51 protein-coding genes and 2 tRNA genes (2 of these 53 running past the window's edge) are annotated in these 57671 nt (G+C 45.1%); 35 read left to right on the forward strand and 18 right to left on the reverse strand.

Annotated elements, in window-relative coordinates; genetic code table 11:
• Positions 1–475, forward strand: partial view of a penicillin-binding protein 1A gene (locus BBC0122_RS05675; RefSeq protein WP_077992072.1) — the 3' end only. 1997 nt of this gene lie to the left of the window's left edge; only the last 475 of its 2472 coding nucleotides appear in the window; its start codon lies beyond the left edge, outside the window; it ends in the stop codon at positions 473–475.
• A gap of 158 nt (positions 476–633) precedes the next feature.
• A protein-coding gene (prfB, locus tag BBC0122_RS05685) for a peptide chain release factor 2 (protein ID WP_149866643.1) occupies positions 634–1762 on the forward strand; the annotation gives its coding sequence in 2 pieces (ribosomal slippage) (positions 634–702 and positions 704–1762; 1128 coding nt in all).
• A 185-nt stretch (positions 1763–1947) separates the two neighbouring features.
• Here the strand turns inward: prfB and BBC0122_RS05690 are convergent.
• Positions 1948–2169 carry a hypothetical protein gene (locus BBC0122_RS05690; RefSeq protein ID WP_077992077.1) on the reverse strand — a complete coding sequence of 74 codons (222 nt, stop codon included), beginning with the start codon at positions 2167–2169 and terminating at the stop codon, positions 1948–1950.
• Between the two features lie 67 nt (positions 2170–2236).
• Positions 2237–2707, reverse strand: a complete 471-nt coding sequence (gene bcp, locus BBC0122_RS05695) for a thioredoxin-dependent thiol peroxidase (protein WP_077994535.1) — start codon at positions 2705–2707, stop codon at positions 2237–2239.
• A 156-nt stretch (positions 2708–2863) separates the two neighbouring features.
• On the opposite strand from bcp, the gene BBC0122_RS05700 reads away from it, so the two are divergent.
• Positions 2864–6289 carry a YhdP family protein gene (locus BBC0122_RS05700; RefSeq protein ID WP_077992079.1) on the forward strand — a complete coding sequence of 1142 codons (3426 nt, stop codon included), beginning with the start codon at positions 2864–2866 and terminating at the stop codon, positions 6287–6289.
• Between the two features lie 367 nt (positions 6290–6656).
• On the opposite strand, the gene tyrS is transcribed toward BBC0122_RS05700, so the two are convergent.
• On the reverse strand, positions 6657–7910 hold the full coding sequence (gene tyrS, locus BBC0122_RS05705; RefSeq protein WP_077992080.1) for a tyrosine--tRNA ligase: 1254 nt from the start codon (positions 7908–7910) through the stop codon (positions 6657–6659).
• 111 nt (positions 7911–8021) lie between these two features.
• On the opposite strand from tyrS, the gene BBC0122_RS05710 reads away from it, so the two are divergent.
• The gene (locus BBC0122_RS05710; RefSeq protein WP_077992082.1) at positions 8022–9149 is read left to right on the forward strand and encodes an anhydro-N-acetylmuramic acid kinase; all 1128 of its coding nucleotides are present in this window, start codon (positions 8022–8024) and stop codon (positions 9147–9149) included.
• 277 nt (positions 9150–9426) lie between these two features.
• Here the strand turns inward: BBC0122_RS05710 and BBC0122_RS05715 are convergent, their stop codons facing one another.
• Positions 9427–10101: an alpha/beta hydrolase gene (locus BBC0122_RS05715; RefSeq protein ID WP_077992084.1), complete on the reverse strand. Its 675-nt coding sequence runs from the start codon at positions 10099–10101 to the stop codon at positions 9427–9429.
• 179 nt (positions 10102–10280) lie between these two features.
• Here BBC0122_RS05715 and BBC0122_RS05720 point away from each other — a divergent pair, with 179 nt between their 5' ends.
• The 6 genes from BBC0122_RS05720 (at position 10281) to BBC0122_RS05745 (ending at position 16867) form a co-directional block, all read left to right on the forward strand.
• A complete protein-coding gene (locus BBC0122_RS05720; RefSeq protein ID WP_077992086.1) occupies positions 10281–11426 on the forward strand; it encodes a cysteine desulfurase family protein in 1146 nt (381 codons plus the stop codon).
• A gap of 174 nt (positions 11427–11600) precedes the next feature.
• The gene (gene sufB / locus BBC0122_RS05725) at positions 11601–13112 is read left to right on the forward strand and encodes a Fe-S cluster assembly protein SufB (protein ID WP_077992087.1); all 1512 of its coding nucleotides are present in this window, start codon (positions 11601–11603) and stop codon (positions 13110–13112) included.
• A gap of 58 nt (positions 13113–13170) precedes the next feature.
• Complete coding sequence (gene sufC / locus BBC0122_RS05730) at positions 13171–13944, forward strand: Fe-S cluster assembly ATPase SufC (RefSeq protein WP_077992089.1); 774 nt, start codon at positions 13171–13173, stop codon at positions 13942–13944.
• Complete coding sequence (gene sufD, locus BBC0122_RS05735) at positions 13937–15217, forward strand: Fe-S cluster assembly protein SufD (protein ID WP_077992091.1); 1281 nt, start codon at positions 13937–13939, stop codon at positions 15215–15217. The genes sufC and sufD overlap by 8 nt, the downstream gene beginning before the upstream one ends.
• Before the next feature lie 11 nt (positions 15218–15228).
• Positions 15229–16470: a cysteine desulfurase gene (locus BBC0122_RS05740; RefSeq protein ID WP_149866644.1), complete on the forward strand. Its 1242-nt coding sequence runs from the start codon at positions 15229–15231 to the stop codon at positions 16468–16470.
• Positions 16463–16867 (forward strand): SUF system Fe-S cluster assembly protein, encoded by a 405-nt coding sequence (locus BBC0122_RS05745; RefSeq protein ID WP_077992094.1) that lies wholly within the window; start codon positions 16463–16465, stop codon positions 16865–16867. Before BBC0122_RS05740 ends, BBC0122_RS05745 begins: the two co-directional genes overlap by 8 nt.
• Before the next feature lie 328 nt (positions 16868–17195).
• Here the strand turns inward: BBC0122_RS05745 and BBC0122_RS05750 are convergent, their stop codons facing one another.
• Together BBC0122_RS05750 and BBC0122_RS05755 are read right to left on the reverse strand one after the other, a co-directional pair.
• Entirely contained in the window at positions 17196–18515 is a 1320-nt protein-coding gene (locus BBC0122_RS05750; protein ID WP_077992096.1) for a DNA polymerase IV, read from the reverse strand.
• Positions 18506–18799 carry a DUF3572 domain-containing protein gene (locus BBC0122_RS05755; RefSeq protein ID WP_077992097.1) on the reverse strand — a complete coding sequence of 98 codons (294 nt, stop codon included), beginning with the start codon at positions 18797–18799 and terminating at the stop codon, positions 18506–18508. Before BBC0122_RS05755 ends, BBC0122_RS05750 begins: the two co-directional genes overlap by 10 nt.
• Positions 18800–18873: 74 nt before the next feature.
• Here BBC0122_RS05755 and BBC0122_RS05760 point away from each other — a divergent pair, with 74 nt between their 5' ends.
• Entirely contained in the window at positions 18874–19239 is a 366-nt protein-coding gene (locus BBC0122_RS05760; protein ID WP_077992099.1) for a response regulator, read from the forward strand.
• An 87-nt stretch (positions 19240–19326) separates the two neighbouring features.
• Here BBC0122_RS05760 and rpsI read toward each other — a convergent pair whose 3' ends face one another.
• Together rpsI and rplM are read right to left on the reverse strand one after the other, a co-directional pair.
• Complete coding sequence (gene rpsI / locus BBC0122_RS05765; RefSeq protein ID WP_077992101.1) at positions 19327–19815, reverse strand: 30S ribosomal protein S9; 489 nt, start codon at positions 19813–19815, stop codon at positions 19327–19329.
• 2 nt (positions 19816–19817) lie between these two features.
• Entirely contained in the window at positions 19818–20282 is a 465-nt protein-coding gene (gene rplM, locus BBC0122_RS05770) for a 50S ribosomal protein L13 (protein ID WP_077992103.1), read from the reverse strand.
• 1066 nt (positions 20283–21348) lie between these two features.
• Here rplM and BBC0122_RS05780 point away from each other — a divergent pair.
• Together BBC0122_RS05780 and recJ are read left to right on the forward strand one after the other, a co-directional pair.
• The gene (locus BBC0122_RS05780; RefSeq protein WP_077992108.1) at positions 21349–22632 is read left to right on the forward strand and encodes an O-acetylhomoserine aminocarboxypropyltransferase; all 1284 of its coding nucleotides are present in this window, start codon (positions 21349–21351) and stop codon (positions 22630–22632) included.
• 185 nt (positions 22633–22817) lie between these two features.
• Positions 22818–24599: a single-stranded-DNA-specific exonuclease RecJ gene (gene recJ / locus BBC0122_RS05785; protein WP_077994536.1), complete on the forward strand. Its 1782-nt coding sequence runs from the start codon at positions 22818–22820 to the stop codon at positions 24597–24599.
• 514 nt (positions 24600–25113) lie between these two features.
• Here recJ and parE read toward each other — a convergent pair.
• Positions 25114–27192, reverse strand: a complete 2079-nt coding sequence (gene parE / locus BBC0122_RS05790) for a DNA topoisomerase IV subunit B (RefSeq protein WP_077992110.1) — start codon at positions 27190–27192, stop codon at positions 25114–25116.
• A gap of 184 nt (positions 27193–27376) precedes the next feature.
• On the opposite strand from parE, the gene BBC0122_RS05795 reads away from it, so the two are divergent.
• On the forward strand, positions 27377–28336 hold the full coding sequence (locus tag BBC0122_RS05795; protein WP_077992112.1) for a glycosyltransferase family 2 protein: 960 nt from the start codon (positions 27377–27379) through the stop codon (positions 28334–28336).
• Complete coding sequence (locus tag BBC0122_RS05800; RefSeq protein ID WP_077992114.1) at positions 28333–29223, forward strand: ChbG/HpnK family deacetylase; 891 nt, start codon at positions 28333–28335, stop codon at positions 29221–29223. The genes BBC0122_RS05795 and BBC0122_RS05800 overlap by 4 nt, the downstream gene beginning before the upstream one ends.
• A 20-nt stretch (positions 29224–29243) precedes the next feature.
• Here the strand turns inward: BBC0122_RS05800 and BBC0122_RS05805 are convergent, their stop codons facing one another.
• From BBC0122_RS05805 to BBC0122_RS05835, 7 genes are all read right to left on the reverse strand, one after another.
• Positions 29244–29684: a GtrA family protein gene (locus BBC0122_RS05805; RefSeq protein ID WP_077992115.1), complete on the reverse strand. Its 441-nt coding sequence runs from the start codon at positions 29682–29684 to the stop codon at positions 29244–29246.
• The gene (locus tag BBC0122_RS05810) at positions 29681–31231 is read right to left on the reverse strand and encodes a glucosyltransferase domain-containing protein (protein WP_077992117.1); all 1551 of its coding nucleotides are present in this window, start codon (positions 31229–31231) and stop codon (positions 29681–29683) included. Before BBC0122_RS05810 ends, BBC0122_RS05805 begins: the two co-directional genes overlap by 4 nt.
• A gap of 10 nt (positions 31232–31241) precedes the next feature.
• Positions 31242–31970 carry a lipoyl(octanoyl) transferase LipB gene (lipB, locus tag BBC0122_RS05815; RefSeq protein WP_077992119.1) on the reverse strand — a complete coding sequence of 243 codons (729 nt, stop codon included), beginning with the start codon at positions 31968–31970 and terminating at the stop codon, positions 31242–31244.
• A 508-nt stretch (positions 31971–32478) separates the two neighbouring features.
• A complete protein-coding gene (locus tag BBC0122_RS05820; RefSeq protein WP_077992120.1) occupies positions 32479–33126 on the reverse strand; it encodes a TPM domain-containing protein in 648 nt (215 codons plus the stop codon).
• Positions 33126–33914 (reverse strand): TPM domain-containing protein, encoded by a 789-nt coding sequence (locus tag BBC0122_RS05825; RefSeq protein WP_225868181.1) that lies wholly within the window; start codon positions 33912–33914, stop codon positions 33126–33128. Before BBC0122_RS05825 ends, BBC0122_RS05820 begins: the two co-directional genes overlap by 1 nt.
• Before the next feature lie 68 nt (positions 33915–33982).
• Complete coding sequence (locus tag BBC0122_RS05830; RefSeq protein ID WP_077992123.1) at positions 33983–34612, reverse strand: LemA family protein; 630 nt, start codon at positions 34610–34612, stop codon at positions 33983–33985.
• A gap of 546 nt (positions 34613–35158) precedes the next feature.
• Positions 35159–35234 (reverse strand) — tRNA-Val (locus BBC0122_RS05835).
• Between the two features lie 238 nt (positions 35235–35472).
• Here BBC0122_RS05835 and BBC0122_RS05840 point away from each other — a divergent pair.
• The 20 genes from BBC0122_RS05840 to BBC0122_RS05935 all read left to right on the forward strand — a co-directional run bounded on the left by BBC0122_RS05840 (position 35473) and on the right by BBC0122_RS05935 (position 56849).
• Positions 35473–35549, forward strand: a tRNA-Asp gene (locus BBC0122_RS05840).
• 577 nt (positions 35550–36126) lie between these two features.
• The gene (locus BBC0122_RS05845) at positions 36127–36492 is read left to right on the forward strand and encodes an NADH-quinone oxidoreductase subunit A (RefSeq protein ID WP_077992125.1); all 366 of its coding nucleotides are present in this window, start codon (positions 36127–36129) and stop codon (positions 36490–36492) included.
• Positions 36483–37064: a NuoB/complex I 20 kDa subunit family protein gene (locus tag BBC0122_RS05850; protein WP_077992127.1), complete on the forward strand. Its 582-nt coding sequence runs from the start codon at positions 36483–36485 to the stop codon at positions 37062–37064. The genes BBC0122_RS05845 and BBC0122_RS05850 overlap by 10 nt, the downstream gene beginning before the upstream one ends.
• Before the next feature lie 15 nt (positions 37065–37079).
• Positions 37080–37691 carry an NADH-quinone oxidoreductase subunit C gene (locus BBC0122_RS05855; RefSeq protein WP_077992129.1) on the forward strand — a complete coding sequence of 204 codons (612 nt, stop codon included), beginning with the start codon at positions 37080–37082 and terminating at the stop codon, positions 37689–37691.
• Between the two features lie 117 nt (positions 37692–37808).
• Positions 37809–38999 carry an NADH-quinone oxidoreductase subunit D gene (locus BBC0122_RS05860; RefSeq protein ID WP_077992131.1) on the forward strand — a complete coding sequence of 397 codons (1191 nt, stop codon included), beginning with the start codon at positions 37809–37811 and terminating at the stop codon, positions 38997–38999.
• Complete coding sequence (nuoE, locus tag BBC0122_RS05865; protein ID WP_077992132.1) at positions 38999–39658, forward strand: NADH-quinone oxidoreductase subunit NuoE; 660 nt, start codon at positions 38999–39001, stop codon at positions 39656–39658. Before BBC0122_RS05860 ends, nuoE begins: the two co-directional genes overlap by 1 nt.
• Positions 39659–39762: 104 nt before the next feature.
• Entirely contained in the window at positions 39763–41070 is a 1308-nt protein-coding gene (gene nuoF / locus BBC0122_RS05870) for an NADH-quinone oxidoreductase subunit NuoF (RefSeq protein ID WP_077992134.1), read from the forward strand.
• Positions 41071–41135: 65 nt separating this feature from the next.
• Positions 41136–43205 (forward strand): NADH-quinone oxidoreductase subunit NuoG, encoded by a 2070-nt coding sequence (nuoG, locus tag BBC0122_RS05875; RefSeq protein ID WP_077992136.1) that lies wholly within the window; start codon positions 41136–41138, stop codon positions 43203–43205.
• Positions 43206–43229: 24 nt separating this feature from the next.
• Positions 43230–44276, forward strand: a complete 1047-nt coding sequence (gene nuoH / locus BBC0122_RS05880; RefSeq protein WP_077992137.1) for an NADH-quinone oxidoreductase subunit NuoH — start codon at positions 43230–43232, stop codon at positions 44274–44276.
• Between the two features lie 11 nt (positions 44277–44287).
• Positions 44288–44779 (forward strand): NADH-quinone oxidoreductase subunit NuoI, encoded by a 492-nt coding sequence (gene nuoI, locus BBC0122_RS05885; protein WP_077992139.1) that lies wholly within the window; start codon positions 44288–44290, stop codon positions 44777–44779.
• 96 nt (positions 44780–44875) lie between these two features.
• The gene (locus BBC0122_RS05890) at positions 44876–45496 is read left to right on the forward strand and encodes an NADH-quinone oxidoreductase subunit J (RefSeq protein WP_077992141.1); all 621 of its coding nucleotides are present in this window, start codon (positions 44876–44878) and stop codon (positions 45494–45496) included.
• 13 nt (positions 45497–45509) lie between these two features.
• Positions 45510–45818: an NADH-quinone oxidoreductase subunit NuoK gene (nuoK, locus tag BBC0122_RS05895; protein ID WP_075870696.1), complete on the forward strand. Its 309-nt coding sequence runs from the start codon at positions 45510–45512 to the stop codon at positions 45816–45818.
• Between the two features lie 6 nt (positions 45819–45824).
• Positions 45825–47789, forward strand: coding sequence for an NADH-quinone oxidoreductase subunit L (gene nuoL / locus BBC0122_RS05900; protein WP_077992142.1), 1965 nt, complete (start codon positions 45825–45827; stop codon positions 47787–47789).
• Positions 47789–49258 (forward strand): NADH-quinone oxidoreductase subunit M, encoded by a 1470-nt coding sequence (locus BBC0122_RS05905; protein ID WP_077992143.1) that lies wholly within the window; start codon positions 47789–47791, stop codon positions 49256–49258. Before nuoL ends, BBC0122_RS05905 begins: the two co-directional genes overlap by 1 nt.
• A 14-nt stretch (positions 49259–49272) precedes the next feature.
• Positions 49273–50733 (forward strand): NADH-quinone oxidoreductase subunit NuoN, encoded by a 1461-nt coding sequence (gene nuoN, locus BBC0122_RS05910; RefSeq protein WP_077992144.1) that lies wholly within the window; start codon positions 49273–49275, stop codon positions 50731–50733.
• Positions 50734–50738: 5 nt separating this feature from the next.
• Positions 50739–51536, forward strand: coding sequence for a biotin--[acetyl-CoA-carboxylase] ligase (locus tag BBC0122_RS05915; protein WP_077992146.1), 798 nt, complete (start codon positions 50739–50741; stop codon positions 51534–51536).
• A gap of 60 nt (positions 51537–51596) precedes the next feature.
• Positions 51597–53273, forward strand: coding sequence for a ribonuclease J (locus BBC0122_RS05920; protein WP_077992147.1), 1677 nt, complete (start codon positions 51597–51599; stop codon positions 53271–53273).
• A gap of 290 nt (positions 53274–53563) precedes the next feature.
• A complete protein-coding gene (proS, locus tag BBC0122_RS05925; RefSeq protein ID WP_077992149.1) occupies positions 53564–54889 on the forward strand; it encodes a proline--tRNA ligase in 1326 nt (441 codons plus the stop codon).
• A complete protein-coding gene (locus tag BBC0122_RS05930; protein ID WP_077992154.1) occupies positions 54889–56169 on the forward strand; it encodes a lipoprotein-releasing ABC transporter permease subunit in 1281 nt (426 codons plus the stop codon). Before proS ends, BBC0122_RS05930 begins: the two co-directional genes overlap by 1 nt.
• Positions 56169–56849 (forward strand): ABC transporter ATP-binding protein, encoded by a 681-nt coding sequence (locus BBC0122_RS05935; RefSeq protein ID WP_077992155.1) that lies wholly within the window; start codon positions 56169–56171, stop codon positions 56847–56849. Before BBC0122_RS05930 ends, BBC0122_RS05935 begins: the two co-directional genes overlap by 1 nt.
• Before the next feature lie 58 nt (positions 56850–56907).
• Here BBC0122_RS05935 and BBC0122_RS05940 read toward each other — a convergent pair whose 3' ends face one another.
• Together BBC0122_RS05940 and BBC0122_RS05945 are read right to left on the reverse strand one after the other, a co-directional pair.
• Positions 56908–57222 (reverse strand): AzlD domain-containing protein, encoded by a 315-nt coding sequence (locus BBC0122_RS05940; protein WP_077992156.1) that lies wholly within the window; start codon positions 57220–57222, stop codon positions 56908–56910.
• A protein-coding gene (locus BBC0122_RS05945) for an AzlC family ABC transporter permease (protein WP_077992157.1) crosses the window boundary here: on the reverse strand, positions 57222–57671 show its 3' portion. It continues 273 nt past the right edge of the window; 450 of the gene's 723 nt are visible here — the last part of the coding sequence; the start codon falls outside the window, past its right edge — the gene reads right to left on this strand; the stop codon is at positions 57222–57224. The genes BBC0122_RS05940 and BBC0122_RS05945 overlap by 1 nt, the downstream gene beginning before the upstream one ends.

Below are 57671 nucleotides of genomic sequence, written 5' to 3' on the forward strand. Positions count from 1 at the left end.
TGTGCAACGCGGTACGGCTGCACGTCTTGCTTATCTCAACCGGCATATCGCCGGTAAGACAGGAACAACCAATGACTCGAAAGATGCCTGGTTTATGGGCTTTACACCCAATATCGTAGTTGGTGTTTTTATCGGATATGACCAGCCTGCAACCTTGGGATATGGCGGTACAGGTAGTTCTCTCGCGGTTCCGGTTTTTGGAGAATTCATGGAAAATGCCATGAAGGGTGTACCGGATGTCGATTTCAAGATACCCGACGGGATGACGCAGATTGCAATAGATCGAAAGACCGGCATGCGTGCAGAACCGGGAAACAGCAATGTTATCGTTGAAGCTTTCAAGCCCGGAACCGGACCGGCCGACGTTTATCAGGTTATTGGCGGGTCAACTTCGTTCAAGGAAGGAGTGCCGGTAGCACCAACTTCACCGCAAGTGAATAAAGCAATCCAGAGTGGTGCCGGCGGTCTCTATTGATCTTCGGTTTTTGACAAAAACTCGCGATGTGAATATTGCAACAGAATTGCCAGTTGATAAAAGGCCTTTTGACAGATCACTTCAAATTTGCCAAAAGCGTGAAAAACGATCATTTCAACAAACATAAAAGACGAAAAAATCGGGAAAAATAAATCATTATGCGTGCAGAAATCGAAACTTTGGTCGAAGAAATCAAGCAGGCTATAGGCCTGCTGAGGAGGCATCTTTGACTGGGATCAGTCAGTAAAACGTTTGGAATACCTCAATGAAAAAGCCGAAGATCCGAGCCTTTGGGATGATGCAGCCAAAGCACAAGAAATGATGCGCGAGCGTCAGCGGCTGGATGATGGAATCAACAATATCAAACATCTGACGCAGACGCTCGATGATAGTGTCGAACTCATTGCAATGGGCGAAGAAGAAGGTGATGAAGACATTATCCGGGATGCCGAAGCGTCAATTCATGCATTGAAAAGCGAGCTTGATAAACGGCAGATTGAAATGCTCTTATCAGGCGAGGTTGATGGCAACGACACTTATCTTGAAATTCACGCCGGTGCTGGTGGTACTGAAAGTCAGGACTGGGCTTCAATGCTGCTTCGCATGTATACGAGATGGGCTGAAAAACATTCCATGAAAGTCGAGGTGCTTGAAGTCCACGATGGCGAAGAAGCAGGCATAAAATCAGCGACAATACTTGTGAAGGGACATAATGCCTATGGCATGTTGAAGACCGAGTCGGGTGTGCATCGTCTGGTGCGTATTTCCCCTTACGACTCGAATGCAAGACGCCATACATCTTTTGCCAGTGTTTGGGTCTATCCGGTTATTGATGACAATATTGAAGTGGATGTATCGGAAGCGGATGTGCGAATTGATACCTATCGGGCATCGGGCGCAGGTGGACAGCATATCAATACCACCGACTCTGCGGTGAGAATTACGCACTTGAAAACCGGTATTGTTGTTCAATGTCAGGCAGAACGGTCGCAGCATAAAAACCGCGCTACAGCTTGGGCAATGTTGAGAGCGCGTTTATATGAAGAGGAGCTGAAACGCAGAGAAGACGAAGTGAATGCTCTGGAGGCGTCCAAAACAGAAATCGGTTGGGGACACCAAATCCGTTCTTACGTCTTGCAGCCTTACCAGTTGGTCAAAGATCTGCGCACCGGCGTTGAAAACACTGACCCGCAAGCGGTACTTGATGGCGATCTCGACGAATTTATGGAAGCAGCACTTGCCCAAAAGATCAAGGGCGGTGTCGAACATGTGGAAGACGTCACCTGACGTCTTCTCTTTTTTATGCTGAACTTGATGGAAAATCTGTAAACCCCGAAATCGTGACGATGCCTATCGGGGAAAATCAGGATTTGCCCTTAACACTTGGGTTTACAGGCAATGGGGAGGGGGGCAAAACTTCAAATTGCTTACGTTGTTCAAAACTGAACGGCCGACAATGTTTTTTTGGGCTATTAACTGCGGGGGCCGGTAATGATCGGGTCAATACCCGCATCCGGTTTGAACACAATGTTCTCGGTTTTTGGCGCCGACATTTTCGGTAACGCGGGAAGCGTTTGATGAATAGCCGGTCCCGAACTTATGTTTACATTTGTGGTGTCTTTGGCAATCGTAGCGGATACAATCCCTGTAACGAAAACTGATGATAAAACCAGAATTTTTGTCAGATATTTCATTTTGCCATATGCCCTTTATGGCAACTATTTGCGCACCAAAAAGTTAACAAATCCCTAACAGGCAAATTCATGCGATAGCTTTGGCACTATCAAGAACAGCTTTTGCGTGACCGGGAACTTTTACCTTTCGCCAGATTTCAACAATCTTGCCGTTTTTATCAATGAGAAAAGTGCTTCTCTCAACTCCCATATATTTCCGTCCATACATCGACTTTTCCACCCATACGCCATAGGCGTTAAGCGTTGTTTTTTCTTCGTCGGATACCAGAATAAGGTCGAGATCGTGTTTCGATTTGAATTTATCGTGTTTTTCAGGTTTATCGGGCGACATTCCGATAATCGTAACGCCGATTTTGTCAAATTCGGGTTTCAACTCTGTAAAATCATGTGCTTCCAACGTGCAGCCGCTTGTGTCATCTTTAGGATAGAAATACAGAACAACAGGATGTCCGCGAAGACCGGACAGGGTTTGTATCTTTCCGCTATCGCGCGGCAACTTGAAATCGGGGGCAATATCGCCTTTTTCCAACGTGGTCATTCTATAACCTTTCTTCATAGAAGCTTTCTTCTGGGAGAAGATGTAAAATTACATTATAAAACTCATGAATCAACATTAATCGGTGCTATAACGAGTCACAGATTATTCATTCTACACCGTTCAATGTAGCGAGCGAAAAACAGGATTGGTTGTGATTTGACAGGTCCACATGAAGAGATTCGCTTTAAAAAAAGCGAGATAAAAAGCCTCGACCAGTTTCCTTCGTCTCGCCATGGAGACGGAGTGAAAGTCGATACCCCACGCCAACGTAAAAAATTATTGAAACGCTGTTTTCACATCATCCTATGGGCGGCTTTTATAGTCATCGTAATGCTGGGCTTGATATTCTCGCTTTTGAAAGTTGGCATTAGCGGCCAATATCTGACACAAAAAATGCAGGCGACATTGTCCCAGCAACTGGGTGATTATGCGCATGTCAAAATAAATGATGCACGACTATCTTTGGATGAAGATTATCATCTGGCACTTGAGACACAGAATGTTATGCTGGACGATATAAAGGATGGCGTAAAGGTAGACCAGATCGGAGTGTTTCGCGTCGGTTTTTCATCCTGGGGATTGCTCTTGGGCAAGCTACAGATAGCACAGATCGAACTACATGATGCGAATGTGCTGTTACCTCAGTCACAAGGTCCGGGGTTTTTGGCACAGTTACCGAAAGATTCCTATGGTCGGGTTGATCCTGATGCAACCGCCAATATTCTATTTCCCGCTTTTGACGCGAGCGCCGATAAATTACGTTCAATGTCAATCAATGTTCTGGTATTGAAAAATATTTCTCTGCGTATGCCGGGAACAGATGGCACGATTTTAGGAATAAAAAATCTCGATTTGCGCATGAGGTGGAAAACGGCCACGCTGTTGTCGGCCTTGACGTGGAATGGTCAGGAAATAGATCTTGAAGCAAATGCAAATTATATCGACCGACATGCACGGGATATTACACTTGACGTTAAATCACTTCCGCTACATTTGGGGGCTGCCGACGATGTTTCACCATTCTTACCAAATGGCCATACGAATAACGGGCATTTCAGATTAAAAGGCAAAGCCGATCTGACAGTCGAGGCTCATCGCACCAGTATCGACGAGGAACCGGTTGTGCGCACGCAACTTGCCATGTCCGAAGGGGTTATGGATTTCGGCACCGAACAGAATATTCCATCGAAGTTCAATCTCAACCTGCTGCACATGCCCCACAGCAACAAGATCGAATTCGAACCGTCACTGCTACAGATTGGCGGATTGGTCATTCCCTTTAACGGGGCTATCGGGTTAACACCGGCCAATGCCGAAACGGATAGACCGGTGAATGATTACCGTTTTGAAATTGTAGCACAACACGCGGTTAGTGCTTCAAACGAGGTGCCGGATATAGCACTCCGCTTTGAAATGAAGCTTGCAGGCCAATTCAACAGTGCCGATAAAAAAGCCATTATGGATGAAATTACCGTCAACACTCCGCATGGTAATTTGATGGGGCAGGGCAGCCTGAAATTCGGTACAGGGTCTCCGGAAACGATTTTTGTTCTCCATGTTCCACAAATGGACGTTGCAGAAGCCAAACAATTGTGGCCGGTCAATATTTCTCCGGGTGCAAGAAGATGGGTTGTGTCGCATATTTTTGGTGGTCAATTAAAAAATGGTTCGATTGAAATAGCCCTACCACAAGGCTATTTCCAATCGGGTATTCCGGCAGGCACACTTTCCGGCAATGAAGTCAAGATCAGAACCGATATTGTCAATACGCGTTCGGACCTCGTTGGTGATTTGCCTGCTTTACGCGATGCTTCCGGCAATGTTGCGGTTGACGGTATGACGACGACAATAACGCTTGATAGCGGTGCCAGTTATCTTTCCGAAGGTCGTAAGATCGAAGCTGTCGAAGGAACTATGGTAATACCATGGGGGCCACAGCGGCCTGTCTTTGCCGATATGGACTTGACTGCACGGGGTGAGATAAATGCTGCCGGAGAGATGATCGGATATTCGCCTATAAATGCCCGTCATCGTCTGCCTTTCAATTCCGATCATGCGCAAGGTAATGTCGAGGCGGAAATCAAGCTCAGATTTCCGGTAACACGAGACAATCCGCGTGGAGAAATAACTTACAGTGCACATGTCAACTTCAGTGATTTTTCCGTTCCTGATCCTATCGAAAACAACTCCGTCAGCAATGCGTCAGGTACTGCCGATGTCGATAAATCGGGAATTGTTCTGGAAGCTAACGGCTTACTGAACGAGTTTCCTGCGCAAATAAAGCTCGTTCAACCTTTCGAGAATTCCGGCTTGCAAAAAAGTGAGAAAATCACGCTTAATATCGACGATACAATTCGGGCGAAACACTTTGCTTTTCTCAATAACTTCCTTTCAGGCCCTGTGGCTGTCGAAATTGGACAGGATAATAATGGAAAGCGTCATTTTAACGCCGATCTGACAAATGCCGATCTTGAATTTTCGTGGGCAGGCTGGAAAAAAGGGAAAGGCATGGCCGCTCATGCGCAATTCGATATGCCTTCAAACATAAAAGATAAACCGGATTACTCGATTGAAAACTTTGCTTTGTCGGGGCAAAATCTCGATGTAGCGGGTCAAATCCATATCAAGGATAAGCAATTTTTCGGTGCGGAATTTTCCAAAGCTAATTTAAGCCGAAATGACGATTTGGCATTGAAAGTGATAAGTTCCGGAAAATCCTATCATATCGAGGCTACAGGCAAGAGCTTTGACGGACGCGCACTCATTCAACAACTTGGAAAAACAACAAAAAACAATGCAAATGATAAAACCGCAATTTCCTTGCATGCCTCTATCGGAAATCTTGCAGGTTTTTATGGTGAAGAGTTGACAAATGTAAATGCAACTTACGAGATAACAGAACAGAAAGCTGTGCAATTTTCACTAAGCGGTTCAACGCATAGTCGCCAGTCAATCAATGTAGAGACACAAAAGAGTCAAGGTCGCCAGACTGTCAGCGCAAGAAGCAACGATGCGGGTGCGCTCATGCGGTTCATGAATTATTACGACAAAATTCGCGGCGGTGTCTTGAAAGCCGATTTGAATTCATCATCCGGTCAACCGCTGTCAGGCCGCGTTAGTATAAGAAATTTCGAGGTTGTTGATGAACCGCGACTTGCGACGATTGTTTCATCTCGTCCAAGTGGAGGTGGAAAAAGCTTGAACGAAGCCGTGAGGGGTAAAATTAACAGCTCAAGCGTCGGTTTTGATCTGGCCTATGCCCATATCGGGAAAGGTGATAATTATCTTGTACTTGATCGGGGTGTTTTGCGCGGGCCGACAGTCGGGGCAACATTTCAGGGTGTTCTTTATGATGTTTCGGGAAATATGTCGATTACCGGAACTTTCATGCCTGCCTATGGTTTAAACCGCCTCTTCGGTGATTTGCCAATCATAGGACAAGTTTTGGGGAACGGGCGCGATCGTGGCTTGATAGGGATTACATTTAAAATCGAGGGCAACGCAAAACACCCGCAAGTCATGGTTAATCCGATTTCGGTTATTGCTCCGGGTATCTTCCGGTCAATCTTCGAGTTTCAATAAACCCGCTATATGACAGCCACGATCGACAAAGATAGGGTTGGTTTTCATTCACTTGCCGATGAGCTGATGTTCAAGGGTTTCCGTGCGATGCCAGTTTCTTCCAGTTTGCGTTTCATTTGATAAACTCAACTCGGCTGAGTAACCGAAAATAATTTATCTATGCCAGCGAGAAGGCGCGTTTGTCTGTGAGTTAGACGCGAAGGTGCGATCTATCGTCACCAGCTTTCGGGAAAAGTTTTTGCCAATATCACGGGACTGTTATGACCGACATCCATTTGTTGCAAAGCCGGATTTGCAACAAATTGAGGTAATCTGAAATTTTCTGCACAAAGCCCGTAAACGGAAGCAGTTTATATTTTGTTCGGGGTTACGATGGTGTCACGAGGACGTGTTTCTTTTTTCCGAAAGACAATTTTATAACGCCGTCGGCATTAACATCATTTTCGGTTATGGAACGCTTCTCATCTTCGACCAATACGTCGTTGACACGTATGCCACCACCTTGCACGTGACGCCGCGCCTCACCGTTCGATTTGGCAAAGCCTGCTTTAACCAACAATGTCAAAAGGCCCACTCCGGCTTTAAGTTCGTCCGATGAAACCTTGATTTTCGGAAGGTCATGACTGACCTCACCTTCTTCAAAAGTTTTGCGGGCTGTTTCGGCGGCCTTTTCTGCTGCTTCGCGGCCATGCAGCATGGCCGTGATTTCTGTTGCCAGAATTTTTTTCACATCGTTGATTTCCGAACCTTGTAGCGCCGAAAGGCGATTTATTTCGTCCATAGGCAAGGTCGTGTAGAGCTTCAGAAAACGTGAAACGTCGGCGTCTTCTGTATTGCGCCAATATTGCCAGAAGTCGTAAGGAGAAAGCATTTCCGCATTGAGCCAAAGAGCACCGTTCAGCGATTTTCCCATTTTTGCGCCGGAGGCTGTCGTCAATAATGGTGAGGTCAATGCAAAAAGCTGTGGTGTGTCCATACGGTGTCCGAGATCAATACCGTTGACGATGTTTCCCCATTGATCCGAACCGCCCATCTGCATACGCAAGCCGAACCGTTTATTGAGTTCGACAAAATCATAGGCTTGCAAGATCATATAATTGAATTCGAGAAATGAAAGGGAATGCTCTCTATCCATCCGCAATTTGACCGAATCAAAGGAAAGCATTTTGTTGACCGAGAAAAAACGGCCGACATCGCGCAAAAATTCTATATAGTTCAAATCCCTCAGCCAATCGGCATTGTTGACCATGATTGCATCTGTGGCACCATCACCGAATTTTATATAATTCGAGAAAACTTTTTTGATACCTGCGATATTGGAGTCAATTTTATCAACAGTGAGTAATTTGCGCGCCTCGTCTTTGAAAGACGGGTCTCCGATCATTCCGGTTCCCCCTCCCATCAGAGCTATGGGGCGATGGCCTGTTTGTTGCAACCAGTGAAGCATCATAATCTGGATCAGGCTGCCTGCATGAAGACTTGCGGCTGTTGGATCAAATCCGATATAACCGGTTACAACTTCTTTCGACAACAGGTCGTCGAGACCTTTTTCGTCGGACATTTGGTGAATAAAACCACGCTCGCTCATAACATTGAGGAAATCGGATTTAAAAGCGGACATCAGATTTTTTCCTAAAAAAAGTCATGCATAGAAAACAATATTCAACTGTTTTGAGGGCTTTATCATAAAATAGATGTGATTCACAAGGAAACACGCTACGGGAAACTTAATATGCGCGCGACAAAAACGGCCATTGGCCTTATGAGCGGAACGTCGATGGATGGAATTGATGCGGCTGTGCTTGTAAGCGATGGCGAAAACGAAATAAAAATTATCGGCCATTTGTCGAGTCAATATGACACAAATTTTCGCAAACGGTTGAAAGAAATACTGGATGATGTAACCGAAGTGAAGAGCCGAGACGAACTCCCTGTGGCTGCTTTGACTATCGAGCGCGAATTGACACTTAGACATGCAGATATTGTCAAAAAATTACTCAAGAAATATGGAATGCTGCCAGCCGATGTAAATCTTGTCGGTTTTCACGGACAAACTATTCTGCATAAGCCGGAAAGCGGACTGACTATCCAATTGGGTGATGGAAAGCTTCTCGCTCAAAACTGTGGTATTGACGTGATTTTCGATCTCCGCTCGAATGATATGAAGCATGGCGGGCAAGGAGCACCGCTTGTGCCGGTTTACCATCGTGCTTTGATAAAGAAAATGAAGGGTAAGATCGATTTTCCGGTTGCATTCGTCAATATTGGCGGAATTTCCAACCTGACTTTCATAGGTAAAAATGACGAACTTTATGCTTTTGATTGCGGGCCGGGAAATGTTTTGATTGACCAGTGGATGTCTTTGAGGAGAGATAAACCATACGACCGTAATGGCGAAGCCGGTCTTCACGGAACGATAATCGAACCGATCGTCGAAGCATATCGTCATCACCCGTTTTTCAATGAAAAAAAGTCCGGTTCTCTTGATTGGCGCAGTTTTGAACCCTTGTCTGACAACACAATATCTGTCGAAGATGGTGCAGCAACACTGAGTTTCATTACAGCTTATGGAATTGTCAATTCATTCAGGCATCTCCCTATATTGCCGAAAACACTCGTGGTGTCAGGTGGTGGTGCATATAACCATGCTATTATGGCGTCATTGGAAAGCCTCGCTAAAGAATACGACATTGTCACATTAACTGCGCAATCATTAAATCTATCTTCGGATTTTATCGAAGCGGAAGCGTGGGCCTATCTTGCAATCAGATCGAGTTACGGTTTGCCGATTACTTTTCCGACGACAACAGGATGCTCGTCACCACAGTCGGGTGGTGTGTTGGCAAAGCACGGGTTTTGATTGTGAGGGAAAATCAAGTGGTTAAGTCAATTCAAAAAAATAACCACGGAAGCGACGATTTCTATCTTTGAATAGCTTTAACATCATTTTCATTAATCAAAATTTTTCTCGCCGTTTTCGGTATATTGTAAATCCGTTTTCAGGTGTATTGTTTGGTTCGTTTTGAACGCGTCTATTTTTCAAATTCTGAAAACAAAAAATAAAAATAAACCCTTGCGAGTGTTTCGCAAGGGCCGCTACCTTCAAAGTTTCAACAAACTTTCTGAAATGCGGAGTTTTAACGCAGGCGCTTCATACGCGGTTCGGACAATTCACCATTAAGACGACGGTCGAGGTAGTTGGCGCAATCGTCGATAAGCTCGTCAACCTGACCGGCAAAAAAGTGGTTTGCACCTTCAATAATCTGCTGGGTAATTGTAATGCCTTTTTGTGTTTTGAGCTTGTCGACAAGCCCTTGAACATCTTTAGCCGGCGCTACCCGATCAGCATCTCCATGAATGATAAGGCCTGACGACGGGCAGGGGGCAAGAAACGAAAAGTCATAAATATTCGGTTGTGGCGCAACCGATATGAAACCTTCAATTTCCGGTCGACGCATCAAAAGTTGCATCCCGATCCATGCGCCGAATGAATAACCGGCTACCCAGCAATTTTTTGAATCCGGATGCAAGGCTTGCACCCAGTCCAACGCGGCAGCCGCGTCGGATAATTCCCCCGCACCATGGTCGAACTCACCTTGGCTGCGACCGATACTGCGGAAATTGAAACGCAATGTGGTAAAACCGCGTTGTTGGAACATATAAAACAAGTCGTAAACGATCTTGTTATTCATTGTTCCGCCGAACTGTGGATGTGGATGAAGAACAATAGCTATAGGAGCATTTTTTTCCGGTGAGGGTTGATAACGACCTTCAAGGCGACCCGCGGGACCATTGAAAATGACTTCAGGCATCAAGCACTCCTTATTATACCGGTTGGAAAGCCCATCATTAGACAAATGGATATAATCAGCTTCCAACCGTTTTGAATGTTAAAAAAATATCTGAAGATTAGATAGTCTGTTATGGGTGCACTTTTCAAGGAAATTGCGCTAATGATGCATTTGAAAGAATAAATTTTGCGAGGCTTTTTATGTCATCTTCAAGATGCTATCTCGATTATAATGCAACAACTCCATTATCAGATGCGGCGCGCAATGCGCTTGTCGACGCTCTGGATGTTTATGGCAATCCTTCATCAGTCCATCAGGAAGGACGTGCTGCAAAGGCTTTATTGGAAAAGGCACGCAGGCAGGTAGCCAAACGTCTTCATACCGAAGCAGATCACGTTGTATTTACTTCAGGTGCAACCGAGGCAGCCATGACGCTGCTTACACCCCATTATAAAATGGGTCGTTCGGATGTCTCTTTTTCCAAAGTTTACATAGGAGCAACCGAACATCCCTGTATCGGCAAAGGTGGCCGTTTTGATAAAGACCGGCAAGACCATATCGGAGTTGACGAAAACGGTATTATCAATATTGAGGAACTTGAACAAAAACTCGCCCGACATGATAAATCCCAAGGTTTGCCAATGGTTGCCATTCAAGCGGCGAATGGCGAAACCGGTGTCATCCAGCCGATCGGAAAAATTGCCGATGTCGTCAAACAATCGGGTGGCGTGCTTATTGTCGACATAGTCCAGTATATCGGTAAACTTCCTGTCAATATCGAGAGTTTTGGAGGGGATTTCTTTATTGTTGCCGCACACAAGATCGGCGGCCCGAAAGGAGTGGGTGCATTTGTTGCAACCGGCAGCGCACTGATGCCCGAAGCGATGATTCTTGGAGGAGGGCAAGAGAAGGGCTTCCGTTCAGGAACCGAGTCCATTCCTTTGATCGCATCTTTCGGAGCAGCAATGGAGCAAAAGCCTACAACGCAGGATCTTGACCATTCCAAAGCACTTCAAATGCGTTTGGAAAACGGTTTGCATCAGTTAAGCAACAAACTTGTGATTTACGGAGAACATGCGCCCCGCCTTCCAAACACAACCTATTTTGCAATAGAAGGCTTGAAGGCGGAAACGGTGCAAATAGGCCTTGATCTGGCGGGGTTTGCGGTTTCGGCAGGTTCTGCCTGTTCTTCAGGAAAAGTCAAACAAAGCGGCGTTCTCGAAGCAATGGGCTACCACGTCCCCGACGGGGCAATTCGTGTCTCTACGGGCACACGAACCAGCCTCAAAAACATTGACGATTTTCTGGCTGCTTTTCAAAAAATCATCCAAAATTCAAAAATTTGAAAAACAGTACTTGCAATCCACTTTAGAACCGTTTTAAACAAAGTCAAATAAGCTTGACTGGATTTATCATGTTTTTTCATTGAAGTCTGGTGAATGAAACCCTAAATCAGGTTATGCTTATTTTGGTTTAATCGACAACTGCCGGTTTTTGACCCGGCCAGGAGGGAGAAGCCCATGCCTGCAGTGCAGGAAACTATAAGTCAGGTCCGTGAAATTGACGTGGACCAATATAAATATGGTTTTGAAACCAAGATCGAGGCGGATAAAGCCCCGTTAGGGCTTAATGAAGATATTATTCGTTTAATATCCGCGAAGAAACAAGAACCCGAATGGATGTTGGAATTGCGGCTTAAAGCATTTCGCCATTGGTTGACAATGGAGGAACCGCACTGGGCCAGATTGGATATTCCACCGATAGATTTTCAGGCTATTTCATATTATTCGGCTCCTAAAAGCCAGAATGCACCGAAATCTCTTGATGAAGTTGACCCGGCTCTTCTCAATACATACGAAAAGCTTGGTATACCACTGAAAGAACAGGAAATTCTTGCCGGCGTTCGCAAACAGCAAGAACCGTCGCAGCTTGACGATAATGTCTACGCTTCAGGGCGCGTTGCTGTTGACGCAGTTTTTGATTCTGTATCTGTGGTTACGACATTCAAAAAAGAGCTGATACGTTCGGGCGTTATATTTTGCTCGATTTCGGAAGCAATACGTGAACATCCGGAGCTGATAAAACAATATCTCGGCTCGGTTGTGCCGGCGGGTGACAATTTTTATGCAGCGCTCAATGCAGCAGTGTTCACCGACGGTTCGTTTATTTATGTCCCCAAAGGCGTTCATTGCCCGATGGAGTTGTCTACATATTTCCGTATTAACGAGCGCAATACCGGTCAATTCGAGCGTACTTTGATTATTGCCGATGAAGGTGCTTATGTTTCCTACCTCGAAGGGTGCACAGCTCCGCAACGTGATGAAAACCAGCTCCATGCGGCCGTGGTCGAGCTTATCGCGCAAAAAGATGCCGAGATAAAATATTCAACGGTTCAAAATTGGTATCCGGGTGATAAAGACGGTAAAGGTGGCATTTTCAATTTCGTCACCAAGCGCGGTGACTGTCGCGGTGACAATTCCAAAATATCCTGGACACAGGTGGAAACCGGTTCGGCTATTACGTGGAAATACCCGTCTTGTTTGTTGCGCGGTGATAATACCCGTGGCGAGTTTTATTCGATTGCTGTTTCCAACGGGCATCAACAAATCGATTCCGGTACGAAAATGATCCACTTGGGAAAAAACACGTCCAGTCGTGTTATTTCCAAAGGTATTTCAGCCGGATTTTCCAACAATACCTATCGCGGGCAAATATCGGCGCATCGTAAAGCTGCCAATGCCCGTAACTTCACGCAATGCGATAGCCTGCTAATTGGCAACAATTGTGGTGCTCATACGGCTCCTTATATTGAAGCTAAAAATGCGACCGCAAAGTTTGAACATGAAGCTACAACGTCCAAAATATCTGAAGACCAATTGTTTTACGTTATGCAACGCGGCATTCCGGAAGAAGAAGCAATTGCGCTCATTGTCAACGGCTTCGTCAAGGAAGTTATCCAGGAATTGCCGATGGAATTTGCTGTAGAAGCGCAAAAGCTCATTGGGATCAGTCTGGAAGGTAGTGTCGGTTGACAGAAGTTATAGTTTTTATGCGGTAGTCCGATTAGCGCCCGCAAAATAGGATTTAAAAATGTTAGAAATCAAAAATCTTCATGCACGTATCGCCGAAACCAAGACCGAAATTCTGCATGGTCTGGATTTGACAATTCACGACGGTGAAGTCGCTGCTATCATGGGGCCGAACGGTTCGGGTAAATCGACACTTTCCTACATTCTGGCAGGTCGTGATGACTATGAAGTGACAGAAGGTGAAATTCTGTTCAATGGCAAGCCGCTTCTTGAAATGGATCCGGCCGAACGCGCGGCAGCCGGTATTTTCTTGGCCTTTCAATATCCAATGGAAATACCTGGCGTTGCAACGATGGAATTCTTGAAAGTTGCAATGAATTGTCAAAGAAAAGCTCGCGGTGAAGAAGAGCTGAAAGTGCCCGAATTTCTCAAGAAAGTGAAGGCAGGTGTTGCCGAACTTGAAATGGATATGAGCATGCTCAAGCGGCCACTCAATGTCGGTTTTTCAGGTGGTGAAAAAAAGCGTGCAGAAATCCTCCAGATGTTATTGTTGGAGCCCAAACTCTGCATTCTTGACGAGACCGATTCCGGGCTTGATATCGACGCGTTGAAAATTGTGGCAAATGGCGTGAATGCTTTACGTTCGCCCGAACGTTCATTCATGGTGATTACCCACTATCAACGATTGCTCGATTACATTGTGCCTGACACGGTACATGTTCTTTATAAGGGAAGAATAATCAAAACCGGTGATAAAACATTGGCGATGCAGCTCGAAGAAACCGGTTATGCCGATATTATTGATAAAGCAGAATCGGGGGAAGAACATGAGTGAAACCTCGAAATCTGATAAAAAGCCGGAAATGACGGCTGCTGAAACAGCAATTGTCGATATTTTCGGACAAAAATTGGGTGATTTTCCCGGTAATAGCGAAGTCATGTCAACGCGCGACAGCGTGGTCGAACAATTCAAACGGGTAGGGGTTCCTTCGAGAAAACGCGAATATTGGCATTATACCGATTTGCGTACATTGCTGAAGACTGTTCCGAATTTCAGCGACGAGGGCGACGGGTTGGCACGTGCTCCACTGTTAGCTAAAAACTCAGTCTTGGCTATTTTTAACGGAAAGACACTGAGCGCGCCGGAAATAAAATCCATAACCGTCAAACGTGTAGCCGACGAGCTAGCGAACGAGCATTTCACCCTTAAGCCTGATATTGCCGATGATGATTTTGTTGGACAAATCAATACCGCTTTTATGACTGATGGCTGGCTTCTTGAAGTAGAAGAGGGGGCAAAAATTGAAGAACCTGTCGAATTGCAAATGGTCAATCCGGCGGGGCAAGCTCACGCATTTTCCAATATAAAAGTCGGAGCCAATTCTTCGGTTACGTTTATTGAAAGACAGTTGGGTGGCGAAAAACCGGTATTTGTTACTGCCGTTCAAAATCTCGAAGTGGGCGAGGAAGCGGATGTCAAGTGGATCATCATCCGTGATCGCGGGTTTGACGCGACACAATTTTCAAAATTCCGCGCAACTCTTGCGGAAAATGCCAAACTAACCCTTTATATCGTCAATATTGCAAGCCAGTTGAACCGGCAGGAAATTGATGTCGAAATGCCTGGTGAAGGCGGGAATTTCCAGCTCAGAACGATTAATTTGCTCGCCGGAGCAAGCCATAGCGACGTTACGATGTTCGTTCGTCATATTGCGGAAAGTACAACGTCAACTGAAATTGTCCGCAATGTTGTGACAGACAATGCACGTGGCGCATTTCAGGGCATGATAAAGGTTGCGCGGGAAGCGCAGAAGACTGATGCGCGCATGGCATGCAATAGTCTTATTTTATCGGATGATGCCGAGTTTGATTCAAAACCGGAACTTGAAATTTTTGCCGATGATGTTGCTTGCGGGCACGGTTCGACTGTCGCGGAAATTGATCGCGACCAACTATTTTATCTTATGGCTCGTGGTGTCGAAAAATCGGTCGCACGCGGCTTGCTGGTGAAAGCGTTTGTTTCGCAGTTGATAGACGATGTCAATAATGAACAGATGCAGGATGTCATTGTCGAAATCATCAATCAATGGTTGGAAAAGCACCTTTAAAGGGATTTATTATGTCAACTCCTTCGCCTTCTCCTTTCGATATCGAGAAAATCCGGCGCGATTTTCCAATTCTTGATCGGAAAATATATGGCAAACGTTTGGCCTACCTTGATAATGCCGCTTCGGCGCAAAAGCCCCGTCAAGTGCTTGATGTAATGGATGAGGTTTACAAGACAAGTTATGCCAATGTGCATCGCGGTCTGCATTTTTTGTCTAATACAGCGACCGATCTTTATGAAAAAGCCAGAGAAAGCGTTCGCAAGTTCATCAATGCATCGTCTCATGAGGAAATTGTTTTCACCAAAAATGCAACCGAAGCAATCAATACTGTTGCCTATGGATATGCGATGCCGCGTTTTGCAGAAGGTGATGAAATTGTTCTGACGATTATGGAACACCATTCAAATATTGTTCCCTGGCATTTTATTCGGGAAACCAAGGGAGCAAAGCTGGTTTTTGTGCCGGTCGACGAGGATGGTGTTCTACATCTTGATGATTTCAATAAGGCTTTGACTGAAAAGACAAAACTCGTTGCAATCACGCATATGTCCAATACGCTCGGTACAGTTCCACCGGTCAAAGAGATGATAAAGGCAGCTCATGACCGTAATATTCCTGTTCTGGTTGATGGTGCACAGGGATCTGTTCACCTCACCGTCGACGTTCAGGATCTTGATTGTGACTGGTATGTGATGACCGGCCATAAACTTTATGGCCCAACGGGAATTGGTGTTCTCTTTGGAAAAAAAGATCGGCTGCAAGAAATGCATCCCTTTCAGGGCGGCGGCGAGATGATTGACGATGTGAGCATCGACAAGATCACCTATAATGAACCGCCGCATCGCTTTGAAGCAGGTACACCGCCAATCGTTCAGGCTATCGGGCTTGGTGCTGCACTTGAATATATCATGTCGAAAGACAGAAAAGCGCTTGAAGCACATGAGAAGGCTTTGACGGCCTATGCCCATGAACGACTTGAAGCGATCAATTCGTTGCGGATTTTCGGTCATGCACCTGATAAAGGCGGTATTATCTCTTTCGAGCTTGAGGGAATCCATCCCCATGACGTGTCGATGTATATTGATCGTCAAGGAGTAGCGGTGCGAGCCGGAACGCATTGTGCCCAGCCGCTATTGAATCGCTTTCACGTGACATCGACATGTCGGGCATCTTTTGCAATGTATAATGACCGCGATGATGTCGATCAGCTTGCCGAAGCGTTGGAAAAGGCAAGGAGGTTTTTTAATGAGTGACTCCGCCAACGAAATTCATGCGGCAGAACCGGTAGGCGCATGGGACAATGATATTGTTACATCACATGGTTCAGCGATTCCCGCCGATGAACTTGACCGCATGACAGACGATATTATCAATGCGTTGAAGACGGTTTTCGATCCCGAAATTCCGGCTGATATTTATGAACTGGGTCTCGTTTATAAAATTGATATAGAAGATGACCGTACGGTAAAAATTGACATGACATTGACAGCGCCGGGTTGTCCGGTGGCGGGCGATATGCCGACCTGGGTTGAAAATGCGGTAGGAGCAGTGGAGGGGGTATCGCATGTTGAAGTCAATATGACATTCGATCCACCCTGGACACCTGACAGAATGTCCGAGGAAGCTCAAATAGCTCTTGGTTGGTATTGAGTGTGGGTTCAGCGGAGCTCGATTTCATGAAGCGAGCGGGCTCCTCAAATATCGTTTGGGTAAGTCAAATATCGTTTTATTAGAAAGTCATTTTTCTGGTGAAGTGAAGAACGACACGCCAATGGCGTGTGTCGCCCATGTCTCGAAAAATTGCAGAAATCGGGCAAGTGGCATTCTGTTGGCGGAATTGTTCTTGACGGTTCCGGATGCAATGCGGAACTTAAAATGCAAATTTCCGGTCGAAAACATTTTCGGCCAACATATAGCGAATTATCCGTTTGTTGAAATGGAAAAATTTTCGAGCGGCAGCGCCTATAATCGGGATTTCTTAAAATTTATCATCGTGCTTTTTTGGCAAGGAAATATTTTTTCCGAAGGTGTAGCCGGTTTCAATAGTCTTATTGCCGAACTTGGCACGGAGTTTATCCATTGCGGTTTCTGCGACAGCCCGCTTGTGAGAATAAGGATCCAGAAAATCGCCATCGTATAGACCCGCTGCTTTTGACAATTGCTGAACGCCAATTCCCAGAAGACGGAATTTCGTTCCATCAAGTTCTTTTTGAAGCAATCTTAATCCGGTACGAAAAATACGATCGGCAGTTTGTGTGGGGTCATCGAGACCGACATTCCGCGTTCGTGTTTTAAAATCTTTTGTCTTCAACTTGAGAACGACTGTTTGGCCTGCAATATCGCTTGCTTTCAATCTCGCTGATACTTTTTCCGATAGCATGCGTAAAACGGGTATCAAATCCTCGCTATTCGACAGATCATTCATAAAAGTTGTTTCCGAGGAAATGCTTTTAGCTTCACGTTCGGGTTCAACCTGTCTTTTATCCTGTCCGCGCGATAGTCGATAAAGGCGTTGTCCCATTTGTCCATAGCGTTTAATGAGCAATGCTTCATCGAGATGCTGGAGTTCTCCCACCATAGTAATTCCGTCATGTGATAATTTTTGCGCCAGTGCCGAGCCAACCCCCCATATTTTCGTAACTGGCTGTTTTGCTAGAAATGCTAGTGCTTCATGTTCACCGATAATGGAAAAACCACGCGGTTTATCGAGATCGGAAGCGATTTTTGCCAAAAATTTGCAATAAGATAATCCGATTGATACGCTAACCCCGATTTCATTTTCAACACGCTTGGCAAAACGCGCCAGAGTAAAGGAAGCCGGCGCTTTATGCAGTTTCTCTGTGCCGCTCATGTCAAGAAACGCCTCATCAATGGAAATTGGTTCGACGAGCGGTGTCAATTCGAGCATGAGTTGGCGGATTTCCCGACCGATACGTGCATATTTGGTTATATCCGGAGGAATGACGATGGCTTCCGGACAAAGTTCCAATGCCTTAAACATAGGCATTGCCGAATGTACACCGGAAATCCGGGCGATATAACAAGCGGTCGAAACGACACCTCTTTTACCGCCACCGACGATAACCGGTTTGTTGCGCAGTTCGGGATGATCGCGTTTTTCCACGGAAGCGTAAAAAGCGTCACAGTCGATATGTGCTAATGAAAGTGAATAGAGCTCCGGATGACGTATGAGACGAGGCGAGCCACATTTTTCGCAACGTTTATTGAATGCATGTTGAATGGATAAACAATCCCGACAAAAACCAAAATCAGGTTGGTCAAACGGGTTTATAGCCATACAGGTTGTTCTCCACCGGGAAGAAAGTTTATCGCTTCGCCGATTGACTGTGGCGGGTAACCCGATTGTTCAGCAAAACTCATCAACGTGGGTTCATGCGCCAATATGAATTGTAATACGCCCGCAAGAAAACCGTTGGAGGCCGCAGCTTGACGAATATCGGAAGCGTTAATACCGGTAATGTTCAGGAAACGCGGCATAAGTTCAGGATCGTTGGCAATAAACAATAATGCGTCGACTGCCAATTGTTCGGCTTCTTCACGGTTGGTTATTTGTTTTTTCATATCATTTTAGCCAAGTGGTAACCATAAGTAGTTTACTCTTGTCAGCGCAAAGCTGGAAGAGCGGAGATTGTAGAATGGCAAAAAAAGTTATGATTGTGGAAGATAACGAGCTGAATATGAAATTGTTCCGCGATCTTGTCGAAGCGAGTGGCTATGAAACAGTGGAGACGCGCAGCGGTTTGGCTGCTTTGGATTTGGCGCGGAAAAGCAATCCCGGACTCATTCTGATGGATATTCAATTGCCGGAAGTTTCAGGAATTGACGTGATAAAACAGTTGAAAGCCGATGAGAAATTGAAATCGATTCCTGTTGTGGCAGTTACAGCTTTTGCAATGAAAGGCGACGAAGAAAGGATAAGGGCAAGCGGTTGTGAGGATTACATGTCCAAGCCAATATCGGTCGTCAATTTCATGTCTATGGTCAAACGCTTTCTGGGTTAAAAAGCAAGTTCCCGAATTGGAAATCGAAGAGCAATAAAAAAGCCCCGTAAAACGGGGCTTTTCCATGAAAAGTGAAAATGCTGAAACTTAACGTTTCGAGAACTGGAACGAACGGCGAGCTTTTGCTTTACCGTATTTCTTACGTTCGACAACGCGGCTATCACGTGTAAGGAAGCCACCTTTTTTCAATACGGAACGTAAACCCGGCTCGAAATATGTCAAAGCTTTTGAAATGCCATGACGAACAGCACCGGCCTGACCTGAAAGACCACCGCCGGCAACAGATGCAACAATGTCAAACTGGCCGTCACGATTGGCCGCAAGGATCGGTTGACGCAAAATCATTTGCAAAACAGGACGTGCAAAATATTTGTCAAAATCTTTACCGTTAACAACAATTTTGCCGCTACCCGGTTTGATCCATACACGTGCAATGGCATCTTTACGTTTACCAGTTGCGTAAGAACGTCCTTGCGCATCAAGTTTACGTTCATGGACTGGTGCTGCTGGTGCTGCAGGAGCTACAACCGTTTCGGTCACTGCACCAAGTTCAGAAAAAGAACTAATCTCGGCCATAATTAAGCAATCCTTTTATTTTTACGGTTGAGTGCGCCAACATTGATAACTTCAGGTTGCTGGGCTTCATGAGGATGTGTTGTTCCGGCATAAACGCGCAAATTCTTCATCTGCCGACGACCAAGAGGACCACGCGGAATCATACGTTCAACAGCTTTTTCGATAACACGTTCAGGAAAACGACCTTCGAGGATTTGACGGGCGGTACGTTCTTTCACGCTGCCAATATAACCGGTATGCCAGTAATATTTTTTATTGTGAAATTTTTTGCCGGTCAGAACAACTTTATCGGCATTGATGACAATAACATTATCACCGTCGTCGACATGAGGAGTATATGTTGGTTTATGTTTACCGCGTAACCGGTTGGCTACCAATGTGGCAAGACGACCTAAAACAAGGTTCTCTGCGTCAATAATGACCCATTTCTTGGCCACTTCAGCGGGCTTTTGTGAAAAAGTTGCCATTGAAGCTTTCCTTTTTTAAATCCCTCGTTAAACAAGGGCGTTTTTTGTTGCTTTGCGTTGTGACATCGTATCACAACAATTTATGCCGAATGCGACATGTGCGAGCTTCTTATAAGCTCTCGAACATAACGTCAATTGAAAAATAATCCAATATTTCCAATATTTTGCAATAGCGGTATTATAATACCGCTTAAAATAGATTGTTATTGTTGCTAACAGAAGCGGGAATCTGTTTTCGTTCTTAGAACTTCATCTTGAAAAACTGAAATTTCATAAGGTGAGCCTCAAAAAAATTACAAAATAAAGCGCAACAATCGAATAAAACACGACAATGCAGCAAAGCGCGACAATGGAAGCAGCTTTTGACAAACGATAAAACAACGGTTGAATAATTTGTTCTGTCCGGAATTGGCCGGACTGCGGTTCAGGAAGAACGCAAAAATAGATCTCCAATCAATATTTCCGGACGTGTTTTGATACTCGTTATTTTATATTGCTTGAATCAAAATATAAAAAACAATGCGTAACATATTATTATAATTGCATAAATGATAAATATATTTTGAGTAAATATCCGGATATAAAGCTCGAAAGCTTTCATCATTTATTCGGAATGATCGGGATAGTTCCGACAAAATTCCAACGCGTCAACGTATAATATTCCGGCAATGAAGATAACCGGCCTAAGCTATGAATAGGCAATCAATAGCTATGAATAGCCAATCAATCGGTGGCCGTTTTTGGGGAGCCGGAATTTTCTGAACAACTCGAACGCCCGCTACCTAAGAGATTATTACCGGACTGATAGAAATGCATCAGGCTATCACTGTACGAATTTTTTTGATCGCGGCGTTTTTCTGCTGTGGAGCTTTTGTTTTTTCCCTTCTTTTTCTTCAACCTAAGAGGGAAACCAATTTTCGGGAAAATAAATATCAAAAATTTCGGTAATTTGAGAGAGAAATAGTAACAATTCAGGGATTTGAGAAATTGTTTTCTTGTGACTTGTCTTTGCGTCAACTAGCCTCAAGCAAAATGCAATGTTGAGAGATGCTTGATGGAGAAGCAAATGACAAAAACGACACCCGGAATAGAAACATTGGCAGTCCATGCGGGCACTGCGCCCGATCCGACGACCGGAGCAAGAATTACACCGATTTATCAAACCACCGCTTATGTGTTCAAGGACGCAGATCAGGCGGCAAATCGTTTTGCCTTGGCGGAGCCGGGGAATATTTATGGACGCATCACAAATCCGACACAGGCGGTACTTGAAGAAAAAGTGGCAGCACTCGAAGGCGGCACGGCTGCTTTGGCAACGGCATCCGGTCATGCTGCCGAATTTTTGACGTTTCATACTTTGATGGAAGCAGGTGAAAATTTTGTTGCCGGCCGACAGCTTTATGGTGGTTCGATTAACCAGTTTTCCAATGCTTTCAAATCTTTTGATTGGCAAGTGCGTTGGGCTGATAGCGAAGATCCACAGTCATTTGAAAAGCAGATTGACGACAAGACAAGGGCAATTTTTATTGAAAGTTTTGCCAATCCCGGTGGAATTGTAGTCGATATTGAAGCCATTGCGAAAATAGCTCATGCACATGGTGTTCCTGTGATTGTCGATAACACACTTGCGACACCTTATCTCTTGCGCCCTATCGAATATGGAGCCGACATCGTCATTCATTCACTAACGAAGTTTATTGGTGGTCATGGCAATTCGATGGGCGGTCTTCTCGTTGACGGTGGCACTTTCGATTGGGGCAAGTCAGGGCATTATAAAAAATTGACCGAACCACGTCCCGATTATGCCGGTCTTGTCATTTACGAAGCAACGGGTAATGCGGCTTTTGCCACGGCGGCGCGCGTGCTGGGAATGCGCGACTTCGGTCCGACCATTTCGCCGTTTAACGCCTTTCTTATTTTGACAGGGGCTGAAACCTTGCCGTTACGTATGCAAAAGCATAGCGATAATGCATTGGCAGTTGCCCAATATCTGGAAAAACACGAAAAAGTTTCATGGGTTAATTATGCCGGTTTGCCGGACAACAAATACCACAAACTTCAGCAGCGTTATGCACCGAAGGGGGCGGGTTCTGTCTTCACTTTTGGTGTTAAAGGCGGCTATGAAGCAGGCGTCAAATTCGCTTCTTCATTGAAATTATTTTCGCTTCTTGCCAATATCGGCGATACACGGTCGCTTGTTATCCATCCGGCTTCAACCACCCATCGCCAGTTGACAGACAGTCAAAAAATTGCCGCCGGTGCAGGTCCGGACGTTGTGCGTCTGTCGATCGGTATAGAAGATATTAAAGATATTATCGGCGACATTGAACAGGCATTGAACCAAATTTGATAATAAAACAAATTATCATTTATTAATGACAAACAGATCTTTCAGGCGTGCAAAAACCAGTCACGTCTGAAAGTTCAAACTATAGAATTTCCGAATTGTTTGATTTTGGTGACAAAGGTTGATCCGGACATATATCAATTTGTCATTCGCTTTCGACGGTGTTTTGTTGTATCAAATCCGATATGATACAGCGTAAACAAAATTTTTTGGGAGTAACCCGCTCCGCAGTCGGTCGAAGCTGGACGGAAAGTCTCGACCGAGAAGGGGTGAATAATGCTCGCTCCCTATCACAAAAATTCGGAATTGCAGAACCTTTGGCGCGTGTTCTTGCAGCCCGCTCGGTTTCCGAAGACGAAGTCTTGAATTATCTTGAACCAACTTTGAAAACGTTGACGCCCGATCCCACGACTTTTATTGATATGGAAAAAGCAACGGATCGTATTTTGCAGGCGATCAACCGGAAGGAAAAGGTCACTATTTTCGGTGATTATGATGTCGACGGTGCTTGTTCTTCTGCCATTCTCTATCAATTTTTGACGTTTTTCGGTCTTGATGTTCATATCTACATACCCGATCGCCTTGTTGAAGGATATGGGCCAAATCCGCAGGCTATGAGAATGCTGGCAGATGAAGGCTCCAGTCTGATTGTAACAGTCGATTGCGGTGCGAATAGCCCCGAAGCTATAAAAGCTGCCCGTGAAAAAGGTGTGGATGTGGTGGTGCTTGACCATCACCAGATGGGGGAAGTCGATCCTGCGGCCAACGCTCTTGTCAATCCAAACCGTCCGGATGATCGTTCGGGGCAGGGCTATCTTTGCGCGGCAGGCCTTGTGTTTATTGCGGTGGCGTGGACACTGAAAAAAATTCGGACTGAAGGAAAACATAAAACCCTTCCGGATATTCTTCGTTATCTTGATCTTGTGGCGCTTGCGACAGTGTGCGATGTTGTGCCTCTTGTCGGTGTCAATCGGGCTTTCGTTATCAAGGGGCTTAAAGTGGCGCGAATGATGTCCAATCCGGGCATTGCCGCACTTTCACGGGTTGCCGGAATTGGTGAGCCGCTCAATGTGTTTCATCTCGGTTTTCTGCTCGGACCTCGCATAAATGCAGGTGGCCGGATTGGCGATCAGGCACTGGGAGCGCGTTTGCTGACGACACAGACAGAAAGCGATGCCGAGTCCATTGCGGAAGAGCTCAATGCTTTAAATCAGGAAAGACAAAATATTGAAGCAAAGCAACTCCTTGAAGCCGAAGTCGGCTTACAATCATTGACACTTGACGAAACCCCGAGTGTTATTGTGGTTGCCCATGAAGGATGGCATCCCGGAATTGTTGGTATTCTTGCCGCCAGACTGAAAGAAAAATTCAGATGTCCGGCTTTTGCGATAGCAATCAAGAATGACGGCACGGCTACGGGATCGGGTCGTTCGATAGCCGGTGTCAATCTTGGAGAGCTTGTCCGTGAAGCCGTTCAATCAGGATTGCTTGAAAAAGGCGGAGGCCATGCAATGGCCGCCGGTGTGACGATTTCAAGCGGTAAAATTGACGAATTCAGAAAATGGCTTAACGAGAAATTGTCTTCAAAGGTCAACGACTTGCATGCTCACGAAACCTTGTTGGTTGACGGTGTCCTTTCGGCTTCCGGAGCCACGCGGGAACTCTATGAAATGCTTGAAAAAGCAGGCCCTTTCGGGTCGGGAAATCCATTGCCGGTGTTCGTGTTGCCGTCGCACCGTTTGGCCGATGTCCGTGAGGTGGGTAAAGGCCACCTGATGATGTCTATTTCTAATACTGAAGGCAAAAGATTGAAGGCTATTGCATTTCGTGCAGTTGGCACAGATTTGGGTGACTTCCTGATGACCCATTTGGGGAAAAACATCCATGTTGCGGGCAATCTCAACCTTAACTATTGGAATGGACAAGCTTCGCCACAATTTCGCGTTATTGACGCTGCCGAGCCGGAATAAATTTCTATTAGCCGCTCGAAAAATAACCCGGCATAATTTCAGCCAGCGGACATGTGTTTTATAAAGTATAAAAGCCGACTTATGTCTGTTTATTGTTAATGTATTATCCGGTTAAAAATAATATCAATGACGCGATTATATCCTGCTTCGTATAATTGTAAGCAGGATTACAAAAAGAATAGACTGTTTGACAAATCAAGTTCTAAAAGTTTGTTCAATTCCAACTTCTATAATGATGAATGACAGAGTTACACAAATAAACCTTTTCAAGAAAGGTATCAGAAATAAAGAGATCGAATTTACGGCAATCGTGCTTTATATCATAATGGCAATTCCGGACTTGCCACAACGACGAAACAGCCTTAGGCGGATTTCAAAATTATAAAAAGAATATCCGGCAGAATGTACCGGATTGCCCGTCGTAACTGCACATCGTATAAACGGCTAAAACATTTTTAAAAAATGAATTATACCATCACAATCTAATAGTTATTTCGGTTTTGCTGATACTTCATCAAATATCGAGGTTTTCGGCAAATTCCGCATTATCCTGTATAAAATGGAACCGTGCTTCAGGTTTTGATCCCATAAGATCATCGACAACTTTTTTAGTCTCCTGGTCGCTGTCGTTCGCGATATCGACCCGCAACAAAGTCCGGTTTTTAGGATCCATAGTCGTTTCTTTCAATTGGTCAGAGCGCATTTCTCCCAACCCTTTGAAACGCCCGATTTCAATTTTTCCGCGGCCGGTAAACTTCGTTTTTAACAGCTCGTCTTTATGGGCATCATCACGCGCATAGGCGACCACACCACCTTGAGAAATGCGATATAAAGGCGGGACTGCGAGGAAAAGATGCCCTTTCTTTATAAGTTCAGGCATTTCCTGATAGAAAAAAGTAATCAATAATGAAGCAATATGTGCGCCATCCACATCGGCATCTGTCATGATGATAATGCGATCATATCGCAAATCACTTTCTTTATATTTTGAATGGGTCCCACATCCTAGCGCCAATATAAGATCGGAGATAATCTGGTTATTGCTGAGCTTGTCCCTGCCTGCACTTGCAACGTTGAGGATTTTCCCACGTAAAGGCAAAACCGCTTGAGTTGCACGATTTCGCGCCTGCTTGGCAGATCCACCGGCCGAGTCTCCCTCGACGAGAAACAGTTCGGCACCTGCGGCAGAATTATGGGTACAATCGGCAAGTTTTCCGGGCAAACGCAATTTACGCACGGCAGTTTTGCGACTGACTTCTTTCTCCTGACGTCTTTTTAATCGCTCTTCGGCTCTGTCAACCACCCACTCAAGAAGCTTGGTTGCTTCTTGCGGAGAATTGGCAAGCCAATGATCGAAGGGGTCACGAATAGCATTTTCTACTATCCGTTGTGCTTCCACAGTTGCCAGACGGTCTTTGGTCTGCCCCACGAATTCAGGTTCGCGGATAAATACCGAAAGCATAACTGCGGCCGAGATCATCACGTCGTCTGTGGTGATAACGGATGCCCGTTTATTTCCGGTCAATTCGGCGTAGGCCTTCAATCCGCGAAGAAGAGCCTGACGCAAACCTGCTTCATGCGTGCCGCCTTCACCGGTCGGGATTGTATTGCAGTAGGAATGGATAAAACCGTCGCCGCCATACCAGGTAATTGCCCATTCAACAGAACCATGGCCGCCACGTTGTTCGGTTTTACCTGCAAAAATATCCGACGTAACCTGATATTCGCCATTCAAGGACGAACTTAAAAAATCTTTCAATCCACCCGGAAAATGGAAAACCGCTTTCTCCGGTATATCTTCTTTTCCGACCAGCTTTGCAGGATCACAACTCCAGCGAATTTCAACACCACCGAAAAGATAGGCTTTGGAACGCGCCATTTTATAAATCTGTTCGGGGTTAAAAGCCGCTTTGGCACCGAATATTTGTGGGTCAGGATGAAAACGTACCCGTGTGCCGCGACGGTTATGAATTTCGCCCAAATCCTCAAGACCGGATTGGGGGATGCCGCGGGAAAATCGTTGCCGATAAAGCCTGCGGCCGCGCGCAACTTCCACTTCCATATCGTCTGATAAAGCGTTAACGACCGATATTCCGACGCCATGAAGTCCACCGGAAGTTTCATATGCCTTCCCGTCGAATTTTCCGCCGGAATGGAGTTCCGTCATGATGACTTCAAGGGTCGATTTGTCCGGCATTTGGGGATGGTTCTCGACCGGTATGCCGCGCCCGTTATCCGTAACGGTCAAATATCCCTCGGCATCGAGCGACACTTCAATAAAATTGGCATAACCGGCAACGGCCTCATCCATCGAATTATCAATAACTTCTGCGAAAAGATGGTGGAGTGCTTTACTGTCGGTACCGCCGATATACATTCCCGGACGTAAACGTACCGGCTCCAATCCTTCCAGAACACGGATGGAGGACGCATCATAGCTATCTTCGGCATCCGTTGTTACATTCAAGGATTTCTGCGTCTGCTTATCTTTTTTTTCCAAATTTGCTTTTTTCGACGTTACATTGGAAAGATCTCGTGTCGTTTCGATATTGCTTTGCAAATTTCCAAAAAGATCGTTATGTTTCTCGTCCATCACTGCCGATTATCTATCTAAAATTTATTTGACGTTCCATTAATACGAATCGAATTATTTTTCCACATATTTGCATAGATAGGATGAAAAAGCGAGAATGTTCTTGTTCTGTTCGCAAGGCTTTCTTTTAAAATAAATTCATGTAAAAGACTTATAGCAAGAGTTTTATTTGCGGAATGCAAAGATGACAACAGTTTCAATCATTAGCCCGGTATACAATGAAGGAAATGGCATTTCCAATTTTGTTGAAGAAGTGGTACGTGTATTCTCCCGATTACACTATGAGTTGACAATTATACTGGTAGATGACGGGTCAACGGATAATAGCTGGTCGAACGTTAGAAGTATTGTTCCTGAAAAATTCAAGCTGATTGGAATTAAACTTGCAAAAAATTTTGGCAAGGAGGCGGCAATTGCGGCCGGTCTTTCTTTAGCTGATAGCGATGTTGTCATAACGATTGATTGTGATTTGCAGCATCCACCCGAATTGATGTCCACAATGCTCGGATTATGGGAAAAGGGTGCAGAAATTGTTTTAGCTGTAAAAGAAGAGCGGCAACAGGAATCGACCTTAAATCGTCTGGCAGCAAAAGGATTTTATAAAGTTTTTCATTGGGTAACCGAAAATGACATCGGTGGCACAAGTGATTTTATTTTGCTTGATCGGAAAGTAGCCGACGCGCTCAAATCACTGCCGGAAAAGCTTTTCTTTTACCGCGGTGTTGTTCAGTGGCTTGGTTTCAAACAGCAAAGTGTTTCATTTATTCCCAACAATCGGGAAAACGGAAAAAGCGGTTGGTCGTTTTGGAAAAAACTTCGTCTCGCGATTGATTCATTAACTGGCTTTTCTGCAAAACCGCTTATTTTTATCTGGTTTTTGACATTTCTGTTTCTGGTGTTCTCGCTATTGGTCGGTGGAGATGCGATCATTTCTAAAATTATGGGCAGGTCAATAGGCGGTTTTTCGACGCTCATTCTGGTTATTCTGATTACAGGCGCTGCGATCCTTTCTTGTTTCTGCATTCTGTCGGCTTACATTCGCCAGATATTTTATGAAGTCAAAAGTCGTCCGCGTTTTCTCGTCAGTCAACACATTGAACTGGAGGAGGGGAGCGAGCCAATAAACAGGACAGCTCGTAAATGACCCTTTTCTGCTTGTTCAATGCCGATGATTTTGCTCTTGATCTGGCGTGTTCAAATGCTGTGATTAAAGGCGTGGAAAGAGGCCGCTTACAGGCGACAAGCGTTCTGGCCGGTGGAGAAGATCAGGCAAGTTTTGAACAATTGGATAAAACCGGATGCAAATTCATAAACGTGCATCTTAACCTTCTTGAAGGTAAAGCACTCACCGAGGGTGGGAGCGAATTCGGATTGACAGGAAATGATGACTTTTTTCATTTGTCCCTTGGGGAATTGATAACAAAATTATATCTTTCCCCCCAAAAAAAACGCTTACGAGAGTGGATTTTTAAAGAATTTTGCCAACAAATAGAATTTGTTTATGACCATTTTCCCGAAAGACAAATGAGGCTTGACGGCCATCTTCATATTCACATACTGCCACCGTTGAGAACAGTCATTGAAAAGCTTCTCATCAAATATCCAATTCGTTATATCCGCACTCCATCCGAACGCGGATATAGCAGGCAAGCTCCCTTTATTAGCAATATCAAGGGCTGTTTGCGCCGGCAATTGTTGGGCTTTTGGGCCAAAGATATAGGAAAATTGGCCAGGCGCTATCAAGTGTCGACTTCCGACTTTTTTCTGGGCACCGCTGCGAGCTGCAATCTCACTCTCGACGATATTGATAGAGGATTGTCGGTTATATCGCGGGCAGCAGGCAAATGTGACGCACAAATAGAGATAATGGTGCACCCGATTGGAAATGATATTTCGGATAGCCATTTTTATAAAGATAGCCGCTATGGCTTCGCTCACGCAACGCCGGAACGACGCAATGAACTGACACTGTTATTATCCGACGATCTTATAAATATTATGAAAAAATATAATGCTGTTTTTGTAAAATAGAATAATCGGAATATTGTGTTTTATGCTTTTTTGAAAAACACAAAATGGTTCAAAAAATAATTGGCAAACAATCCGGCGAGCGATCCGGCGGCTATAGCGAGAAATAAAGTTATTGGCGTCACTGTGGTGACGCTTTTTAAAACAGCCATACTCGCACAATAATTGAGCACACCGCCAATAGCTGCCAGTCCCATATAGCTTCCCCAGCCTTTCAAGTTCTTGAAACGTGCTTCTCTACCGCGAAAAGATATTCGGCTGTTAAAAATCCACGTAAAAGTGGCTGCTACAATAAATGCGATTGCTCGTGCAGCCCAAAGATTGAGGCCGATTGTTTGCAATAACCAAAGTGTAAAAAAGTCAATCCAGAAAGCTATGGCACCGGAACACAAAAACAGCACCAATGATCTATGTTTGGTGTAAAAATGAGCACCGGCTTTGAAAAAATCCGAATGCGAAATCATTTTTTTCCAAGCTCGACAGTTTTGTTATAATCGCTCAGGCACATGCTTTTGCGGCCAAGTGAAATAAATAGAAAATCACCTAAATCGAATATCCGGTAATTCATCGTTTTTATGTCGGGAACTTTGTTTGTGCTACATAATTGCCTAACAAGTTCATGCGCTTTCGGGGTATTCGCGAGATTGGTGATATTCGTATAGCCGAACTCTTTCAATTGTGATGAAAAGAGCCAATCGCTTCCATGAGGTATCATGATCGCCATGAGACGCATTCGTTGCACGGTGTCTTTTAAATAAATCGATGTGCCCAAACCACCTAGAATGTAAGCGGGCTTTTCGGGGGGGTACTTTTCTAAAGAGGTAGCGAGGCGATGCAAATAATATCGGTTGAGTTCATTTTGAATTCGGACCGCGCTATTAAGAATATAACTGAATACAAGTGGAAATAGCAGGAAAAAAACGATTAACCCCCAAGTGATTTTTGTGCTCGCAAACGTCAAAGGCCCGATTGTTTGCCTGGAATTTTGAAAACGCGTAACAAACTGGATAATGAGAAAAATAATACAAACCGAAAAGAAGATAGACTGCGGCATGAGTCTTGGCGGAACGCCGTTGTCTCCTACGATTCCATATATTACACCCAAAGAAATAGGCAGCATGAATAAAAATGCTATTGAACAAATGGTTGCTCTCAAAACAGGTTTTTCAAACTGCGTATCGCGATAAAAATGAAGTTGAATTTGTGTGAAAGCAACGCAAATTGCCATTCCATATAAAACTTTTCCGGTTGTTGATAAAAAACCGAAATAGCGTGAAAACGCGTTTTCTGTTGTAACTGCAATATGGTGCCAAGGTCCTTTGGGACTCTGGAAAATAAATTGGCTTTTTGCCGTTGCATATTCCAGAATGAATAATTTCGCAAAAAAATAAAAGATTATTGTTATAATTGCAGCAAAAATAATTGCTTTAAAAACATATTTTATTGCAGCACCGATTTTATCACCATTATAAATTTTAAATAATGTTTCAATTAATATAAGAACAATAAACATATTTATATAGGACTGATAAAATCCCATACAGATAAAACAAAAAATAGCCGATTTGAGTTTTGAACCTGGATAGTAGGCCCAACCTAATAAACTACAAGTCAGCCCCATCGCCATTAACACACAATCGTAACGGTAGAGATAAGCAGAAAGCAAAAACGGATTGAAAAGATAGGCTACAAGTAGAACTGCTGTAATCGAGTTGAACGGAATTGATCGGATATTCAAGCTAACGCAAGCCGAAACGACGGTTAAAAACAAGGCTACCAGAAGAAAAAAAGGCGCAGAATCCGGCAACCATTGCCAATCACCCGAAAGGAAGAGGGTGAGAACGTCGGCAAAAGGCCTTCCATATTCACTCCAACCCGGAGTTTGGGTATAAAGACGTATATAATCGTCACGATAATAATAATTATTTAAAATCAACGGGAAATAGAATAGAAACGTGGCGATTGATGCCGTGATACAGAAATTCTTCTGGTCGGTGTTTTTGAAGATCATTATCTTGAACCTAAATTCCAACAGATACGGTAGGGCCAAATATTCTTTCAAATGTTTGTCTTAGTACAACGTCAACATCGGCCATAGTAACCGGTAAACCGAGGTCAACAAAACTGGTGACGCCATGATCCGATATTCCGCAGGGAACGATTCCGCTATAATGTGACAAATCCGGTTCAACGTTTAACGCGATGCCATGAAAACTGACCCATTTACGTAAACGGATTCCGATTGCTGCAATTTTATCTTCTGCCGGCTCATTTTTAATTGTGGAAGGTCGATCGGGGCGAACGACCCAAACTCCCACGCGATCTTCGCGGCGTTCACCCTTGATATTGAACGCTGCCAAAGTTTGAATGATCCATTCTTCCAATGCTCCTATGAAAGCGCGAACATCTTCTTTGCGCCGCTTCAGGTCAAGCATAATGTAAATCACTCTTTGTCCGGGACCATGGTAGGTAAATTCGCCGCCACGACCAGTCTGATAAACAGGAAACCGCCCGGGTGTTAACAGGTCGCTTTGTTTGGCGCTCGTTCCGGCGGTATATATGGGGGGATGTTCTAATAACCAAATCCGTTCATCAGCTTCTCCGGAAGCTATTTCGGCAATTCTTTTTTCCATTTGTTCAAGGGCGAACGGATAAGGAACCAGCTCTTCACTCACGACCCATTCAACCGGTCGGGATGGAACTTTAGGTAAAAAAGAATGATCGAGATTTTGTCGAATTGTATTATTCATCATATCCTGTGGGAAAGTTTGCAATTGAAGGCAATCTATTAGCCTCTGACTGTTAAATCAAGGAACTCAACAAGCCAAGATTATTTTAACGAAACGATATGTCGGAATCGAAGATCTGTCGAACCGGATTTACTATCGTTCGGAATTTTTTACAAAAATCTGTTTCAACTCGGAGCACTTCTTGAAACGGGTGTTTACTTTCAGGTTTACAACTTTATTTCACCGAGTGCCGATGCACCCTCGAAAGAACATCGGGAAAGATTTCAGCATGGATTTAAATATTTAAATTTTGAATAACAAAATCTGTAATATATAAATTTACTTAAATATTTCATCATTTAATATTAACGTAATATAATATTATTATTTATAATTAAGGAAAATAACGCGAATACAACGATAATATAAAATATTATTCTTCATTTCAGTCGTATTCATTTTTTTAATCGGATCAACCGAACGGTTTATGGTTCAAGATATAAAATCGTTACCACAAACAGAATAAGAGTCAGATTACAACAATACGATCAGGAAGTTCGTTATCTATATGGCTGTTTCTAGGGAAAAATTGAGTCAATATTTCACCGGATTTTTGTATGGATTCGATAAAAGCACCGTTAATGTCTCCATCACGCGCTTTTTTCACCATTCCGTTTATAATTCTTTTCCATGTTTCCGGTGGGACTTTTTCCGCAATTTTCACGTCAGCTATAATCTCTGCGTAATGTTCCGCTTGCGAAATAAAGAGAAGAATTCCGGTTCGCTTCGTCGTCCTGTTAATGTTTTGTGCGAGGAATTGACGTGTGGCGTTCGCGTGGCAAATACGGTTTTTGATTGCACCCGGTGTAATGAGCAGTCTCAATGCTGGGATGATGGACAGGTAAAACAATCCCAAAAGATGAACGGAAAGAACTACCGTAGCAAAATAGTGCAGGGGAATATCATGCCACCCCCAATGCAACATATATGCGCCAATGATTGAAACGAAAAATATAGTGACCGTCCAGATGAAAAACGAAATAAAGAAATAGCTATCGCTTTCTTTCGCAAAAACCGCATAAATTTCGCCGTCTGTTGTCGCTTCGGCAGAACGAATAGCTGCACTGATTTCGTCGTGTTGAATGACATCTAATGAAACCGGTTTATTTGTCTGCATTACCATCTCCCCGATGCGCCGCCACCGCCGGACGATCCTCCGCCACCGCCAAATCCTCCACCGAAACCGCCGCCAAAACCGCCGGAACCACCACCAAAGCCTCCACCGAAACCGCCGCCTCGACCTGATCCGAGGAACCACAACACAAATACAATGCCAAGCCAGCGATAGCGCCGCGGACCAACCTTGGTTCCGAAAATGGAGGCGAGTATCGGAAGTACGACAAAAATAAAAAAGATGGCAAAGGTTACAAAATTGGCGAGGAATTCCTGTTTTCTCTGTTCCTCGATCTTTTGCTGTTCAATTTGTTGATAGGCTTTTATACGCGACTCAAAATCCGCTTTATTGCCCGTTAAAACCTCTTCGATCGCCGTGACACCGTCTTTTATTCCTTTATCAAAATTTTCTTCGCGAAAATTCGGTAAAATTATAGCATTGATAATAGTCGCGGAGAGTGCGTCCGTCAGAACACCTTCTAATCCGTATCCGACCTCGATTCTCACCGCACGTTCATTCGGCGCCACGAGGAGCATTACACCATTGTTAATTTGTTTTTGGCCTAATGCCCAATGTCTGAACAAACTGTTTGCATAGGTTTCTATATCGTAGCCGGAGAGGCTCGGTAAAGTCACCACAACTATCTGATCGCCGGTTTTTTCTTCAAGAGAGGCAAGTTCTGTTGTGATTGATTGTTGAGTCTCGCCGGTAAGCAAGTTCGCATTATCGACAATCCGTCCTGTCAGGCGGGGAAAATTGTCCAAACCGCCAGCCAAAGCAACGGATAACATGCAAACCGTGCTCAGGGCCAATCCCACAAAGAAAAATATCCTTATAAAAATTGGCCAACGAATGTGAATCATTTACCGAACTCGACCTTCGGGGCTTGTTGTGCAGCTTCGTCTATCGAGAATGTCGGCATCGGTTTAGCATTACGATACCATATCCATGTCCATATCATTGTAGGCATCGTCCTGATTGCAGTATTATAAACGCGAATCGCTTCGATATAGTCGCGCCGTGCAACTGCAATGCGGTTTTCGGTTCCTTCTAGTTGCGATTGAAGTGCAAGAAAATTCTGATTTGCCTTTAAGTCGGGATAGTTTTCAGCAACGGCCATCAAGCGTGAAAGCGCACCTGTCAAATTGGATTGATTATTGATGAATTGTTGCATGGCTTCAGGGTTGTTGAGCATATCGGCGTTGATATTTGTTTGTGTTGCCTTTGCACGCGCTTCAACAACACCGGTCAAAACGGCCTGTTCATGTTGTGCATATCCTTTAACAGTTTCAACGAGATTCGGTATTAAATCGGAACGGCGTTGATACTGATTCAATACCTCGCTCCAGGCAGCGTGAGCTTTCTCTTCATTGGTCGGGATTGTATTGAAGCCGCATCCGGTCAATGCTGGCAACAAAAATGAAAGTAGCAGCAAAATAAGAGGAAATTTTAGCGAATGAAGTTGGTATTTCAAATGGACTGCTTGCATAAAATTATCTCCGGGTAATAAAGCCTTACAGTAGGAAATAGGAAAAATTCTTCCATTGAAAAGATCCTACTTGTGCTTTTAATTTGTTTTGGAAGATTTCCCCATCGAATCTATCATAATAAGCATCGTCGTTATCAATTATTTTCGCCAGAGACCGAGCCGGTAGCGATATTTACACGCACGACCTTTTGGTAAGCCGAAAATTTCGCCGTCGATGATATGAATATCTTGCTTCATACCGTTCAAAACATTTTTTCAAGAAGCCGCCGTCGCATATGACAATCCGCGCAAACAGCGCAGAAAACACATATCTGGCTGAAGTCTGGTGTCAGTTCAAAAGTGAATAAAAGAACATCTCGTAAAAATCTTCGTGCGCCACACATAAAAGCCACTGAACACCTTGGTTGGAGACTGTGGAATCACAAGGATATAGAAGGGATAAGGATATAGACAGGATGAAGCAGCTTATCTAATTCCCGCCTTTTTCAAACTTTTCCTCATTTGAAAAAATTAAAAACAGAATTACAAATTTCGGGAAAAATAAAGTGGTAGGCGATGAGAGACTCGAACTCCCGACATCCTCGGTGTAAACGAGGCGCTCTACCAGCTGAGCTAATCGCCCGCCGTTACCTTGAAGCGGTAACAACTGGAGCTCTCTTTAGGCAAAACTTTTCGCAAACGCAAGAGAAAGATTGCAAAGAAATCGTTTTTTTTATCTGAAATTTTTTTAAAGCCGGTTTTCCGGTCTTTTTTCAGGAAAAAACATTTTTTATGAAAAAACTCTACGCTTGTCGCTTGACAGATGCAAACGAACACCTTAAACGACCGCACACAGTCACAATGACTGAACTGAAAAGTGCGCGGGTGTAGCTCAGTTGGTTAGAGCGCCGGCCTGTCACGCCGGAGGTCGCGGGTTCGAGTCCCGTCACTCGCGCCATTTTTCATTTAGCTTATTCGCTAATGAAAATTGGCTTTAGTCTTATATCTTTCCTCAACGATTGTAGTTTCTTTATGTGAAGACGGATGTCTCCAAATGTAAAGACAGAATGTCACCTGTCCTTTGGCTGGCAGTATGTGATTCATCCGAATTCAATAAAGTTTTTGGATGATCGAAGAGATGATCTGTTCCTTTTTGAGCCAGAGGCGCGGCAAAGATTTTTGCTCGCCAAAACGTGACCAAGTGACTAAATCGGGAAATATTCGTTTTTCAAATAGTGACAGAATTTGACGAAAATGCACCAATGCATTGTTTTTGCAGGAATTTTTAAAAACAAAAATCTGTTTTACCTAAATAAGCTTACCTGTTTCCCGTTCCGATTTTGCACAGCTTGTGGTTTTATGCTAGTGTTAGCTATTGCGTAACGGCGTTTGGTGGGGTAACGCTTAGCATAGATTTGTCGCACGGCATGCCCTTTAAGCTGCACGGGCGGGATTAACTTAGGAATCGACAAAATCGCTTTAATAGTGGATGTTGGTTCTGTTAGTTCGGCACCTTTAAAAGGCAGAAGTGAACCATGGCTGATCTTATAAGTTCTTATTTGCCCGTATTGATATTTATCATTGTATCGGCATTAATAGCCGGCGTACTGCTGATAATGCCATATATCGTGGCTTATCGTTCTCCGGATCCGGAAAAATTATCTGCATATGAATGCGGTTTTAATTCGTTTGATGATGCACGTATGAAATTCGATATCAGATTTTATCTGGTTTCGATTCTGTTCATTATTTTCGATCTGGAAGTTGCGTTTCTTTTCCCCTGGGCAGTGTCATTTGATGCGGTGGGCTTGTTCGGCTTTCTTTCGATGATGGTATTTCTCGCTGTGCTGACTGTCGGTTTTATTTATGAATGGAGAAAAGGAGCACTTGAATGGGATTGATTCATGACAATTCGGCATTGGTTGCTCCAAAACCGAAGGGTATTATTGACCCGAATACCGGAAAACTGATTGGTTCGGACGACGAATTTTTCAAGAATATAAGCGGCGAACTTTCCGATAAAGGGTTTTTGGTGACATCGGTTGATGCGCTTGTAACTTGGGCGCGTACCGGTTCTCTTATGTGGATGAGTTTCGGTCTCGCATGTTGCGCAATCGAATTGATGCAATGTTCAATGCCTCATTATGATAACGAACGTTTCGGCTATGCGCCGCGTGCTTCACCGCGCCAATCGGATGTTATGATGGTGGCTGGTACTTTGACGAACAAAATGGCGCCTGCGCTAAGGAAAGTTTACGATCAGATGCCGGAACCGCGTTATGTGATCTCGATGGGATCCTGTGCAAATGGCGGCGGATATTATCACTATTCCTACTCCGTTGTTCGTGGATGCGATCGTATTGTACCGGTTGATATATATATTCCCGGATGTCCTCCGACGGCAGAAGCCCTGCTTTATGGTGTGCTTTTGTTACAGAAGAAGATACGTCGCACCGGCTCGATAGAACGGTGATGAGGAGAGCACTCAATGAGTACTGAAGCGCTAAAAGAATTACAATCATATCTCTCCGAACGCTTGGGGGATGTAATCGAGGATTCTGTTTTTGCTTATAATGAACTGACAATCATTTCCAAACTTGAAGCGATTGTTGATGTGCTGTCGTTTTTGAAAGATGATTCTCATTGTCAATTCGTCGGGATGATCGATATTTGTGGTGTGGATTATCCTGAACGTGAAAAGCGTTTCGATGTTGTCTATCATCTGCTCTCTCCACGCCATAATTTGCGTTTGCGTGTAAAGGTGCACACCGACGAAGATACGGCCGTTCCTTCGGCTTGCAGTGTCTATCCGGGAGCGGAATGGTACGAGCGTGAAGCCTACGATATGTATGGTATTTTGTTCTCCGGTCATCCGGATTTGCGCCGTATTTTGACGGATTACGGATTTGAAGGACATCCGTTGCGCAAAGATTTTCCGACATCAGGATTTGTTGAATGCAGATATGATAATGAAGTAAAACGGGTTATTTATGAACCGGTTGTTCTTCGTCAGGAAATGCGCAATTTCGACTTCATGTCACCATGGGAAGGTACGGAATATGTATTGCCCGGTGACGAGAAGGCAGGGGGTGCCAAATGAACGGGAAAATGACGTTTTTCAACATTGGCGATTGCAATTTTTGCGCGGGCTTGTTGAAAAAACCGGCTTTCGTCGAGTTCGATAGTTTTATGCCATTTCAAAACAGAGGAGTTGATCGTGGCTGAGGTCAATGTCCGTAATTTCAATATCAACTTTGGTCCGCAACATCCTGCTGCTCATGGTGTTTTGCGTATGGTGCTCGAACTTGATGGCGAGGTCGTCGAGCGTGTCGATCCGCATATCGGGCTACTGCATCGCGGCACTGAAAAGCTGATGGAAACCAAAACATATTTGCAAGCGACACCTTATCTTGATCGGCTTGATTATGTTGCACCTATGAATCAGGAACATGCATTTGTTCTTGCTGTCGAGCGCTTGCTGGGAATCGAGGTTCCAAAGCGTGGCCAACTTATCCGCGTTCTGTTTTCTGAAATCGGACGCATACTCAATCACCTCTTGAATGTTACAACGCAGGCGATGGATGTTGGCGCTCTCACTCCGCCATTATGGGGATTTGAGCAACGCGAAAAACTAATGATCTTTTATGAACGTGCCTGCGGTGCACGTCTTCATGCAAATTATTTTCGCCCTGGCGGCGTCCATCAGGATTTGCCGGAAGAATTGGTTGAAGATATTGGCAAGTTCATTGATCCGTTTCTGGTGGCACTTGATAAGCTCGATGCACTGGTCACGCCAAACCGAATTTTCAAACAGCGTAACGTTGATATCGGTGTTGTGAAAATTGAAGATGCTTGGGTACGCGGATTTTCGGGAGTTATGATTCGTGGTGCCGGTGTTCCTTGGGATTTGCGCAAAAGCCAGCCATATGAATGTTACGACGAGATGGATTTCGATATTCCTGTCGGTAAGAATGGTGACTGTTACGATCGTTATCTTATCCGTATGGAAGAAATGCGTCAGTCGGCACGTATTATGCGTCAATGTGTGGAACGTCTGTTAAGTACCGAAAAAGACGGTCCGGTTCTGGCTTTGGATCATAAGGTTACTCCGCCCAGAAGAGCTGCAATGAAAAGTTCTATGGAGTCGCTTATTCACCATTTCAAATTATATTCGGAAGGCTTCCATGTCCCCGCTGGCGAAGTTTATGCGGCTGTCGAGGCTCCTAAGGGTGAATTTGGTGTCTATCTGGTTTCGGAGGGTAAAAACAAACCCTACCGCGTAAAGTTGCGTGCACCCGGTTATGCGCATTTGCAAGCTATGGACTTTCTGGCGAGAGGGCACTTGCTTGCAGATGTTACCGCGATATTGGGTTCTATTGATATTGTTTTTGGAGAGGTCGATCGCTGATGTCTGTGCGCCGTCTTGCCAATGAAGCTATACAGCCTAGCTCATTTTCTTTTAATAAAGAGAATTTGAAGTGGGCAGAGAAGACTATTGCAAAATATCCGGAAGGCCGCCAAAGATCAGCAGTCATTCCATTGCTTATGCGTGCGCAAGAGCAGGAGGGGTGGGTCACCCGCGCGGCTATTGAATATGTCGCCGATATGCTTTCCATGGCCTATATTCGGGTTTTGGAAATAGCCACTTTCTATACCCAGTTTCAACTGAAACCTGTTGGTACAAAAGCGCATGTACAGGTCTGCGGAACCACTCCGTGTATGTTAAGGGGTGCCGGAGAGCTTATCAAAGTTTGTAAAAACAAGATCAATAATGCACCGTTCGAGACCAATAAAGACGGTACACTTTCATGGGAAGAGGTGGAGTGTCTTGGTGCTTGTGCAAATGCGCCCATGGTTATGATCTTCAAAGATACTTATGAAGATTTGACACCTGAAAGGTTGGAAGAAATCATTGATGCATTTGAAGCAGGGAAGGGGAGTTCTGTTCCCGTTGGTCCGCAAAACGGCAGGAAAACGTCTGAACCGATTACCGGTTTAACGTCGTTGACTGACGGTGATGGAAATTCAACCAGGAAAAAATCTTCTACGAAGAAAGTAGAGGAATGAAATAACGCATGATTTTGAACTGACTGATAAACGGTTGGGTAACAACAATTAAAACAGTTTGAATGAAGCCGAATAACGTGTTGGAAAAAAGGAAAAGGTGAGAAATGCTGGCTGATAGTGATCGCATCTTCACCAATATATACGGGTTAAAAGACAAGTCTCTGAAAGGCGCGATGTCGCGTGGCTGCTGGGACGGAACCAAGGCTATCCTCGAAAAGGGGCGTGACTGGATCATCAACGAGATGAAAGCGTCCGGACTGCGCGGAAGAGGTGGTGCCGGTTTTCCAACGGGCATGAAGTGGTCTTTTATGCCCAAGCAAAATGACGGGCGGCCACATTATCTGGTTGTTAATGCTGATGAATCAGAACCTGGAACGTGTAAAGATCGCGAGATATTGCGTCATGATCCGCACACTTTGATTGAAGGGTGTGTCATTGCGACATTCGCAATGGGAGCTCACACCGCTTTTATTTATGTTCGGGGCGAATATATTCGTGAACGTGAAGCCCTGCAGGCGGCAATCGATGAATGTTATGATGCCGGCCTTCTCGGTAAGAAAACTGTACACGGCCACGCTTGCGATATTATCGTTCATCACGGTGCAGGCGCTTATATTTGTGGTGAGGAGACAGCGCTTCTCGAAAGTCTGGAAGGTAAAAAAGGTCAGCCGCGATTAAAACCGCCTTTCCCTGCCAATATGGGTGTTTACGGTTGTCCGACAACGGTTAACAATGTGGAATCAATTGCCGTTTCACCGACAATTTTGCGGCGTGGTGCTGCATGGTTTTCGTCATTCGGAAGACCGAACAATGTTGGCACCAAGCTGTTTATGTTCTCCGGTCATGTCAATACACCATGTGTTGTCGAGGAAAGCTTGGGGCTGACATTCCGCGAATTGATCGAAAAACATGCAGGCGGCGTTCGTGGCGGTTGGGATAATCTCCTTGCGGTTATTCCGGGTGGTGCTTCCTGTCCGGTTGTACCGGGTGAAAAAATGCCTGATGCGATTATGGATTTCGACGGCATGAAAGCAATTGGTTCGTCGTTCGGTACAGGCGGCGCAATCGTGATGGATAAATCGACCGATATTATCAAAGCAATTTGGAGAATTTCTGCGTTTTTCAAGCATGAGAGTTGCGGTCAATGCACTCCATGTCGGGAAGGCACAGGCTGGATGATGCGCCTTTTGGGACGTATGGTCGAAGGAAGAGCACAAAAGCGTGAAATTGACCTTTTGTTCGAGGTTTCAAAGCAGGTGGAAGGACATACAATTTGCGCATTGGGGGATGCAGCAGCTTGGCCTGTTCAAGCTTTGATAAGAAACTTCCGTCCTGAAATTGAAAAACGGATTGATGATTATACACGTAACGCTGTCCAGAGTAAGAACATTGCTTTGGAAGCAGCTGAATAAAGTCGGTAGTGTTTGAGGAAATAAAGTTTAAAGGTTAAGCGGGTTGTCCGCGGACTGGAATAACAATGGCGAAGATCAAAATTAACGGAAAAGAGATCGAAGTACCGGATCACTATACGCTTCTTCAGGCTGCCGAGGCAGCCGGAGCGGAAGTGCCGCGTTTCTGCTTTCACGAGAGGCTTTCGGTCGCGGGAAACTGTCGCATGTGTCTTGTCGAGGTTAAGGGTGGTCCGCCCAAGCCGACGGCTTCTTGCGCAATGGGTGTTCGTGATCTGCGTCCGGGGCCGAACGGTGAGCCTCCGGAGATGTTCACCAATACCCCTATGGTCAAAAAAGCTCGTGAAGGGGTGATGGAGTTTCTGCTCATCAATCACCCGCTTGATTGCCCGATTTGCGATCAGGGCGGCGAATGTGATTTGCAAGACCAGGCTATGGCTTATGGCCATGATTTTTCACGTTACACGGAAGATAAGCGCGCGGTCGAGAACAAATATATTGGACCGTTGGTAAAAACGGTAATGACACGTTGTATCCATTGCACAAGATGTGTGCGTTTTACAACGGAAGTTGCCGGAATATCGGAACTTGGGTTAATCGGTCGTGGTGAAGATGCGGAGATTACCACTTATCTTCAGCAGGCTATGACATCCGAATTGCAGGGAAATGTCATTGATCTCTGCCCTGTCGGTGCTTTAACCTCCCGTCCTTACGCGTTCCATGCTCGTCCGTGGGAATTGACCAAGACCGAAACCATCGACGTTATGGATGGTATGGGTTGTGCCATTAGAGTTGATACGCGTGGACGCGAAGTCATGCGTATTATGCCTCGTGTTAATGACGATATTAATGAAGAGTGGATTTCGGATAAAACCCGTTTCATTTGGGACGGGCTCCGCACCCAGAGGCTTGATCGGCCTTATGTTCGCAAAAACGGAAAACTGGTGGAAGCCGGTTGGTCTGAAGCCTTTGCGGCGATAAAATCGGCTGTCGAGCTTGCATCGTCCGATAAAATCGGTGCAGTTGCCGGCGATTTTGCAACTGTGGAAGAGATGTATGCACTGAAAATGTTGCTTCAGTCTCTTGGTTCTACAGCTGTCGATTGTCGGCAGGATGGAAGTGCTCCTTCAAACGAGACGGGACGCGCTTCATATATCTTCAATCCGACGATTGCGGGGATTGAAGCCGCTGATGCATTATTGATTATCGGCTCGAACCCGCGGTTTGAAGCTGCCGTGATGAATGCGAGAATCCGCAAGCGTGAACGGCAGAACAACTTCCCGATCGGTCTGATCGGCGAGCAAGTGGATTTGCGTTATCCTTATACCTATCTTGGTGCGGGGGCTGATACTCTTGCCCAGCTTATTGACGGCAAGAACGAGTTTTTCGAGGTTTTGAAAAAAGCTGAAAAACCGTTGATCCTTGTTGGGCAATCAGCATTGACCGGAGAGAATGGTGAAGCAACTTTGAAGGCGATAGCCAAGCTTTGTGATGAAGTCGGCGCGTTTTCGGAAAATTGGAACGGTTTTGCTGTTCTGCAGACGGCTGCTTCCCGTGTTGGTGGATTGGATATCGGTTTCTCCTCGCCACTTGGTGCGGAAAATATCGTAAAATCATCCGACGTATTGTTCCTTCTCGGTGCTGATGAAATCAACCTCGATCAGAAAAAAGGGTTTACGGTTTATATCGGAAGTCATGGTGATAACGGAGCGCAGAACGCAGATGTTGTTTTACCGGCTTCTGCGTATACCGAGAAATCCGGTATCTATGTCAATACAGAGGGGCGGGTGCAAATGACTGCCCGTGCAGCATTTGCTCCAGGTGAAGCGAAAGAGGATTGGGCAATTATAAGAGCTCTATCCGAAGTTCTCGGTCACAAATTGCCGTTTGATTCACTTGCTGAATTGCGAAAGAACCTGTTCGGTAATTTCCCTCATATGGCGAATGTGAACGCCATTAAGACCGGTGACAGTAAAGAGTTGATAAAACTCGGTTCACATCCGGTGAAACTTGGCAAACAAACATTTTCGTCTTTGATAAAAGACTTCTATTTGACGAACCCGATTGCCCGTGCGTCGGCTGTGATGGCTGAATGTTCAGCTCTTGCCAAAGCCCGACTGACAGAAGCGGCAGAATGAAGGTAGAGAGGAAAAATAAAGACAATGGCTGATTTCTTTATGACCTGGCTGCTTCCCCTGCTGATTATTGTCGGCAAAGCGGTACTGCTTTTGGTAGTTTTGTTGGTTATTATCGCTTACCTTCTTTATGCCGATAGAAAGATTTGGGCGGCAGTCCAGTTGCGCCGCGGGCCCAATGTGGTTGGGCCTTGGGGTTTGTTTCAATCTTTTGCGGATTTGATCAAATTTGTTGTCAAAGAGCCGATTATTCCTGCAGGTGCGAATAAGGGTGTGTTTTTGCTCGCTCCATTTATTTCCTCGACGTTGGCATTATCGGCATGGGCTGTCGTTCCGGTTAACGAAGGTTGGGCTGTAGCCAGTATCAATATCGGTCTTCTCTATATTCTCGCTATATCTTCTCTTGAAGTTTACGGCGTTATTATGGGAGGATGGGCTTCCAACTCGAAATATCCTTTTCTGGGTGCTTTGCGTTCCACCGCCCAAATGGTTTCCTATGAAGTTTCAATAGGCTTTGTTCTGGTAACTGTTATTCTGGTGAGCGGTTCACTTGATCTGACAACGATTGTTAATGGACAGAAAGCAGGACTTGGTACAAATATCGGGTTACCATTCAATACATTCCTTGACTGGAACTGGTTGGCACTATTTCCGATGTTTATCATCTTTTTCATTTCGGCTTTGGCCGAAACGAACCGGCCGCCATTCGATTTGGTTGAAGCAGAGTCGGAACTGGTTGCCGGACATATGATCGAATATTCTTCGACACCCTATATGCTGTTCTTCCTTGGAGAATATGTTGCAATCGTTTTGATGTGCGCTTTGACAACTATTCTTTTCTTAGGCGGGTGGCTGCCTCCACTTGATGTCTGGTGGCTCAATTGGGTTCCCGGAATTATCTGGTTTGTCTTGAAAGTTTGCTTTGTTTTCTTCTGGTTTGCCATGGTGAAAGCATTCGTTCCCCGTTACCGTTATGACCAATTGATGAGATTGGGGTGGAAAGTATTCCTGCCTATTTCACTTGCAATGGTCGTTATTACGGCAGCCTATTTGAAATTTGTAAGTTTTAGTTGAGGGTGAAGGATATGTCTGGTCTTTTTCGAGCTGCCAAGTCACTTCTTCTGATAGAATTCTGGAGTGCATTCTGGCTATCCATGCGCCAGTTTGTCGCTCCGAAACCGACGATCAACTATCCTTACGAGAAGGGGTATGTGTCACCACGTTTTCGCGGTGAACACGCCTTGCGGCGTTACCCCAATGGTGAGGAACGGTGTATTGCTTGCAAATTATGCGAGGCCATTTGTCCGGCACAAGCTATCACAATTGAAGCTGGTCCGAGGCGAAATGACGGAACCCGTCGCACAGTTCGTTACGACATCGATATGGTTAAATGTATCTATTGCGGTTTTTGTCAGGAAGCCTGCCCCGTGGAAGCCATTGTTGAAGGTCCCAACTTTGAGTTCGCCACTGAAACCAGGGAGGAGCTTTATTATGACAAGGAAAAACTGCTTTCAAACGGTGACCGGTGGGAGCGTGAAATAGCAAGAAATATTGCTATGGATGCGCCTTATCGGTGAAGTGGGAAATTCGCGTGGTCGCGTTTATTGACGCGGCAAAATATAAATCGGCGTAATTATTTGCGTCAACGTTTTGGTTTAACTTAGGGGAAACCAATGTTAACAGGTATAGCAGCGGCATTCTTTTATTTGTTCGCTTTCATTATGCTGGCTAGCGCAGTTCTGGTTGTTGCCGCGCGTAATCCGGTGCATTCGGTATTGTTTCTAATACTTGCGTTTTTCAACGCGGCCGCGTTGTTCATTTTAACAGGAGCCGAATTTCTCGGTCTTATTCTGCTTGTTGTGTATGTGGGTGCGGTCGCTGTTCTGTTCTTGTTCGTCGTTATGATGCTCGATGTCGATTTCGCAGAGCTGAAAAGTGGCGCATTGAAATATGCTCCGATCGGCGCACTGGTCGGTATTATTATAGCGGTCGAACTGATTGTGGTGTTCGCAAGTTCGCATTTTTCGCCAACTTTGGCAGAACATGTGACCGAACCGATGCCAAGTTTGACAGAGCGAACCAATACTCAGGCTTTAGGCGACATTCTCTATACGGATTATGTTTTCTATTTCCAACTTGCCGGTCTTGTTTTGCTTGTTGCAATGATTGGTGCGATTGTTTTGACCTTGCATCATCGTTCAGGCGTGAAAAGGCAATCAATTTCCAAACAGGTTGCACGCATGCCTGAAGACACGCTTGAAATTAAAAAAGTTGAATCTGGTAAAGGTATTTAACGGGAAGAATAATATGCACATTGAAATTGCTCACTATCTGACCGTTTCTGCATTGTTGTTCACAATTGGTGTCTTTGGCATTTTTCTGAACAGAAAAAACGTCATTATTATTTTGATGTCGATTGAGCTCATATTGCTTTCAGTCAATTTAAATTTTGTGGCCTTTTCTTCGGTTCTGCACGATCTTGTGGGGCAAGTATTTGCGCTCTTTGTGTTGACCGTTGCTGCAGCAGAAGCTGCAATCGGCTTGGCTATTCTGGTTGTATTCTATCGTAATCGCGGTTCGATTGCGGTCGAAGATGTTAACGTGATGAAAGGCTGACGCGTTATGTTTTACGCTATTGTCTTCCTACCTCTTTTAGGCTTTTTTATCGCCGGATTAGGTGGAAAAACGCTGGGAGCCCGCGCCGCCGAACTCGTAACATGTACCTTCATGGTTATCGTTGCGGTTCTTTCATGGATAGCATTTTTCGATATTGCTATGGGAAGCGGGCAAACTGTTGATGTTCCAATATTCCATTGGATATTGGTTGGCGGTTTACAGTTCGATTGGGCTTTGCATATCGACGCACTCACGGCTGTAATGTTGATTGTTGTCAATACAGTGTCTGCATTGGTTCATATCTATTCGATAGGATATATGCATACTGACCCGTCGCGGCCAAGGTTCTTTGCCTATCTGTCATTTTTCACATTTATGATGTTGATGCTCGTTACGTCGAACAATCTTGTCCAACTCTTCTTTGGATGGGAAGGTGTCGGTCTCGCATCTTATCTGTTGATCGGATTTTGGTATCAGCGCCCGTCCGCATCTGCTGCTGCTATCAAAGCATTTGTTGTGAACAGGGTCGGGGATTTCGGATTTCTTGTAGGCGTGTTCAGTGTTTTTGCTCTGTTCAAATCGGTCAATTTCAATACGATTTTTTCAAGAGCTGGAGATCCCGGTTTTGTTGAACATATGACCTTCCTCAGTTGGCAAGTGGATGGCAACAAGGCAATAACCGTTGCCTGTTTCTTCCTTTTCATCGGGGCAATGGCTAAATCGGCGCAGTTTTTTCTACACACATGGTTGCCAGATGCCATGGAAGGTCCGACGCCTGTTTCGGCTCTCATCCACGCTGCAACGATGGTTACTGCCGGCGTATTCATGGTTACGCGCATGTCACCGATTTTCGAGCTTGCTCCAACTGCTCAGACAGTTATTGTGGTTATTGGCGCGACAACGGCATTTTTTGCAGCAACCGTGGGGCTGGTGCAAAACGATATCAAGCGCGTTATCGCCTATTCGACATGTTCGCAGCTTGGTTACATGTTTGTAGCGCTCGGTGTCGGCGCATATAGCGCGGGCGTTTTCCATCTTTTTACCCACGCATTTTTCAAAGCTTTGTTGTTCCTTGGTGCGGGTTCGGTTATCCATGCCGTTTCGGACGAACAAGATATGCGCAAGATGGGTGGTTTGCGCAAATACATTCCAACCACATACTGGATGATGGTTATCGGCACGCTTGCACTAACCGGTGTCGGTATTCCGGAAACTGTATTCGGTACGGCGGGCTTTTTCTCGAAAGACGGCATTATTGAATCGGCGTTTGCTTCCCATAATGTCGCTAGCGGCTATGCCTTCTGGTTGCTTGTTATTGCTGCATTGTTTACGAGCTTTTATTCGTGGCGTCTGATTTTCCTGACATTCCACGGCAAACCGCGGGCAACAGCAGATATTATGCACCATGTCCATGAATCCGGAGCAGTGATGATTGTGCCGTTGATTATTTTGGCGATCGGTGCAGTTTTTGCCGGTGTTATTTTCCAGCCATATTTTTCCGGCGGATTATACGATGCTTTCTGGAAAGGCGCGATATTTACCGGAGCTGAAAACCATATCCTTCATGATGCTCATGGCGTTCCGGTATGGGTAAAATGGTCGCCATTCGTAGTAATGGTTGTCGGGTTTGTATTGGCTTATCTGTTTTACATTGTTGCAACTGCCATTCCAAAGGCATTGGCCAACGCATTTCCCTTCCTTTACCGTTTTCTACTCAACAAATGGTATTTTGATGAACTTTATGACGTCGTGTTTGTCCGCTCGGCTTTTGTAATTGGCCGCTTCTTCTGGAAAGTGGGAGACGGAAAGATTATTGATGGCCTTGGCCCGAATGGAGTAGCGGCCCGCGTCGTAGACATAACCAATAAGGTGGTTCGTATGCAGACTGGGTATCTGTATCATTACGCATTCGCGATGCTGATCGGTATCGCTGCGCTCATCACCTGGATGATGATCGGGAGCTTAAACTGATGACCGACTGGCCTATTCTTTCTACGGTCACATTTTTGCCGCTTGTTGGCGTTGTTCTGATCCTTTTGATCAAGGACGATGGCGAGGCAGCAAAGCGCAATATTCGCAATGTGGCACTTTTTACGACTTTATTCGTATTTGTATTATCCCTCATTATCTGGGCAGGATTTGATAACAGCAATTCCGGTTTCCAGATGGAAGAGAAGATCAGTTGGCTCGGTGGCGGCATTAATTACCATATGGGCGTTGATGGAATTTCGGTTTTATTCGTTGTTCTATCCGGCTTCCTGATGCCGTTCTGTGTTTTAGCTAGCTGGGAAACAGTGAAAGACCGGTTGAAAGCCTATATGATAGCTTTCCTTCTTCTTGAAGTTGCAGTTGTCGGTGTATTTTGTGCTCTCGATGCGGTTTTATTCTATGTCTTCTTCGAGGGAAGCTTGATACCGATGTTCATTATTATCGGTGTCTGGGGTGGTCCAAGACGTGTTTATGCAAGCTTGAAATTCTTCCTCTACACGTTTCTGGGTTCGGTTCTGATGTTGGTTGCCATTATGGTTATGTATTGGCAAGCCGACACTCTCGATATTCCGACGCTTCTCCACTATAAGTTCCCGGCTCACATGCAATTCTGGCTGTGGTTTGCGTTTTTTGCGTCTTTTGCAGTCAAAATGCCGATGTGGCCTGTTCATACATGGTTGCCTGATGCCCACGTCGAAGCGCCGACAGCCGGTTCGGTAATATTGGCCGGCATTCTTCTGAAACTCGGCGGTTACGGCTTTATCCGTTTTTCATTGCCGATGTTTCCGGTTGCTTCAGCAGATCTGGCGCCGTTTGTGTTCACCCTTTCGCTGATCGCAATTATCTACACGTCACTTGTTGCACTTGTTCAGGAAGATATGAAAAAGCTGATTGCTTATTCGTCTGTTGCGCATATGGGCTATGTGACGATGGGTATTTTTGCGGCGAATGAACTCAGTATTCAGGGTGCTATCTACCAGATGCTTTCCCATGGTATCGTGTCGGCTGCACTTTTTCTTTGTGTCGGTGTTATTTATGACCGGTTGCATACGAGGGAAATTGCCGCTTTTGGGGGACTAGCCAACAACATGCCCAAATATGCTGTTGCCTTCATGGTCTTCACAATGGCGAATATCGCTCTTCCTGGTACGTCGGGATTCCTTGGTGAATTTCTCACGTTGATCGGCGTATTCCAGGTCAATAGCTGGGTTGCTGTCATTGGTACAACCGGCGTTATTCTGTCAGCGTCTTATGCACTTTACCTTTATCGTCGCGTTATCTTCGGAAAACTCGACAAAGAAAGCCTGAAGACTCTTCTTGATTTGTCACCACGGGAGAAATTCATTCTATATCCGATGATTGCTCTTACCGTATTTTTCGGTTTCTATCCGACGCCGGTTCTCAATACAACGGCTGCGGCAGTAGAAGCTCTTGTTAACCAGCTGCACTGAAGAGGCGAATGTCCATGCATACTGATTTAATGGCTCAATTGCCGCTGATATTTCCTGAACTCCTTGTTGCCTTAGGAGCTTTGGTGCTGTTACTGATCGGGGTGTTTTCCGGTGCGCGTTCCTATGTAACGATAACCGGGTTATCCATTGCGCTGTTGGTAGCGACGATCTTTGTTGTCGTTTTATCGGCAAATGATAGCGCGTTTGCCGTAAACGCTCTGATTGTCGATAATTTTGCCCGCTATATGAAAGTGCTTATGCTGGTCGGTGCAATATTCACATTGATAATGTCGGTTGGATTTGCGCGGTCGGATAAGCTTGCGAAATTTGAATATCCAATTCTGATGCTGTTTGCTGTTCTCGGTATGATGTTGATGATATCAGCCGGAAATATGCTGACGCTTTATATGGGGTTGGAACTTCACTCATTGGCTCTTTATGTACTGGCAGCTTTCAATCGCGATAACGTAAAATCTTCCGAAGCCGGTTTAAAATATTTTGTCCTCGGTGCGTTGTCTTCGGGCATGCTTCTTTATGGTATAACTTTGATTTATGGCTTTACCGGACAAATCGGTTTTCGTGAGCTGGCAACGGTTCTCAACGGTCAGATACCGCAGCTCGGCGTTATTTTCGGTATCGTTTTCATCCTTGCCGGCCTTGCCTTCAAGATTTCGGTTGTTCCCTTCCATATGTGGACACCTGATGTCTATGAAGGTGCTCCGACACCGATTACTGCCTTTTTTGCCAGTGCACCGAAGGTTGCGGCTATGGCACTTATCATTCGTGTCATTGTTGAAGGATTTCTTCCGCTTTCCGGTGTCCACGGCGCTTTGGCAGCGTGGCAACAAATTCTCGTATTCATGTCGATAGCCTCTATGGCTTTGGGAGCGTTTGCCGCAATAGGGCAGGCGAATATCAAACGCCTTATGGCTTATTCTTCAATAAGCCATATGGGTTATGCACTCGTCGGTCTTTCTGCCGGCACAGCATTCGGTATTGAAGGCGTAATCCTTTATATGACAGTTTACGTTGCAATGATTTTAGGCTCGTTTGCCTTTATTTTGGGTATGCGGACGCGTGATGGTAACGTTGAAAGCATATATGATCTTGCAGGATTGGCGAAAAATAGTCCTTTTATGGCATCTGTTATGACGATCATGCTGTTTTCATTGGCGAGTGTTCCGCCGATGGCCGGTTTCTTCGTTAAGTGGTATACATTTTCAGCCGCTGTTTATGCCGGATTGATACCGCTTGTTGTCATTGGTATGATCGCATCTGTCATCAGTGCGTTCTATTACTTGCGTGTTATCAAGATCATGTGGTTTGACGAGGCACAGCAGTCATCAAGCTTCTTGCCTCTAACAGGCGAGCTTAAATTTGTTCTCACGATAACCGGTATATTTGTGCTGTTTTATATTTTCTTCGGCATTTATCTTTCGCCATTGGCACAGAACGCTGCTGCATCACTTTTCTAAGCAAGATGGAATTTACACTTTCTGATCTTGCCCGGCGACATGGTTATAAAGTGGAGTCCTACGAAAGTGTGGACTCCACTAATCGTGTTGCTTTGGCCAAAGCGCATGAAGATGAAGATCGTCTTTGGGTTGTTTCCGACGAACAAACATCGGGAAGGGCACGCAGAGGTCGTCAATGGAATAGTCCCAAAGGTGATCTTTATGCCAGTCTTCTGCTGAGCCGAAATATTAATCCGGTCAACGCTGCACAATTGGGGTTTGTTGCAGGTGTTTCTCTGGCAGATGCAATTGCAGCACTTTTGCAAAAAGCGGGAATTTCGAGCGACGTTTTAGGTCTCAAATGGCCTAATGATATGTTATTGAAAGACGCAAAAGCGTCCGGAATATTGCTGGAGCTTGAACGGATCGATGAAACGCGTTTTGCATTGGTCATAGGGATTGGCGTCAACATAATCCATAAATATGAAGACGCCCCTTATCCGACCGAAGCATTAAAAAATATTATACCGAACGCTGATAGCGCAACTCTTTTCAAGTTGCTTGGCGATTATTGGGCGATAAATTATGACATATTTCTTGCATCCGACGGAACAGAAATAATCAGAAAAAAATGGCTCGAACACGCTGCCCGTCTCGGTCAGGAATTGACAATTACCGGCAACAATAAAGTCATTCGCGGGATTTTTTCGGGTCTTGATGGAAACTATAATTGCATCGTTACCGATGATGACGGGCATGAAATAAAAGTGTCGGCTGGTGATGTCCATTTCGGTAATATTGCATCTTCGGTTGCTGGCCGATAATAAGAAGAGAAGATAAGTCGGGTAAGCGCTGTCCGGAAGTCGTATATCAGGGAGTCCCTAATGGCATCACGCAAAAATAATGAGTTGGTTTTTCTACCACTTGGGGGCGTAGGCGAGATCGGTATGAATCTCGGCGTTTATGGGTACGGTCCTGAAGATAACCGGAAATGGCTGATCGTTGATCTCGGTGTCAGTTTTGCAGGTCCCGAGTTACCGGGTGTTGATCTTGTCATGCCGGATATACGTTTTCTGGAAAACGAACGCCCGAATATATTAGGGTTGGTCGTAACGCACGCCCATGAAGACCATTTCGGCGCGATATTGGATTTGTGGCCGAAATTGAAGATACCTGTTTACTGTACCGCATTTACCGCAGGCTTGTTGGAAACAAAGCGCGAAATTGATTACAATTCTTATGATGTGGCGGTTACTCTGTTCAAAGCCGGTGATCGTTTTGAACTGGGGCCGTTTTCAATCGAAGCAATAGCTGTTGCCCATTCTATTCCCGAACCGGTAGCATTGGCAATTAAAACGCCGCTCGGAACGGTTGTTCACACCGGCGATTGGAAAATTGATCTTGAACCGTCACTTGGCGCCTTAACTGATGAAAAGCGGTTTAGAGAATTGGGCAAAGAGGGCGTACTTGCACTCGTCTGCGACTCGACAAATTCGATGCGGGACGGCGTATCACCGACAGAACATGACGTTTTTAAAAGCCTGACCGAAATAATCTCAGGTGAAAAAGGACGCGTCGCGATTACAACTTTTTCATCCAATGTCGGGAGGATTATTTCAATAGCAAAGGCGGCCAAGGAAGCTGGCCGACAGGTTTTACTGGTAGGCCGCTCGATAAAACGGAGTGTCAATGTTGCCGAAGAACTCGGCTATCTTGAAGGCATTGATCCGTTTCTGAGTGAGGAAGACTATCCATATATTCCGCGCGATAAAATCGTTATGGTTTTGACGGGAAGTCAAGGAGAGCAAAGAGCAGCACTTGCCAAATTGTCTCGTGATGAAATGCGTTCGCTTGCGTTAACGGCTGGCGATACGGTTATTTACTCTTCGCGCAGTATTCCCGGAAATGAAAGAGCTATTATCGATACGCAAAACCGCCTGACAGACATGGGTGTGAAGATTATCACCGATCATGACGCACTTGTTCATGTTTCCGGACATCCACGTCGTAACGACCTCAAGAAAATGTATGAGTGGGTAAAACCGCAGATTTTGGTTCCGGTTCATGGTGAGGCTCTTCATCTGGCAGCACAAACGGCTTTGGGGCGTCAGGCGGGTATCAAACAAGTGGCAGAAATACGCAATGGCGATATGTTGAAGCTTGCGCCTGAACCAGCCGAAATTGTTGATGAAGTTCCGGTTGGACAAATTTATAAAGACGGAAATCTCATTGGCAATGAAGAAGAATTGGGGATTAGTCAAAGGCGAAAATTAAGCTATGTAGGGCAGGTATCAGCGTCATTCCTGTTGGACAAGCACCACAATCTCGTCGATGTGCCTGAAGTTGTCTGTTTCGGTTTGCCGGAAACAGATGACGAGGGGAATCTTTTTGATGACATTATTACAGACGCAATCGAAACGACGATTGAAAGTATTCCCCGTGTAAAGCGTAAAGATGACGATATGGTTCGGGAAGCTGTTCGACGGGCGGTCAGAGCATCTGTTAACGAAATATGGGGCAAAAAACCGGTTTGCACAATTTTCTCCCACAGGTTGAGATAAAGCAACGACTTGAGCTTTATAATCTTGTTGTCGATTGCACAAAAATGTTGGTGCGAAAACGCATAAATCAGGGGGTATTGTTTTATTTGGCAAGCGTAGAAATTGTTTGAAAACAATTGTTTTTATGTTTCGGTTTCTATCTGTTTCTTATGTTCCTGAAGGACAATTTTTATAAAAAGCTTTCGATCTTCGATTGTTTCTATTTTCAAGCGTTACGTTAGCCGCTATGGTTAACAAATACTGATAAATCTGCTCCGATTCGAGGAGCTTAGCTGGAATTTTAATAGTCGATGCGTCTATCTCGTTATTTTTTACCCATATTGAAAGAAAATCCGAAGGAAGCAGAAATTGCTTCCCACCGCCTCATGTTACGTGCCGGAATGATACGCCAACAGGCAGCCGGCATATATGCCTGGCTACCGCTCGGCAAAAAGGTGCTGGATAAAGTTTGCAACATTATCCGCGAAGAGCAAAATCGCGCAGGCGCTCTCGAAATATGGATGCCAACCATACAATCAGCGGATTTGTGGCGGGAAAGCGGCCGTTACGATGCGTATGGGCAGGAAATGCTGCGTATTAAAGACCGGCAGGAACGTGAGCTTCTTTATGGTCCGACCAACGAGGAAGTCATTACCGATATTTTTAGAGCCCATATCAAGTCTTACAAAAATCTCCCGCTTAATCTTTATCATATTCAATGGAAATTCCGCGATGAAATTCGCCCGCGCTTCGGCGTTATGCGCTCACGCGAGTTTTTGATGAAGGACGGGTATTCTTTCGACATTGATTATGAGGGGGCGAAGGCGGCTTATAACCGTGTATTTGTTTCATATTTACGGACATTTGCAAGAACAGGTCTTAAAGCAATTCCGATGCGCGCGGATACCGGTCCGATCGGTGGAAATTTGAGCCACGAATTTATTATTCTTGCCGATACCGGCGAGAGCGCGGTCTACTGCGACAAGCATTTTCTGGACATGACCATTCCTCCGGCTGATGTCGATTTTTCTGATGATGCGGCAATCGCCGATATAGTCAAGGAATGGACAACACCCTATGCTGCAACCGACGAAATGCACGATGAAGCGCTTTGGGCGAAAGTTCCGCAATCCGACCAGATAGCGGCAAGGGGTATTGAAGTCGGTCATATCTTCCATTTCGGTACCAAATATTCGCTTCCGATGCATGCAACTGTCATGGGATCCGACGGTCAGGAACATCCGGTTTCGATGGGTTCTTACGGCATTGGTCCGTCACGTCTGGTGGCTGCGGCTATTGAAGCTTCGCATGATGAAAACGGCATTATCTGGCCGCGTGCTATGTCGCCATTTGATTTTGGTATCATCAATATGAAACCGGGTGATCCAAAGTGCGACGCATTGAGTGAAAGGGTCTACCAATCATTAATCAATGCAGGTTTTGATCCTTTGCTTGATGATACACAGGAACGTGCAGGTTCCAAATTCGCAACGATGGATCTTATCGGACTTCCTACGCAAATTGTTATTGGTCCGAAAAATGCCGCACAGGACGAGATAGAAATAAAAGACCGGAAAACCGGTCATAAGCAAGTCCTTTCGTTCGATGCGGCTTTGAGGCGACTAACGGAGGCTTGATGAGTACGAGAGCCAGAAGCGGTAGCCGGTCAGGATTTTCATCTTATGAATGGATGATTGCATTTCGGTATATGCTTCCGAACCGGAAACAGATGTTCACCTCGATCATATCGATTATATCGCTGATCGGTATCATGCTTGGTGTTTTCGCTTTGATCGTTGTCATGGCCGTTATGAACGGTTTCAGAACAGAATTGCTTGATCGCATTCTCGGCATGAACGGTCATCTCGTTATTCAGGCAATTGATAGCGATTTTACCGATTACAACAGTTTGATACCACGTATTGAATCCGTCGACGGTGTCAAGTTTGCGCTTCCCGTTGTCGAGGGGCAGGCTCTAGCCCAAGGCGATGCAACCGGCGGAACCGGAGCATTGGTTCGCGGAGTGCGCGAAACGGATCTTGATAAACTCACAACTGTCACTAAAAATATAAAATTTGGCAGCCTTGAAAATTTTGACAAGCAGGACGGCGTTGCAATTGGCAGCGGCATGGCAGAAAAACTGGGACTATCAGTGGGAAGCGACATCCGGATTATCACACCGGATGGCGATGTTACGCCTTTTGGTGTCAATCCTCGTGTTAAAGCTTATAAAGTTACGGCTATTTTCACCGTCGGTATGTCGGAATATGATACGATTTTCGTTTTCATGCCGTTAAAAGAAGCGCAGGCTTTCTTTAATTTGGGCAATAAAGTTCAATCACTGGAAATCTTTTTGAATAATCCCGATGCCGTATCGTCAATGACTCCGGAAGTTGAAAAAGCGGTCGGCAGACAGGTATATTCGATTGATTGGCGATCTCGAAATCAGGCTTTCTTTTCCGCACTACAAGTCGAGCGCAATGTGATGTTTTTCATATTATCGCTGATTGTTCTGGTGGCAGCTTTGAATATCATTTCCGGTTTAATCATGTTGGTCAAAGACAAGGGACATGATATTGCGATTTTGCGCACTATGGGGGCAAAACAAAGTGCTGTCATGCGCATATTCATCATGACAGGCATGGTCATCGGTGTGATAGGAACGATCTTCGGACTTTTGTTGGGTGTGTTGACATGCGAAAATATCGGCCACATTCAGGACTTTGTGTCATGGCTGTTTAATGTCGATGTTTTCAACCCGCAACTTTATTTCCTGACAAAATTACCTGCGCGTCTGGAATGGGGACAAACGTTGATGGTTGTCTTTATGGCGCTTTTTCTTTCCTTTCTTGCAACGCTCATACCGGCGTGGCGCGCTGCAAAGCTCGATCCGGTTCAAGCCTTGAGGTATGAATAATGGCGTCGTTGTTGCAACTCGTAAACATTGACCGGCGCTATCTGGACAGTGACAAGCCTCTTGTTATTCTTGATAAAGCCAATTTTTCTCTTGAACAGGGGCAGACTGTTGCCCTTGTGGCGCCGTCCGGTGCCGGTAAATCGACACTTTTACATATTGCCGGTCTTCTTGAGCGCCCCAATGGCGGAGATGTCGTTTTGCGCGGGCATTCCTGTTCCAATTTATCGGATAATGACCGCACAGCTATTCGTCGTAACGACATCGGTTTTGTCTATCAATTTCACCATTTGCTGCCTGAATTTACAGCCTTGGAAAATGTGATGATACCGCAAATGATTGCCGGTCTTAAGCGTTCCGAAGCGGCTGACCGCGGATTGAAATTGCTGACTTACCTGCGCGTAGGCCATCGCGCCAAACACCGGCCATCCGAACTTTCCGGCGGCGAACAGCAACGTGTGGCCATTGCCCGTGCCGTTGCCAATGCTCCGTCAATTTTGCTGGCAGATGAACCGACAGGTAATCTTGACCCTGTGACCTCGGCTTATGTTTTTCAGGCACTCGCTGCTTTGGTTCGTCAATCGGGGCTTTCTGCTCTTATTGCGACACACAATCTTTCGCTTGCCAAACAGATGGATCGGCGCATAACGCTGAAAAGCGGAAAAATTATCGAGCTTCCTTGAAGAGGAAATAGCGCAGAACATCTGGATGGTTGAGATATTCTCCAGACAAAATCCGGTGCTAGATATTCTGGAATAGCAGATAGCCTAATATGCTGACAATGACGGTCACGAACAGGCTTCGCGTTGCCATGCCGGCAATGAGAGAAACAATTGTGCTTAGTAAAGCCACTGAAATACCGAAACTCGTCGTTTGAGGTTTTTCAAGGATTTCGGCGACAATAATTGCAGAAAGCACTGCAGCCGGTACAAAGTTCAGCCAATAGCGGAAAAGTTTGGGAAATGGACGGTGTGCAAGCGTCATGACAGGGACGATTTTAATCAATCCGGTGACAACCGCTGCAATTGCTATACCCAACCCGACATGTTCCATCATTATATTTTGCTACTCCCCGACTTGAGAAGCATAAACATGCCAATTGTTGCGGCGATCAAAGTGGCGATGATTGACGATGCATTTGCGGCAATAATACCATGTGAAAAGGTAACAATAGCCATAGCGACAACAATCACAACAATATCTATTTTTTTAGTCTGGCTTGCATACCAACCGAGCAGAAGCAGCCCGATAAACATACCGACAAGACTGAAACTCAAGCTATCCTTTAGCCAATCGGGGAGCGATGTTGCAAAAACGCTGCCGACGAGTGTTGCAAAAATCCAGCTGAACCAAGCTGTTAAATTCAATCCTAACAGCCATGAAAATGGCAGAATATTATTATGCAAACGGGCGTATTGTGATGCCACGCCGAAGGTTTCATCAGTCATCAGAAAGCCGCCGACGAGTTTTTCAAACCGGTTGGCGTGAGAAAAAAACTGCGCCAT

Origin of the sequence: Ditibartonella choladocola, from assembly GCF_002007565.1 — a bacterium.
GTDB classification, from domain to species: Bacteria; Pseudomonadota; Alphaproteobacteria; order Rhizobiales; family Rhizobiaceae; genus Bartonella; species Bartonella choladocola.

What these genes read in the sequence shown, in the direction of transcription:
- BBC0122_RS05690 (WP_077992077.1), bottom strand. Translation starts at nt 2,169, where the DNA reads ATGAAATATCTGACAAAAATTCTGGTTTTATCATCAGTTTTCGTTACA.
- bcp (WP_077994535.1), bottom strand. Translation starts at nt 2,707, where the DNA reads ATGACCACGTTGGAAAAAGGCGATATTGCCCCCGATTTCAAGTTGCCG.
- tyrS (WP_077992080.1), bottom strand. Translation starts at nt 7,910, where the DNA reads ATGTCCGCTTTTAAATCCGATTTCCTCAATGTTATGAGCGAGCGTGGT.
- BBC0122_RS05710 (WP_077992082.1), top strand. Translation starts at nt 8,022, where the DNA reads ATGCGCGCGACAAAAACGGCCATTGGCCTTATGAGCGGAACGTCGATG.
- BBC0122_RS05715 (WP_077992084.1), bottom strand. Translation starts at nt 10,101, where the DNA reads ATGCCTGAAGTCATTTTCAATGGTCCCGCGGGTCGCCTTGAAGGTCGT.
- BBC0122_RS05720 (WP_077992086.1), top strand. Translation starts at nt 10,281, where the DNA reads ATGTCATCTTCAAGATGCTATCTCGATTATAATGCAACAACTCCATTA.
- sufB (WP_077992087.1), top strand. Translation starts at nt 11,601, where the DNA reads ATGCCTGCAGTGCAGGAAACTATAAGTCAGGTCCGTGAAATTGACGTG.
- sufC (WP_077992089.1), top strand. Translation starts at nt 13,171, where the DNA reads ATGTTAGAAATCAAAAATCTTCATGCACGTATCGCCGAAACCAAGACC.
- sufD (WP_077992091.1), top strand. Translation starts at nt 13,937, where the DNA reads ATGAGTGAAACCTCGAAATCTGATAAAAAGCCGGAAATGACGGCTGCT.
- BBC0122_RS05740 (WP_149866644.1), top strand. Translation starts at nt 15,229, where the DNA reads ATGTCAACTCCTTCGCCTTCTCCTTTCGATATCGAGAAAATCCGGCGC.
- BBC0122_RS05745 (WP_077992094.1), top strand. Translation starts at nt 16,463, where the DNA reads ATGAGTGACTCCGCCAACGAAATTCATGCGGCAGAACCGGTAGGCGCA.
- BBC0122_RS05750 (WP_077992096.1), bottom strand. Translation starts at nt 18,515, where the DNA reads ATGGCTATAAACCCGTTTGACCAACCTGATTTTGGTTTTTGTCGGGAT.
- BBC0122_RS05755 (WP_077992097.1), bottom strand. Translation starts at nt 18,799, where the DNA reads ATGAAAAAACAAATAACCAACCGTGAAGAAGCCGAACAATTGGCAGTC.
- BBC0122_RS05760 (WP_077992099.1), top strand. Translation starts at nt 18,874, where the DNA reads ATGGCAAAAAAAGTTATGATTGTGGAAGATAACGAGCTGAATATGAAA.
- rpsI (WP_077992101.1), bottom strand. Translation starts at nt 19,815, where the DNA reads ATGGCCGAGATTAGTTCTTTTTCTGAACTTGGTGCAGTGACCGAAACG.
- rplM (WP_077992103.1), bottom strand. Translation starts at nt 20,282, where the DNA reads ATGGCAACTTTTTCACAAAAGCCCGCTGAAGTGGCCAAGAAATGGGTC.
- BBC0122_RS05780 (WP_077992108.1), top strand. Translation starts at nt 21,349, where the DNA reads ATGACAAAAACGACACCCGGAATAGAAACATTGGCAGTCCATGCGGGC.
- parE (WP_077992110.1), bottom strand. Translation starts at nt 27,192, where the DNA reads ATGGACGAGAAACATAACGATCTTTTTGGAAATTTGCAAAGCAATATC.
- BBC0122_RS05795 (WP_077992112.1), top strand. Translation starts at nt 27,377, where the DNA reads ATGACAACAGTTTCAATCATTAGCCCGGTATACAATGAAGGAAATGGC.
- BBC0122_RS05800 (WP_077992114.1), top strand. Translation starts at nt 28,333, where the DNA reads ATGACCCTTTTCTGCTTGTTCAATGCCGATGATTTTGCTCTTGATCTG.
- BBC0122_RS05805 (WP_077992115.1), bottom strand. Translation starts at nt 29,684, where the DNA reads ATGATTTCGCATTCGGATTTTTTCAAAGCCGGTGCTCATTTTTACACC.
- BBC0122_RS05810 (WP_077992117.1), bottom strand. Translation starts at nt 31,231, where the DNA reads ATGATCTTCAAAAACACCGACCAGAAGAATTTCTGTATCACGGCATCA.
- lipB (WP_077992119.1), bottom strand. Translation starts at nt 31,970, where the DNA reads ATGAATAATACAATTCGACAAAATCTCGATCATTCTTTTTTACCTAAA.
- BBC0122_RS05820 (WP_077992120.1), bottom strand. Translation starts at nt 33,126, where the DNA reads ATGCAGACAAATAAACCGGTTTCATTAGATGTCATTCAACACGACGAA.
- BBC0122_RS05825 (WP_225868181.1), bottom strand. Translation starts at nt 33,914, where the DNA reads ATGTTATCCGTTGCTTTGGCTGGCGGTTTGGACAATTTTCCCCGCCTG.
- BBC0122_RS05830 (WP_077992123.1), bottom strand. Translation starts at nt 34,612, where the DNA reads ATGCAAGCAGTCCATTTGAAATACCAACTTCATTCGCTAAAATTTCCT.
- BBC0122_RS05845 (WP_077992125.1), top strand. Translation starts at nt 36,127, where the DNA reads ATGGCTGATCTTATAAGTTCTTATTTGCCCGTATTGATATTTATCATT.
- BBC0122_RS05850 (WP_077992127.1), top strand. Translation starts at nt 36,483, where the DNA reads ATGGGATTGATTCATGACAATTCGGCATTGGTTGCTCCAAAACCGAAG.
- BBC0122_RS05855 (WP_077992129.1), top strand. Translation starts at nt 37,080, where the DNA reads ATGAGTACTGAAGCGCTAAAAGAATTACAATCATATCTCTCCGAACGC.
- nuoE (WP_077992132.1), top strand. Translation starts at nt 38,999, where the DNA reads ATGTCTGTGCGCCGTCTTGCCAATGAAGCTATACAGCCTAGCTCATTT.
- nuoF (WP_077992134.1), top strand. Translation starts at nt 39,763, where the DNA reads ATGCTGGCTGATAGTGATCGCATCTTCACCAATATATACGGGTTAAAA.
- nuoG (WP_077992136.1), top strand. Translation starts at nt 41,136, where the DNA reads ATGGCGAAGATCAAAATTAACGGAAAAGAGATCGAAGTACCGGATCAC.
- nuoH (WP_077992137.1), top strand. Translation starts at nt 43,230, where the DNA reads ATGGCTGATTTCTTTATGACCTGGCTGCTTCCCCTGCTGATTATTGTC.
- nuoI (WP_077992139.1), top strand. Translation starts at nt 44,288, where the DNA reads ATGTCTGGTCTTTTTCGAGCTGCCAAGTCACTTCTTCTGATAGAATTC.
- BBC0122_RS05890 (WP_077992141.1), top strand. Translation starts at nt 44,876, where the DNA reads ATGTTAACAGGTATAGCAGCGGCATTCTTTTATTTGTTCGCTTTCATT.
- nuoK (WP_075870696.1), top strand. Translation starts at nt 45,510, where the DNA reads ATGCACATTGAAATTGCTCACTATCTGACCGTTTCTGCATTGTTGTTC.
- nuoL (WP_077992142.1), top strand. Translation starts at nt 45,825, where the DNA reads ATGTTTTACGCTATTGTCTTCCTACCTCTTTTAGGCTTTTTTATCGCC.
- BBC0122_RS05905 (WP_077992143.1), top strand. Translation starts at nt 47,789, where the DNA reads ATGACCGACTGGCCTATTCTTTCTACGGTCACATTTTTGCCGCTTGTT.
- nuoN (WP_077992144.1), top strand. Translation starts at nt 49,273, where the DNA reads ATGCATACTGATTTAATGGCTCAATTGCCGCTGATATTTCCTGAACTC.
- BBC0122_RS05915 (WP_077992146.1), top strand. Translation starts at nt 50,739, where the DNA reads ATGGAATTTACACTTTCTGATCTTGCCCGGCGACATGGTTATAAAGTG.
- BBC0122_RS05920 (WP_077992147.1), top strand. Translation starts at nt 51,597, where the DNA reads ATGGCATCACGCAAAAATAATGAGTTGGTTTTTCTACCACTTGGGGGC.
- proS (WP_077992149.1), top strand. Translation starts at nt 53,564, where the DNA reads ATGCGTCTATCTCGTTATTTTTTACCCATATTGAAAGAAAATCCGAAG.
- BBC0122_RS05930 (WP_077992154.1), top strand. Translation starts at nt 54,889, where the DNA reads ATGAGTACGAGAGCCAGAAGCGGTAGCCGGTCAGGATTTTCATCTTAT.
- BBC0122_RS05935 (WP_077992155.1), top strand. Translation starts at nt 56,169, where the DNA reads ATGGCGTCGTTGTTGCAACTCGTAAACATTGACCGGCGCTATCTGGAC.
- BBC0122_RS05940 (WP_077992156.1), bottom strand. Translation starts at nt 57,222, where the DNA reads ATGATGGAACATGTCGGGTTGGGTATAGCAATTGCAGCGGTTGTCACC.